General features: G+C 73.3%; 48 protein-coding genes and 1 tRNA gene (1 of these 49 running past the window's edge). 36 read left to right on the forward strand and 13 right to left on the reverse strand.

The window, feature by feature from the left end:
• Nucleotides 1-517 (forward strand): VOC family protein (locus AC559T_RS20185; RefSeq protein WP_498869730.1); only part of this gene is annotated, 517 nt, incomplete at its 5' end.
• A 258-nt stretch (nucleotides 518-775) separates the two neighbouring features.
• Nucleotides 776-1,738, forward strand: a complete 963-nt coding sequence (locus tag AC559T_RS20190; protein ID WP_498869731.1) for a PucR family transcriptional regulator — start codon at nucleotides 776-778, stop codon at nucleotides 1,736-1,738.
• Here the strand turns inward: AC559T_RS20190 and pgm are convergent.
• Nucleotides 1,675-3,327: a phosphoglucomutase (alpha-D-glucose-1,6-bisphosphate-dependent) gene (pgm, locus tag AC559T_RS20195; RefSeq protein ID WP_498869732.1), complete on the reverse strand. Its 1,653-nt coding sequence runs from the start codon at nucleotides 3,325-3,327 to the stop codon at nucleotides 1,675-1,677. The genes AC559T_RS20190 and pgm overlap by 64 nt on opposite strands.
• Before the next feature lie 207 nt (nucleotides 3,328-3,534).
• Here pgm and AC559T_RS20200 point away from each other — a divergent pair, with 207 nt between their 5' ends.
• Nucleotides 3,535-4,119, forward strand: coding sequence for a winged helix-turn-helix transcriptional regulator (locus AC559T_RS20200; protein ID WP_498869733.1), 585 nt, complete (start codon nucleotides 3,535-3,537; stop codon nucleotides 4,117-4,119).
• Here AC559T_RS20200 and AC559T_RS20205 read toward each other — a convergent pair.
• Nucleotides 4,080-4,916: an SDR family oxidoreductase gene (locus AC559T_RS20205; RefSeq protein WP_112106414.1), complete on the reverse strand. Its 837-nt coding sequence runs from the start codon at nucleotides 4,914-4,916 to the stop codon at nucleotides 4,080-4,082. The two genes, AC559T_RS20200 and AC559T_RS20205, sit on opposite strands and share 40 nt — an antisense overlap.
• Before the next feature lie 209 nt (nucleotides 4,917-5,125).
• Between AC559T_RS20205 and nadD the strand changes: the two genes are divergently transcribed.
• From nadD to AC559T_RS20225, 4 genes are all read left to right on the forward strand, one after another.
• Complete coding sequence (gene nadD / locus AC559T_RS20210; protein ID WP_020462717.1) at nucleotides 5,126-5,743, forward strand: nicotinate-nucleotide adenylyltransferase; 618 nt, start codon at nucleotides 5,126-5,128, stop codon at nucleotides 5,741-5,743.
• Nucleotides 5,744-5,953: 210 nt separating this feature from the next.
• Complete coding sequence (gene rsfS, locus AC559T_RS20215; protein WP_071061538.1) at nucleotides 5,954-6,388, forward strand: ribosome silencing factor; 435 nt, start codon at nucleotides 5,954-5,956, stop codon at nucleotides 6,386-6,388.
• A complete protein-coding gene (locus AC559T_RS20220; protein ID WP_112106413.1) occupies nucleotides 6,385-7,134 on the forward strand; it encodes a histidine phosphatase family protein in 750 nt (249 codons plus the stop codon). Before rsfS ends, AC559T_RS20220 begins: the two co-directional genes overlap by 4 nt.
• Nucleotides 7,135-7,187: 53 nt before the next feature.
• A tRNA-Ala gene (locus AC559T_RS20225) sits at nucleotides 7,188-7,261 on the forward strand.
• Nucleotides 7,262-7,404: 143 nt separating this feature from the next.
• Here the strand turns inward: AC559T_RS20225 and AC559T_RS20230 are convergent.
• The 3 genes from AC559T_RS20230 to AC559T_RS20240 form a co-directional block, all read right to left on the reverse strand.
• Nucleotides 7,405-7,815, reverse strand: coding sequence for a hypothetical protein (locus AC559T_RS20230; protein ID WP_071061544.1), 411 nt, complete (start codon nucleotides 7,813-7,815; stop codon nucleotides 7,405-7,407).
• Nucleotides 7,816-7,844: 29 nt separating this feature from the next.
• Nucleotides 7,845-8,105 (reverse strand): hypothetical protein, encoded by a 261-nt coding sequence (locus AC559T_RS20235; protein WP_498869734.1) that lies wholly within the window; start codon nucleotides 8,103-8,105, stop codon nucleotides 7,845-7,847.
• Nucleotides 8,106-8,397: 292 nt separating this feature from the next.
• Nucleotides 8,398-8,652 (reverse strand): ATP-binding cassette domain-containing protein, encoded by a 255-nt coding sequence (locus AC559T_RS20240; protein ID WP_498869735.1) that lies wholly within the window; start codon nucleotides 8,650-8,652, stop codon nucleotides 8,398-8,400.
• 61 nt (nucleotides 8,653-8,713) lie between these two features.
• Between AC559T_RS20240 and AC559T_RS20245 the strand changes: the two genes are divergently transcribed.
• The 13 genes from AC559T_RS20245 to AC559T_RS20305 all read left to right on the forward strand — a co-directional run bounded on the left by AC559T_RS20245 (nucleotide 8,714) and on the right by AC559T_RS20305 (nucleotide 28,333).
• Nucleotides 8,714-9,046 (forward strand): hypothetical protein, encoded by a 333-nt coding sequence (locus AC559T_RS20245; protein ID WP_498869736.1) that lies wholly within the window; start codon nucleotides 8,714-8,716, stop codon nucleotides 9,044-9,046.
• Nucleotides 9,046-9,309: a hypothetical protein gene (locus AC559T_RS20250; RefSeq protein WP_498869737.1), complete on the forward strand. Its 264-nt coding sequence runs from the start codon at nucleotides 9,046-9,048 to the stop codon at nucleotides 9,307-9,309. The genes AC559T_RS20245 and AC559T_RS20250 overlap by 1 nt, the downstream gene beginning before the upstream one ends.
• Before the next feature lie 285 nt (nucleotides 9,310-9,594).
• A complete protein-coding gene (locus AC559T_RS20255; protein WP_498869738.1) occupies nucleotides 9,595-9,948 on the forward strand; it encodes a hypothetical protein in 354 nt (117 codons plus the stop codon).
• An 18-nt stretch (nucleotides 9,949-9,966) separates the two neighbouring features.
• Nucleotides 9,967-10,848 carry a vanadium-dependent haloperoxidase gene (locus AC559T_RS20260; protein WP_498869739.1) on the forward strand — a complete coding sequence of 294 codons (882 nt, stop codon included), beginning with the start codon at nucleotides 9,967-9,969 and terminating at the stop codon, nucleotides 10,846-10,848.
• 1,045 nt (nucleotides 10,849-11,893) lie between these two features.
• Nucleotides 11,894-14,215 carry a vWA domain-containing protein gene (locus AC559T_RS20265; protein ID WP_498869740.1) on the forward strand — a complete coding sequence of 774 codons (2,322 nt, stop codon included), beginning with the start codon at nucleotides 11,894-11,896 and terminating at the stop codon, nucleotides 14,213-14,215.
• Between the two features lie 15 nt (nucleotides 14,216-14,230).
• Nucleotides 14,231-17,395 (forward strand): tubulin-like doman-containing protein, encoded by a 3,165-nt coding sequence (locus AC559T_RS20270; RefSeq protein ID WP_498869741.1) that lies wholly within the window; start codon nucleotides 14,231-14,233, stop codon nucleotides 17,393-17,395.
• Nucleotides 17,392-20,061 (forward strand): hypothetical protein, encoded by a 2,670-nt coding sequence (locus AC559T_RS20275; RefSeq protein WP_498869742.1) that lies wholly within the window; start codon nucleotides 17,392-17,394, stop codon nucleotides 20,059-20,061. The genes AC559T_RS20270 and AC559T_RS20275 overlap by 4 nt, the downstream gene beginning before the upstream one ends.
• A complete protein-coding gene (locus AC559T_RS20280) occupies nucleotides 20,058-21,152 on the forward strand; it encodes a protein kinase domain-containing protein (RefSeq protein ID WP_498869743.1) in 1,095 nt (364 codons plus the stop codon). Before AC559T_RS20275 ends, AC559T_RS20280 begins: the two co-directional genes overlap by 4 nt.
• Complete coding sequence (locus AC559T_RS20285; protein ID WP_071061562.1) at nucleotides 21,149-22,255, forward strand: TRAFAC clade GTPase domain-containing protein; 1,107 nt, start codon at nucleotides 21,149-21,151, stop codon at nucleotides 22,253-22,255. The genes AC559T_RS20280 and AC559T_RS20285 overlap by 4 nt, the downstream gene beginning before the upstream one ends.
• Nucleotides 22,255-24,999 carry a hypothetical protein gene (locus AC559T_RS20290; protein WP_498869744.1) on the forward strand — a complete coding sequence of 915 codons (2,745 nt, stop codon included), beginning with the start codon at nucleotides 22,255-22,257 and terminating at the stop codon, nucleotides 24,997-24,999. The genes AC559T_RS20285 and AC559T_RS20290 overlap by 1 nt, the downstream gene beginning before the upstream one ends.
• Nucleotides 24,996-26,273, forward strand: a complete 1,278-nt coding sequence (locus AC559T_RS20295; RefSeq protein ID WP_368952660.1) for a hypothetical protein — start codon at nucleotides 24,996-24,998, stop codon at nucleotides 26,271-26,273. The genes AC559T_RS20290 and AC559T_RS20295 overlap by 4 nt, the downstream gene beginning before the upstream one ends.
• Nucleotides 26,274-26,499: 226 nt before the next feature.
• Entirely contained in the window at nucleotides 26,500-27,636 is a 1,137-nt protein-coding gene (locus AC559T_RS20300; RefSeq protein WP_498869745.1) for a hypothetical protein, read from the forward strand.
• A gap of 31 nt (nucleotides 27,637-27,667) precedes the next feature.
• Nucleotides 27,668-28,333, forward strand: coding sequence for a LytR C-terminal domain-containing protein (locus AC559T_RS20305; protein ID WP_498869746.1), 666 nt, complete (start codon nucleotides 27,668-27,670; stop codon nucleotides 28,331-28,333).
• 94 nt (nucleotides 28,334-28,427) lie between these two features.
• On the opposite strand, the gene AC559T_RS20310 is transcribed toward AC559T_RS20305, so the two are convergent.
• The 3 genes from AC559T_RS20310 to AC559T_RS20320 all read right to left on the reverse strand — a co-directional run bounded on the left by AC559T_RS20310 (nucleotide 28,428) and on the right by AC559T_RS20320 (nucleotide 31,848).
• Nucleotides 28,428-30,674 (reverse strand): MMPL family transporter, encoded by a 2,247-nt coding sequence (locus AC559T_RS20310; protein ID WP_498869747.1) that lies wholly within the window; start codon nucleotides 30,672-30,674, stop codon nucleotides 28,428-28,430.
• Nucleotides 30,675-30,898: 224 nt separating this feature from the next.
• Nucleotides 30,899-31,531, reverse strand: a complete 633-nt coding sequence (locus AC559T_RS20315) for a class I SAM-dependent methyltransferase (RefSeq protein ID WP_498869748.1) — start codon at nucleotides 31,529-31,531, stop codon at nucleotides 30,899-30,901.
• The gene (locus tag AC559T_RS20320) at nucleotides 31,528-31,848 is read right to left on the reverse strand and encodes a hypothetical protein (RefSeq protein WP_498869749.1); all 321 of its coding nucleotides are present in this window, start codon (nucleotides 31,846-31,848) and stop codon (nucleotides 31,528-31,530) included. Before AC559T_RS20320 ends, AC559T_RS20315 begins: the two co-directional genes overlap by 4 nt.
• A gap of 220 nt (nucleotides 31,849-32,068) precedes the next feature.
• Between AC559T_RS20320 and AC559T_RS20325 the strand changes: the two genes are divergently transcribed.
• The 4 genes from AC559T_RS20325 to AC559T_RS20340 all read left to right on the forward strand — a co-directional run bounded on the left by AC559T_RS20325 (nucleotide 32,069) and on the right by AC559T_RS20340 (nucleotide 35,473).
• Complete coding sequence (locus AC559T_RS20325; protein WP_020462702.1) at nucleotides 32,069-32,470, forward strand: cupin domain-containing protein; 402 nt, start codon at nucleotides 32,069-32,071, stop codon at nucleotides 32,468-32,470.
• Between the two features lie 111 nt (nucleotides 32,471-32,581).
• A complete protein-coding gene (locus tag AC559T_RS20330) occupies nucleotides 32,582-33,388 on the forward strand; it encodes a TetR/AcrR family transcriptional regulator (RefSeq protein WP_306769266.1) in 807 nt (268 codons plus the stop codon).
• A gap of 45 nt (nucleotides 33,389-33,433) precedes the next feature.
• Nucleotides 33,434-34,540, forward strand: coding sequence for an NAD-dependent epimerase/dehydratase family protein (locus AC559T_RS20335; protein ID WP_112106405.1), 1,107 nt, complete (start codon nucleotides 33,434-33,436; stop codon nucleotides 34,538-34,540).
• Between the two features lie 60 nt (nucleotides 34,541-34,600).
• Nucleotides 34,601-35,473, forward strand: a complete 873-nt coding sequence (locus AC559T_RS20340; protein WP_112106404.1) for an SDR family NAD(P)-dependent oxidoreductase — start codon at nucleotides 34,601-34,603, stop codon at nucleotides 35,471-35,473.
• 160 nt (nucleotides 35,474-35,633) lie between these two features.
• On the opposite strand, the gene AC559T_RS20345 is transcribed toward AC559T_RS20340, so the two are convergent.
• Nucleotides 35,634-36,209: a cadmium resistance transporter gene (locus tag AC559T_RS20345; protein ID WP_498869750.1), complete on the reverse strand. Its 576-nt coding sequence runs from the start codon at nucleotides 36,207-36,209 to the stop codon at nucleotides 35,634-35,636.
• A gap of 397 nt (nucleotides 36,210-36,606) precedes the next feature.
• Here AC559T_RS20345 and AC559T_RS20350 point away from each other — a divergent pair, with 397 nt between their 5' ends.
• The 5 genes from AC559T_RS20350 to tyrS all read left to right on the forward strand — a co-directional run bounded on the left by AC559T_RS20350 (nucleotide 36,607) and on the right by tyrS (nucleotide 43,728).
• Complete coding sequence (locus AC559T_RS20350; protein ID WP_131625918.1) at nucleotides 36,607-39,210, forward strand: SulP family inorganic anion transporter; 2,604 nt, start codon at nucleotides 36,607-36,609, stop codon at nucleotides 39,208-39,210.
• Between the two features lie 206 nt (nucleotides 39,211-39,416).
• Nucleotides 39,417-40,013: a DinB family protein gene (locus AC559T_RS20355; RefSeq protein WP_112108805.1), complete on the forward strand. Its 597-nt coding sequence runs from the start codon at nucleotides 39,417-39,419 to the stop codon at nucleotides 40,011-40,013.
• 268 nt (nucleotides 40,014-40,281) lie between these two features.
• On the forward strand, nucleotides 40,282-40,905 hold the full coding sequence (locus AC559T_RS20360) for a helix-turn-helix domain-containing protein (RefSeq protein ID WP_071061587.1): 624 nt from the start codon (nucleotides 40,282-40,284) through the stop codon (nucleotides 40,903-40,905).
• A 170-nt stretch (nucleotides 40,906-41,075) separates the two neighbouring features.
• Nucleotides 41,076-42,191, forward strand: coding sequence for a nucleotide disphospho-sugar-binding domain-containing protein (locus tag AC559T_RS20365; protein ID WP_498869751.1), 1,116 nt, complete (start codon nucleotides 41,076-41,078; stop codon nucleotides 42,189-42,191).
• 139 nt (nucleotides 42,192-42,330) lie between these two features.
• Complete coding sequence (tyrS, locus tag AC559T_RS20370; protein ID WP_498869752.1) at nucleotides 42,331-43,728, forward strand: tyrosine--tRNA ligase; 1,398 nt, start codon at nucleotides 42,331-42,333, stop codon at nucleotides 43,726-43,728.
• 42 nt (nucleotides 43,729-43,770) lie between these two features.
• Here the strand turns inward: tyrS and AC559T_RS20375 are convergent, their stop codons facing one another.
• Complete coding sequence (locus AC559T_RS20375; protein ID WP_498869753.1) at nucleotides 43,771-45,921, reverse strand: serine/threonine-protein kinase; 2,151 nt, start codon at nucleotides 45,919-45,921, stop codon at nucleotides 43,771-43,773.
• A 267-nt stretch (nucleotides 45,922-46,188) separates the two neighbouring features.
• On the opposite strand from AC559T_RS20375, the gene AC559T_RS20380 reads away from it, so the two are divergent.
• Nucleotides 46,189-47,787, forward strand: coding sequence for an MFS transporter (locus tag AC559T_RS20380; RefSeq protein WP_498869754.1), 1,599 nt, complete (start codon nucleotides 46,189-46,191; stop codon nucleotides 47,785-47,787).
• A 73-nt stretch (nucleotides 47,788-47,860) separates the two neighbouring features.
• On the opposite strand, the gene AC559T_RS20385 is transcribed toward AC559T_RS20380, so the two are convergent.
• Entirely contained in the window at nucleotides 47,861-48,628 is a 768-nt protein-coding gene (locus AC559T_RS20385) for a hypothetical protein (RefSeq protein ID WP_498869755.1), read from the reverse strand.
• Nucleotides 48,629-49,486: 858 nt separating this feature from the next.
• Here AC559T_RS20385 and mbhE point away from each other — a divergent pair.
• The 6 genes from mbhE to mnhG are packed head-to-tail and all read left to right on the forward strand — an operon-like array spanning nucleotide 49,487 to nucleotide 55,844.
• A complete protein-coding gene (mbhE, locus tag AC559T_RS20390; RefSeq protein ID WP_498869756.1) occupies nucleotides 49,487-52,477 on the forward strand; it encodes a hydrogen gas-evolving membrane-bound hydrogenase subunit E in 2,991 nt (996 codons plus the stop codon).
• Entirely contained in the window at nucleotides 52,474-53,040 is a 567-nt protein-coding gene (locus tag AC559T_RS20395; RefSeq protein ID WP_498869757.1) for a Na(+)/H(+) antiporter subunit C, read from the forward strand. Before mbhE ends, AC559T_RS20395 begins: the two co-directional genes overlap by 4 nt.
• Nucleotides 53,037-54,608: a Na+/H+ antiporter subunit D gene (locus tag AC559T_RS20400; RefSeq protein ID WP_112106607.1), complete on the forward strand. Its 1,572-nt coding sequence runs from the start codon at nucleotides 53,037-53,039 to the stop codon at nucleotides 54,606-54,608. The genes AC559T_RS20395 and AC559T_RS20400 overlap by 4 nt, the downstream gene beginning before the upstream one ends.
• Nucleotides 54,605-55,216, forward strand: a complete 612-nt coding sequence (locus AC559T_RS20405) for a Na+/H+ antiporter subunit E (protein ID WP_112106606.1) — start codon at nucleotides 54,605-54,607, stop codon at nucleotides 55,214-55,216. Before AC559T_RS20400 ends, AC559T_RS20405 begins: the two co-directional genes overlap by 4 nt.
• Nucleotides 55,216-55,482, forward strand: coding sequence for an MrpF/PhaF family protein (locus AC559T_RS20410; RefSeq protein WP_020462681.1), 267 nt, complete (start codon nucleotides 55,216-55,218; stop codon nucleotides 55,480-55,482). Before AC559T_RS20405 ends, AC559T_RS20410 begins: the two co-directional genes overlap by 1 nt.
• Nucleotides 55,482-55,844, forward strand: coding sequence for a monovalent cation/H(+) antiporter subunit G (gene mnhG / locus AC559T_RS20415; RefSeq protein ID WP_018500178.1), 363 nt, complete (start codon nucleotides 55,482-55,484; stop codon nucleotides 55,842-55,844). Before AC559T_RS20410 ends, mnhG begins: the two co-directional genes overlap by 1 nt.
• A gap of 51 nt (nucleotides 55,845-55,895) precedes the next feature.
• Here mnhG and AC559T_RS20420 read toward each other — a convergent pair whose 3' ends face one another.
• Nucleotides 55,896-56,819 carry a proteasome assembly chaperone family protein gene (locus AC559T_RS20420; protein WP_020462680.1) on the reverse strand — a complete coding sequence of 308 codons (924 nt, stop codon included), beginning with the start codon at nucleotides 56,817-56,819 and terminating at the stop codon, nucleotides 55,896-55,898.
• Between the two features lie 225 nt (nucleotides 56,820-57,044).
• Nucleotides 57,045-57,671 carry the 3' portion of a DUF1707 SHOCT-like domain-containing protein gene (locus AC559T_RS20425; RefSeq protein ID WP_498869758.1) on the reverse strand. It continues 126 nt past the right edge of the window, so the window shows 627 of its 753 coding nt (coding positions 127-753); its start codon lies beyond the right edge, outside the window; it ends in the stop codon at nucleotides 57,045-57,047.

Below are 57,671 nucleotides of genomic sequence, written 5' to 3' on the forward strand. Positions count from 1 at the left end.
GGGCGGCCGCCCCCCCCCGGCCGCGGACGGGAGCGCCGGGATGCCCGAGGCAGGTGAGGAATCCGGATCGGGGCTGACCAGCGCCCGCTGGACGCACGTCGCCCTGCCCTCCAGCGACCTCGACGCCTCGATCGCCTTCTACACGTCGATGACCCCGCTGGTCGTCGTGGCGGTCCGCGAGGACGCCGCCGGCCGTAGCGCCTGGCTCTCCAACGAGGGCCAGTGGCGGACGCCGTTCGTCCTGGTGCTGGTGGACTTCGTCCGGGAGCGCGGCGCCCGGCATCCGATCATGACGCCGTTCGCGCACCTCGGGATCGAGGTCCCGCGCCGGGCCGACGTGGACGACGCGGCGGCGCGGGCCCGGGCCGCCGGCTGCCTGCACTGGGAGCCGCAGGACCTGCCGGACCCGGTCGGCTACGTGTGCGCGCTGACGGACCCCGACGGCAACGTGATCGAGATCAGCCACGGCCAGCGGGTCTTCTCGACGGTGCGTGACCTGTGGGGGCCGCGCGGCTGACCGTCCGGCGCCGCGCCTTGACGTGGCCTCGTCCGGTGATCGCGGTGCGTGACGGGGAGCGGGGCCGGTCCGGTGGGGTGGGGGAGCGGAATCATCCGGGCTGCCCGCTCGATAACCTGCATATGAGACCCATAAGGGTCTATTCGGGGCGCTCGACGCGGGCAGCCGGTGATCGCCTGGTTGTGGGGGATTCGTCACCGCGCGTCGAGAGCCGCCATCGCGGGGATCCTGCGGACCCCCGAAAGGACGTGACGCCAGGTGACACCTCCGAGTCCGGCCGTTCACGACGTGCCGGCGATCGGTGGCCTCGGGATGACCGACGTCGCCCGGCAGACCGTCGCTCGGCAGACCGTCGCTCGGCAGGCCGGTGCCGGCGGGGCCCAGCCGGCCGCTGAGCCGCCCTGGCCGGCGTGCTCCGGTGTGGATCTCACCCGTCCCCATGCCGCCGTGGTGCTGCACTACGACGGCGCCCGCCGCGACGCGTGGGGCGCCGCCCTGGCCGCGCTCGACGTCCCGGTGCGCCGGGACGGGGCGTTCGGCGAGCTCGGGTGGGCGGTCCTGGCAGGTGACGCCGCCGACGTCGGCCGGGAGCTGGCCGCGGTGCGATCCCGCCTGGCCGCTGCCGTCGGATCGGACCGGCCGGTGCTCGCCGCCGCCGGGCGGGTGGTCGTCGGCGACGGCCGGGACACCTCCGAGACGGCATCGTCGCTCGCCGAGGCACGGGCCGTGCTCGCGCTGCTGCGCCATCGCGGCGACGGCGTGCAGCTCCTGCACTCGGACACCGGGCTGGCCGGGCTGCTGCTGGCCGTCCCGCGGGCGCGGCTGGAGTCGTTCGCCCGGGCCGAGCTCGGGCCGCTGCTGGACCGGCCCGAGCTGCTGGCCACGCTCGCCGCCTGGCTGGAGACGAACGGCAGCCGGGCCGCGGTCGCCGCGCGCATCCACATGCACCGCAACTCGGTCGGCTACCGGATGGACCGGGTCCGCGAGCTCCTGGGCCTGCACGGGGATCCGCCGGAGCGGATGTGGCGGTTGCACGCCGCCGTCGTCGCCCGCGAGCTGGTGGCGGCGCTTCCGGCCGGTGACGCCTTCCCGACCGGGGACCTTCCCGACGGCCGGGCTGGCCTGGCCGGGGCGGTCGGGGTGGTCGGGGTGGCCGGCTACCCGCGGGCCAGCGCGGCGTCCACGAGGACCTGCGCCTCGGCGAGCACCGAGGCCAGGTGATCCGGGCCGGCGAAGCTCTCGGCGTAGATCTTGTAGACGTCCTCGGTGCCGGACGGGCGCGCGGCGAACCACGCGTCGGCCGTCGCCACCTTCACACCGCCGATCGGGGCGCCGTTGCCCGGCGCGGCCGACAGGGCCGCGGTGACCGCGCCCCCGGCGAGCGTCGTCGCGCCCAGGGCCTCGGGCGTCAGCGCGGAGAGGATCTTCTTCTGCGCCGGGGTGGCGGGGGCGTCCACGCGCCGGTAGGCGGGGGAGCCGAACCGCCCGGTCAGCTCGGTGTAGAGAACACCGGGGTCACGGCCGGTCGTCGCGGTCATCTCGGCGGCCAGCAGGCAGGCGATGATGCCGTCCTTGTCCGTCGTCCACACCCGGCCGTCGCGGCGCAGGAACGACGCGCCGGCGCTCTCCTCGCCGCCGAAACCGAGCGAGCCGTCGAGCAGGCCGTCGACGAACCACTTGAAGCCGACCGGCACCTCGACCAGCCCGCGTCCGAGATCGGCGGCGACTCGGTCGATCATGCCGGAGCTGACCAGCGTCTTGCCGACCGCGGCGCCCGCCGGCCAGCCCGGCCGGTGCGCGAACAGGTAGGAGATCGCCGTCGAGAGGTAGTGGTTCGGGTTGAGCAGGCCGGCGCCGGGGGTGACGATCCCGTGCCGGTCGGCGTCCGCGTCGTTCGCCAGCGCGACGTCGAACGACCCGGCCAGCCGCAGCAGCGACGCCATCGCGAACGGTGACGACGGGTCCATCCGGATTCGGCCGTCCCAGTCCAGCGTCATGAAGCCGAACGTCGGGTCGACCGCGGTGTTCACCACCTCGATGTCGAGCTTGTGCCGCTCGGCGATCTCCTGCCAGTACAGGACGCTCGCTCCGCCGAGCGGATCGACGCCGATGCGGACCCCGGCCGAGCGGATGGCGTCGAGGTCGACGACGTTCGGCAGGTCCGCCACGTAGGCGCTGACGAAGTCGTGCACGGTCGCCGCCGCCAGCGCCTGGGTGTGCGGGACCCGGGCGACCCCGGTGAGACCCGCCTCGAGCAGCGCGTTCGCCCGGTTCTGGATCGCGCTCGTGGCCGCGGTGTCGGCGGGACCGCCGTGCGACGGGTTGTACTTGAAGCCGCCGTCGGCCGGCGGGTTGTGCGACGGCGTCACGACGATGCCGTCGGCGAGCCCCCCGGGCCCGCCGGCGCCCCCGTGCCCGCTGTGGGCGAGGATCGCGTGCGAGATCACCGGTGTCGGGGTGGCCTCACCGGCCGGCGCGACGCGGACGTCCACCCCGTTCGCGACCAGGACCTCGAGGGCGCTCGCCAGCGCCGGCGCGGACAGCGCGTGCGTGTCGACGCCGATGAACAGCGGACCGCTGACCCCGGCGGCCGCCCGGTGCTCGCAGATCGCCTGTGCGGTGGCCAGGATGTGGTCTTCGTTGAACGACGCCCGCAGTGCGCTGCCGCGGTGGCCGGACGTCCCGAACGCCACCCGCTGGGCCGGGTCGGCGGGGTCGGGACGCACGTCGTGGTAGGCGGCGAGCAGCGCCCGCGGGTCGATGAGCTCGTCGGGAGCGGCGGGCTGACCCGCGCGCGGGCTGTTCGGCATGGGCGGGCTCCATATGGGCGGGCTCGATCGGATCGTTCGGCATCGGATCGTTCGGCTCCCCGGCCAGCCTAGTGCCGCGCGCCGCGACGTTCGCCCCGTCGCCCCTGTCACTCGTTGTGGCTCTGGCCGTCGGCCCCAGGCGGGGAGGGGGAGGGGGAAGGGCCGTGGCCTGGCCAGCGGGCGGGATGGCGACGTATCGTGATCGGCGTGCCAAGGTCGGCGGCCCCGCCGGACGGGGCGAGATGCTCCATCGCCCGCAGCCTCGAGGTGCTGGGTGAGCGGTGGACTCTGCTGGTCGTCCGCGAGGCGTTCCGCGGGCGCACCCGCTTCGCCGAGTTCCGCGACGCGCTGGGCATAGCGACGGACGTCCTGACCGTCCGCCTGCGCACGCTGGTCGAGGCCGGGGTGCTCGAACGCCAGGCCTACCGCGAGCCCGGGTCACGCGAGCGGTACAGCTACCACCTCACCCCGGCCGGCCACGACCTGCGCCTCGTGCTCGGGTCGCTGCAGCAGTGGGGCGACGCGCACCGGCCCTCCGGCCACGGTCCGGCCACGGTGTACCGCTCCGCGGTGGGCGGCGAGCCGGTGCGGGTGGCCTTCGTCGACGGCGCCGGGGCGGAGATCGACGTCCGCGACGTCGTCTCCACCCCCGGGCCGGGCTGGCCCCGCATCGAGGCCGGCCCGGAGGCGGCCCAGCCGGCCGTGAGTGTGCCGGAGGGCCGTCCGCCGGTGGACGCGGTGGGCGGGGCTGGTCAGCCCGTCAGCGTGGCCACGGGCTCGCGCGAGGAGTAGAGCTCGGCGAGCGCCGGATAGAGGTCGGTGAGCCCACCCGACAGCGCCGCCCGGATGTGAATGCTCGTGTCGTCCGCGAGGACCTCGGCGGCTCCGGCCTCGACGCCGTCCAGCGCGAGCGCCGCGATGGTGGCCGGGTCCGACTTCGGCGCCTGGACGGCGCGGGTCATGTCGGTGTCCATGTAGCCGACGTGCAGCGCCGTCACGGCGACGCCCTGGTCGGCCAGCTCCAGCCGCTGGGAGTTCGTCAGCGACCAGGCGGCGCTCTTCGCCGCGCAGTAGCCCCCGCTCGTCGGCGCCGCCAACCACGACAGGGCCGACAGGACGTTGAGCACCGCCCCACCGGACGCGCCCGCGTGCCCCGTGGCTCCCGCACCGCCGGCGCCGGCCCCGTTCCCGTTCGCGTTGCCGTCACCCGCCGCGCCGGCGCCGGTGCGGTGCCGCGCGAGCTGCGGGGCGAAGGCGCGGACCGTGCGCAGCGGCCCGAAGAAGTGGGTCTCCAGCTCCAGGCGGATGTCGTCGACGTCCCCGGTGAGCACCGACGCGCCGGTCGAGCTGCCGGCGTTGTTGATCAGGATGTCGACGTCGCCGGTCGCCTCGGCCGCCGCGGCCACCTGGGCCGGGTCGTTGACATCCAGCCGGATCGGTACGGCGCCCGGGGTCTGGACCGACTGTGGGTCGCGCGCGGCCGCGTAGACCTTCGCGGCACCCCGGGCCAGCAGCTCCTCGACAAACGCCCGCCCCAGTCCCCGGTTCGCCCCGGTCACCAGGACGACTGATCCCTTGATCCTCGCCATCGCCCGCGCTCCGTCCCTCGTCGCCCGCCATGCCCCGGCCGGGCCATGCCCCGCCTGTGCCGGGACGTCGCCGATGTCCGGCCGTCCCTGCGGATCACCGTAGGGTTCTGAGTTGGAAACTGCAACTCAGCTGGGGAGTGACGCAGGACATCCCGCCGTGAGCGCTCTGGACGAGGCGCCACGACTTTGCGCGGAGTTAGTGTCCCCACGTGCGACTGGGCGTGATGGGCGGGACGTTCGATCCCGTCCACAACGGGCACCTGGTCGCGGCCAGCGAGGTCGCGGCGCTCTTCGACCTGGACGAGGTCGTCTTCGTGCCGAGCGGGCGGCCGTGGCAGAAGGTCGACCGCGAGGTCTCCGCCGCCGAGGACCGCTACCTGATGACCTTCCTGGCGACGGCCGAGAACCCGCGGTTCACCGTCAGCCGCATCGACATCGAGCGCAGCGGCCCGACGTACACCATCGACACGCTGCGGCACCTGCGCGGGCAGCGGCCGGGTGACGAGCTGTTCTTCATCACCGGCGCCGACGCCCTCGCCCAGATCTTCACCTGGCGGGACCACACCGAGCTCTTCGGGCTGGCGCACTTCATCGGAGTGACCCGGCCGGGCTACCACCTGCGTCGCCACGCCAGCCTGCCCGACGAGTCGGTCAGCCTCCTCGAGGTGCCGGCGCTCGCGATCTCCTCCTCGGACATCCGCCAGCGGGTCGCCCGGGCCGCCCCCATCTGGTACCTGACCCCGGACGGCGTCGTCCGCTACATCGCCAAACGCGGGCTGTACGACCCGCGGTCGGCCGTCGGCCCGCCCCCCGTCGACCCCGGGTGACCCGAGCCCGGGGACCCGGCGCCGGGGAACATTCGACCCGATCGCGGGACGGATGTTCGCCGGCACTCCCGTGGGTGTGTCACGCTTGATACGGCCGTCCGACAGCGGGCGGCCGGCGCTCCCGCCGGGGTGCTCCGATCGGGCGGTGTCAACGCCCGGCCGAGTGCCCCGCCAGGGCGCGCACCTAACCCGCTTTGGAGACCGACCAGCGTGACCGCTTCACCGCGAGCCACCGAGCTCGCCCTCGCCGCCGCCCAGGCCGCCGCCGACAAGATCGCCCAGGACATTCTGATCCTCGACGTGAGCGAGCGGCTGACGATCACCGACTGCTTCGTCATCGCGTCGGCCGAGAACGAGCGGCAGGTCAAGGCCGCCGTCGACGAGATCGAGGAGAAGCTGCGGGCGCTGGGGGCGAAGCCGTTGCGCCGCGAGGGCGAGCGCGAGGGCCGGTGGGTCCTGCTCGACTTCGCCGACATCGTCGTGCACGTGCTGCGCGCCGAGGAACGGGTCTACTACAGCCTCGAACGGCTGTGGAAGGACTGCCCGGTCATCCCGTTCGTGGACGCCACCGTCGGCGCCGGGGTGGCCACCGCGGCCACGGGTGGCGTGGCGGGCGCGGGCGGCGGTACGGCAGAGCCGCGGTGAGGCTGCTGCTCTGGAGGCACGGGCGGACGTCCTGGAACGACGCGGGGCGGTTCCAGGGCCACGCTGATCCGTCCCTGGACTCGACCGGCCAGCGGCAGGCCGAGCTGGTGGGCCCGTTCATCAGGGCTCTCAACCCTGAGCTCGTGGTCTCCTCGGACCTGCGCCGCTGCCGGGAGACCGCGGCGCGGATCGGCCTGCCCGTCCGCGCCGACGCGCGGCTGCGCGAGATCGACCTGGGGGCGTGGTCCGGGCTCACCGGCGCCGAGGCCGCCGCCCGCTTCCCCGCGGAGGACGCCGCCTGGCGCCGCGGCGAGGACGTCCGCCGCGGCGGCGGCGAGACGTACGAGGAGGTCGGCGCACGGGCCGGCGCCGTCTTCGACGACATCGTCGCCGAGGGTCTGCCGGTCACCGCCGGCGGCCTCGTCGTCTTCGTGTTGCACGGGGGGACGGCCCGGTCGCTCCTCGGGCGTGTCCTCGGCGTGCCCGTCCAGAACTGGTGGGTGTTCGGCCCGCTGGGCAACTGCCGCTGGTCGATGCTGCGGCGCGAGCCGGGCGGATTTCGGCTGGTGGAGCACAACACCGGACCCCTCGCCACAGTCGCCGCGGCGCCTGATAAGGTCGTCAGCGTCGGACCGGGGAGCACAGCTTCCCACCCACCAGCCGAGGCGATCCTGCCGACGCAGGAGGCCCCGACGGCAAGCGACACGGAACCTGTACACTCGCAGACGCAACCAGCAAGCGGTTGAGACAGCAAGTACCGGTTGCGGTCGAGTAAGATATAAATAGTACGTCGTAATATGGGGCTGTGGCGCAGTCTGGTAGCGCATCACACTGGCAGTGTGAGGGTCAGGGGTTCGAATCCCCTCAGCTCCACAATAGTAGGTATGTTCGAACCCCTGTCGGAAGTCTGACGGGGGTTCGCTTCTTTTTCGGGCAGTCTGCCGTAGCGGGTCGCTGACAGCGTCGAGGACGCGAACCATCGCCGCCAGCGCTGACCCGTGCGTCAGACAGGCGAGTCAGTCGCAGAGCCGCTTCCATGTGGTGGCGCCGGGCCGCAGTGCGAAGGCCACGCGATGCCCGGCGTCGTCCGTGAAGACGACTTCTGTATCGCTGGCCGGTGTCAGCGTTCCCGGCTGGACCGGGTTGCCCCAACCGGCCGGCGGGTTGCCGTTACCGTCGTGTAGCGGCGGGACGAGTTCGTAGTAGCGGTCCTGGTAACGCGCCTCCGTGATACCGCAGTGCGTGGAGAGTTTGTAAGCGACCGCAGGCCCCGGCCGCTCGTTGCTGACCAGACCCTCGCCGCGGCGCGGTTCGCCTCCGGCGGCGGGCTCCGAGGATGAGGACCCGCAGCCGCCGAGTAGTGCGGTCAGGCAGGCAAAGGCGACCGCGCTGGCCGCGCGCGTCCGTGTCGGGACGAGGGCATACATCGTTCTCCGTCGGCGTCGAAAGTAGAGTGTCAGCAGGTCGAGATGCCGTCCCTGCCCGCCGTCACGTCCAATCTGAAGTGACGGATCCCTGGTCCTGGTGGGTCGTTCCCATCCTCACCGGAGTCGTCCGGAAACCATATGGTCAGAAAAACGGTGCTGCCTTCGGTGGACTTGGAGTAGCATCGGCTTGATCCAATGTGCATAGTTTCGCCGGGATCGACCGGGCGATTGTCGACGTGCTCCAGCTTCCAGCCGGCCGCGGGCACGGTGCGATGGTAGAACTCCATCACTCCATCGGTCGTACCCGCCGGCCGGTATGTGCGCCCCGCATATGTTGCGCCGGAGCTTTCGCTGCAGCCAAATCCCTGTTCTTGGACCGTTGCGCCAGCAGGATGCAGGTCGAGTACGGCGAGGTTGTTCAACCTTGCGGCAAGTTCGTTGTCCCGGTCCGTGCATCCCGCCTCCGGCCATGAGACGGGCAACGCTGAGCAGCCAGCAGTTGAGAGGGCTCCCATCAGCATCCAAAAAATGATCTTGTTTGGCGCGTTCGAAGGGACTCCTCGTGTCACCACGAACATAATCTTAGTTTTCTGCCGGGTCGAGCGTGGCCGTCGCCTCGTCGAGCAGGACGATCAGGGCCCGCTTGAGCGGCGCCCGGGTGATCGACACCCGCTGGTGCTCGCCACCGGACAGGCGTGCACCCGCCTCCCCGACACGGGTGCAGGCCAGCGGCCCGGGCGCGGACGTCGCGTGGCCCGGGTGTGTCGCCCAGCGGCGGGCTCGGGCCGGTGCCGGGGCGGCCTTCCCGGAAGAATGCAACCCGCGAATGGTGGACACCTTACGGACACCTGCTCAATGGTGGGGCGGGTGAAGGTCGGTGCCATATAGTGACCACAGGATGAACAGCTATTCTGTCAACACCGTTTCGGCCCGCGGCAGCAGGAGTTCTGGTTGCCGGGCAGCCCTGGACGAGGCACACGGCGTTCTCGGCTTCGACTCGCCGAAATGCGCCTGTGTCGAAGAGTCGGAGCATTCGGCGCGCGTGGCGCTTGCCATACGCGACCTCGATGGCCAGGGCGTCCTGCGGCTCGCGCTGCGTGCCATTGCCGATCGGGTCACCCCAGAAGGGCAACCCGTGCCTGAGACGTCGTCTATCACCGCCCTTTCCGGTGCCGTGGGTGCCGGTATCGGCGGCATTACCCCCGGAATCCCCGGAACGGGGCCGGCCTGATGCCCGAGCACACCCTTTCGGTCACCCTCACCGCCCCCACGAGCGACAGTCTCGACGCGCTTGTCACCGCGGTCGACGTCGCGCTGATCGCCGCGGGCTGGGCCGTCGGGGGGAGCGCCGTGAAGGTCGCGTGCGAGTGCACCTGGCCCCGTGACAACAACCTGGCCGAGCCCGGCCGCCTGGGCCTGTTCGGCACCGTGGTCTACGTCGTCGCGGCCCTCATCGTGGCCCTGGGCATCCTGCGCGGGTCCGGGGTTTTGTGAGGGCCGGCCGCGCCCGCCCGCCGGCCACCGGGCGGGCGCGGCCGGCGACCAGGCAGAACATCGTTTTGTGCGGCAATTCCGGACGCACCTGACGGTGCGGTGCCATGATGACCCGAATAGCTGCCGGACCACCGTCGACTTCCTCGTCGTTCGGTCGGTGCGGGGCACGCGCGCGACGAGGCGTGTCTCATCACGGCGGACTCGCGCCAATGCGGCAGTCGGTTTGGTTGACTGCCAGCAAGGGGGTCAGTCATGGCACGTTGGGTGCGCGCCCGCCGTGGAGTCGTGTGTACGGCCGTTGTCGGTGTCCTCGCCGCGGCGTTACCGGTCGCGGCCGGGCTCCCGGCCGCGCGGGCGGCCGGTGAGAACACATCCACCAATGCCGTCATCATCTGGGACCGTAATGCGCAGACCGCGATCTGGGACGTCGCCGGCCAGCAGCCGCAGGTCCAGGCACGCAGCTTCGCGATGGTGCACGGAGCCGTTTATGACGCGGTGAACGCCATCGCCGGGCGGCCTTACCAGCCCTATCTCCTCGCCCCGCGGGCCAGCGGGCGCGAGTCGACGGACGCCGCCGTCGCGACCGCCGCCTTCCAGGTACTCAGCTCCCTGTTCCCGGCCCAGCGGCCGCGGCTGTAGACGCAGTACGACGAGTGGATGGCGAACCTTCCCGATGACGCGGCGAAGCGGAGCGGGACCGCCGTGGGTGGCCAGACCGCCGCAGCGATGATCAGTGCTCGGCAGAACGACGGGGCCTTCGGTAATCCGACCTGGCCGGTGGGCACCCAGCCCGGCCAGTGGCGGCCGACCCCGCCGACCTTCGCCTCCGACACGGCCTGGGTGGCGAACCTCAGGCCGTTCCTGATCCCGAGCGCGTCGATGTTCCGTTCGGCCGGGCCGCCGGCGCTGACCTCCGAGCGCTACGCCCGGGACCTGAACGAGGTCAAAACGATCGGCGCCGTCAACAGTACGACCAGGACGCTCGACCAGACCCAGGCGGCGATCTGGTGGCACGACCGACACCTGGGTGAATGGGAGATCAAGCGCCAGCTCGCCACGGGCCGCCGTCTGAGCACCCTGCAGACGGCCCGCATGTTCGCGATGGTCGACCTCACCGAGGCCGACGCGACGATCGCCTGCTTCAACGAGAAGGCGGCCTGGACGTCCTGGCGGCCGGTCACCGCGATCCAGCTGGCCGACACCGACGGCAACCCGGCAACCACCGCCGACCCGACCTGGGCACCGTTGCTCGTCACCCCGCCACACCCCGACTTCACGTCCGGGCACACCTGCTTCACGACGGCGAGCATGTCGACGCTGGCGTTCTTCTTCGGCCGGGACGACATCCCGTTCAGTGCGTACAGTGCTGATTCGGGTACCACACGCTACTTCCGTGGTTTCTCCCATGCCATCGCCGAGGTGATCGAGGCTCGCGTCTGGGGTGGCATCCACACTCGGTCGGCCGACACCGAGGGCGCGAAGATCGGCGCCAAGGTGACTGCCTACGCGACCAGGAACTATTTCCGCCCGCGGCGTTGACCGGCCCGCACGGCGCGGCAAGCGGTACCCGGCGCCGGGTTACCCGGTGGTTGCGGCGGTGCCCTTTGCGGCCCCTGAGCAGGCAATATGTGGTCGCGGTCGCAACCTGAACCCGATCGGCCGGACCGCTTTGCCGTCGCATGCCGATCCGGAAATACGCGGGGGGGGGGGGTGCCATGGCGCCCCCCCGCTCCTGAACACCGCCATTTCTCGGCATTCCTCAACGCGGCCACATTGGTGGCCGCGTGGTGGCGACACAGGGCGGAGGAGTCGCGCGGGCCGGCCCCCTGGTGACGCTCCGGTCACATTGCGATGGCCGCGACAAGAGTGGGCGCCGCCCGGTGTACCGTCGATGCTCCGTGGAGTTTCTTGTTCCTGTGGAGTTGTCGGTGTTGGATGGTGAGGTATTGACTGGTGATAACTTCGCGGTCCGGTTCCACGGACATGTTCCGCTCAACTGGAGACCTGCTCGTGTGGTGGCCCGTTACGCTGCTCCGCGACAGCTTCGGCCTACTCCGCCGGCAGGTGGGGGGTGGTCGGGTGGCGGTGTCGGTCGGGGGCTCCGCGGCGGCCCGTCCCGCTGGCAGCAAGTGGACATCGTGACGACGGGCGGCCATCGGCCGCGGGTCGTGGCTGCCGCGCGGTGGGCGCGGCCGTCGTGACGGATGGCGCCGGGTGGCGTTTCACACCGCACGCACCAGCGGCTTCCCGCGTCTCGAAAACAACGGTCAGCATGGGTATTGTGCCGCGAAAGGCGTGCGGTCCGCGGTGGCCTGAGGTGTTGCTGCCGTCGCCGGCCGGATAGTCAGTCTGAACGTGGCTTGGGGGGAGTCGTGTCAGCATGGGTTCGGGATCGTTCGGGGGCCGTCCACGGCCACGTTCTGCCTTGTCCCGCCGGTCGCGCGTAGCGGCGGTATTCGCCGGTCTCCTGGTGGTGGCCGGCCTACTGGCGACCGGTATCGCAGGTCCCGCGGCCGCCGCGGCGGGGCGGCCGCCGGCCGGCGCCGGTTCGGCCGCGTCCGTCGGTCCGGCTGCCATGCGTGCCGTGATCCTCGTAGACGAGTCCGGCAGCCTGGACGACGACGCGGTGCGGCGTGAGAAAGAAGCCGCCCAGCTGCTCGCGTTCAGTTCGCTGACCCCCGATTCGGAAATTGCGGTGGTGGGTTTCGGCAGCTCGAACGGCGAAGCCGGGCAGCATGCGGTCGAGGTTTACTGCCCGCTGACGAAGGCGGAGCCTGCGAAACAGCAGTTCTTCGTCGACTGCATCGACCGCCTGCACCGCCGTGAGCCGTCCGAGGGCGCCGACACCGACCACGCCGCGGCCATGACCCAGGCGCTGAGCATCCTCGGGCGGGCGCAGGAGGGCCGGCCCTCCTTCATCTTCCTGCTCACCGACGGCCGGCTCGACGTGGCGAACAGCCCGCAGTACGGCCAGCCGGGGGCACGCAACACCGAGGCGCAGCGCCGGGTCGACAGCCAGGTCGCGGCCGCCCGGAGCAACGGCGTCCAGATCTGGCCACTCGGCTTCGGTGACGCCGACCAGGCCGCGCTTGACCGGTTCGCCGCCGGCGGTGCCCAGCAGACCTGCAACAACCTGCCAGACAACCAGCCGAAGGCGCGGGTGGTGACCTCGCCGGACGTCGTGGCGCGCTCGCTGTTCGAGGCGATCGGCAGCGCCAGCTGCGCCCAGACCACCGAGTTCGACACCGGCAAGCTCTCGCCCGGGTCGCCGGTCGAGCTGACCGTCTCCATTCCGGAGATCAGCACCGACGGGGTCATCGCCGTCATCAAGGGCGACTCGCGGGTGGAGGTCAGCTACGTCGACCCCAACGGGAAGGAGGTCGGCGACACCAGGGAGTTCGACGGCTCGATCTTCACCCGGAGCACCGCCAACGGCACGGTCGAGTCGCTGCGGGTGCAGAACCCCAGGCCGGGCACCTGGAAGATCCGGCTCACGGCCCCGGCCGACGTGCCGCCCGGCCAGATCGTCGGCGCCGCCGCGATGTGGCAGGGCGTGCTCCAGGCAGTGGTCGGTCTCAACCCGCCCGTGCCGCAGCCCGGGCAGCAGGCCGTCGTCAGCGTCCAGTTGCAGACCCGCGACGGCGCGATCGACGACCCCGACACCCTGGACGGCATCCAGTTCGGCGTGCGGATGTCCGGCGACAGCATCGAACAGCAGACCGTGCGGCTGACCAACGACGGCCGCGAGGGCGACGCCGTGGCCGGCGACGCCGAGTACAGCGGGCACATCACCGTCCCGCCGGACGCCAAGGGCGCGCTGACCTTCGTCGGCACGATCGACGGGCCGGGTGTCGTCGGCGCGTCCACCGTCTACACGACGGTGGTGGCGGCCCAGGCCAGCCCGATCACCGCGTCGCTGCAGCTCGGCCGCGGCCACGTGGCGCCCGGCGGCAGCCTGACCGGCTCGGTCGTGGTGGACAACACCGACGGGCAGGCCCGCACCCTCTCGCTCCAGCTGCGCAATCTCAGCAACGGGGCGCGCGCGACGATCGACCCGGCGACGATCGCCAGCCAGCAGCGCGGCCGCGGCGAGCACCGGCTCACCGTCACCTTCGGCGAGGACACCGCGCTGGGCGCCACCAGCGGGACGGTGATCCTGGTCGACGCCGCCAACCCGTCCACCGTGCTCGCGTGGTCCCGCCTCAACGCGGACGTCGGCCGTCCCGCGTCGTTGCTGGAGCGGTTCTGGTGGCTGTGGGTGCTGGCCCTGGCGGTGGTGCTCGCGCTGCTGCTGCTCGCCGCCTGGCTGCGCCAGACCGACCGCAGGGTTCGCGACGTCAGTGACGTCACCGTGTACCTGAGCCGCGGCGGTCAGCCGATGGGGCACCTGCAGGCCCGGTCGGACACCGGTAGCCGATTCCCGTTCGTGGTGCTCGACGCGACCGGCGTCGCCCCGCATCTCGACCATTCGTACGGAGGCGGCGGTGGGTACGCGGTGACCCGCAACCGGCACCGGGTCCTGCAGCTGAGGACCGCGGACGGGACGACGCGCGACATCTCGGCGGGGATGCCGGTGGAGATCGAGGCCGGCCTCGCGCTGACCGTGACCGCCGCCGTGCGGGACGACCAGCCCTTCTCGACCGTCCCGGGCAGCGACGACCTGTACGAGCGGGCCGGTGATCACCGCGGGAGCGCTGACTCGTGGGCCGGCCACGGCGCGGGCCGCGCCTCCGCGCCCGCCGGCTCGTATGACCCGGTGTCGGGGGCCGACCAGTCCGAGGTGACGACCTGGATCCCCGGCGGCCCGTCGCAGCGCCCCGCACCGAGCGGCTTCAACCCACCCGCGAGCCCGGAGCCGCCGCCCGGCGGTGGCCGCTCGCCCCGTAACGACGACCTGTTCGACTGATCCGGATAGCGAGCCATGAACATTTACCAGCCCATGCTGTTCGTCGGACTGGGCGGAACAGGCTGCCTGGTCGGCGCCGAGCTCGAGCGCCGGCTGCGACACGAGCTGTGCGGCCCGGACGGCCGGGCGCTGAACCTGCGGGTGCCCGGCAAGAACTACCTGCCCTACCAGCTGCCGTCCTGCGTGCAGTTCGTCTACGCCGACCTCAACGAGTCCGAGCTCACCAGGCTGCGCACCCGGGTCGTCCCCTCGGAGGAGCACGCGAACGCGGCGGCGCCCACCCAGCACGTCACGCACGGCCTCATCCCGACCGTCGACACCTACCCGGACGTCGCCCGCAGCCTGCGGGTGAACGCGCGGGAGCTGGTCCGGGGCTGGCTGCCGCCGGCCGAGGGCGAGCCCCGGGTGGCGCCGCTGATGCGGGGGGCGGGCCAGCTGCCCACCGTCGGGCGGGCGGCGCTGTTCGAGACGTTCCGGTCCGGGGTGGCGCCGGCCCGCCGTCCGCTGTCCGACGCAGTCGGCAAGATCGCGACCTCCGGCCAGGAGCTGGCGGCGCTCGGCGGCCGGCTCGGGCAGACCTGTGACGTCTTCGTCGCCTTCTCCGTCGCCGGCGGCACCGGCGCCGGCATCTTCTACGACTACCTGCACCTGATCGGCGACGCGTTGCAGCGCTCGAAGGTCCGGGCGCAGATCTACCCGCTGGTGCTGATGCCCTCGGCGTTCGACGAGGGGGTCGGCGGCGGCCGGCGGGCCCGGCTGAACGCCGGCCGCGCGCTGCTCGACCTGTTCCGCCTCATCGACGACCAGAACGGCCACGACGCGGGGACGGAGCTGACCGCGCGCGGCACCTCCGGCACGCTCGGCGTCCAGTATCCGGACGGCGAGGGCCAGATCAACCTGCTGCCCTCGACCATCCAGACCGGATTCCTGTTCAACCGGGCCGACGGCGTGGAACGCGACGACCTGCACCGCTCGGTCGTGTCGCTGATCCTCTCCCTGGTCGGCACCGGGCAGGAACACGACGACGGCGACGCCATCGCCGACCGGCTCTACCAGTCGTTCGCCGACGACTTCATCAACCGCGGCGTCGAGCGGGAGGTGCCGGCGTCCTCCGGCATCGGCCGGCGGGGCGTGTCGACGAGCCTGGTCGCGTCCATGACGATCCCGGTCGAGGAGCTGGCCGACCTGGTCGCCTCCCGGCTGCTGGCCCGCGGGGCGTACGACCTCGCCGCGCCCGCCCCGGGCACGGCCGCCGACGACGACGCCGGCATGATCAGGCGGTTCGCCTCCGCCGCGAACATCGGCCCGATGGTCACCCGGCAGCCCTTCCAGTTCACCGAGCCGGCACCGGCCCGCGGCGCGGCGGAGATCCTCTCCGCGCTGCGGGCCCGGCTGCAGGCCATGGAGGGCAACCTGGCGGGCCTGGGCACGATGGTCCGCCAGCAGGTGCCGGCGATCGCCGGCGCCTTCGACCCGGCGGCCGGCCTCGACGACCTGCTCGGCGAGGTCGACCTGCTGCACGCCCGCCGGATCGTCGAGGGCCGCGCGGGGGAGAGCGACCCGGTGAGCCGGGGCGGGGTGGTCGGCTTCCTGGCCAACCGCCGCACCGAGCCGCCCGCGCCCGCCGGGATCTCGGTGAACCCGCCGGCGCCGCTGGCGATCCGCGACCGGCGCCTCGGCGCCAAGGTGCGCTGGGGTGACCGGGAGGTGGTGGAGACCATCCACCGCCAGGACACCTGGTACAGCTGGCGTACCCGGTGCGTCTGGAACGCCGCCTGGGACGAGCAGCAGGTGCGCTGGGAGAAGGCCCTGCGGCGGTTCCGCGCGCAGCTGAGGCTCGCCGCCGAGGCCTTCGACGAACACAGCCGCTCCGAGCCCGGCGAGTTCGCCCGGCGCACGGCGGACCTGTTCCGGCCGCGGGTCGGGGTGACCTACCTGCTGCCCCCGCACGGCGACATGGACGACTTCTACCAGAGGGCCCTGCAACGGCTCACGTCCGCGCTGGGCCTGCGGGGAGCCGCCTCCGAGGGTGACGTGATGCACCGCCTGCTCGGCCCGGACGGCTGGCGCCGGGTGTGGGAGGCGACCGTCACCAGGGGCGGGGAGGCCGCCGTCGCCGTCGCCCGGGAGCGGCTGCAGGAGGCGGTGAAGCGGCTGTTCCAGGAGTCCGACGGGCTCGACGGCGAGCCGCTGCTGCCGACGATGGCGAGCCTGCTCGCCGCGACGGTGCGCCGGGACGGCCCGGCCGCGGTCGGGGAGGACGACATCCGCCAGTTCCAGACGAAGATCCACGGTCTGGTGCCGGCCAGCTTCTCGCCCCAGGGCTCCGGCAATCTGAAGATCCTCGTCTCCTACCCGGCCGGGGCCCGGGACACCCAGATCGAGGGCTACCTCGCCCGCGCGATCCGGCTGCCGAACGAGAGCGGCATCTCGATGGAGTTCCGCCCGATCAACGCGGACTCGGTCGCGGTCGTCCTGCTGCGCACCTCGATGAGCATCACCGAGGTGCCCGAGCTGCGGGAGATCCTGCACCACTGGGCCGACGCGCTGCGCAACGAGCAGTCGCAGGACTTCCTCAGGTGGCGCCAGCGGCTCGGCTTCGACTACGGCTGGCTGGCCACCACCGAGGAGGACCGGGTCCGCATCCTGCACCGGCTGCTCTGCGCGATGTGGAACGGGCAGGTCCAGGCGCTGGCCGGCGGGACGGAGTCCCCGTACTCGATCCGGGTCTCGCTCGGTGACCCCGACACCGACACCGACAGCGACGGCGTGAGCATGACCCTGGCGCTCTCCCCGTTCGAGCCGGCCTCGTCATGGGGCAGCATGCTCCGCGCCTACGAGGACTGGTCGCTCGCGGACGACGAGCGGGTGCGCCGGGACTTCTCCGAACAGCTGATGCGGGTGGTGCCGATCGGGGTGACCGGCCGGGCCGCCAACCCGCACCCGGTGTTCCGGGCGTTCGTCGACAACGCGGACAAGCAGGCCGACCTGCTCGCCGAGATGCTCATGAAGCTGCCGCCGGGCAGCCGGGGCTGGGCCGAGCAGCAACACGCCTTCTGGGCGTACACCGTGCCGGCCGCGCTGGACATGGGGTTCTCCAACGTCTCCACCCCGGTGCGGGCGAACCTGCGCCAGCTCTACGAGATGGTCGGCACCCGCGGGAAGGACCTCGGCAGGTGAGCACGGACACCACCGGCCGGACCTCCGCCACCGCCACCGCCGAGGCGAAGGTCATCGACATCGACCTCCGGGAGCGGTACGAGGACCTGCTCTCCTTCGGGTCCTTCACCGAGGTGCAGCGGGCGTTCGCCACCTCGCTCGGCTTCATGGAGAGCGACCTGACCCGGGTCCTGGTCATCGACGACACCCGCGACCTGGAGGCGCACGCGGACGCGCTCGGCCTGATCGTCAAGGCACCCGGGGTGCAGCAGGTGATCTGCCTCGCCGTCGGGCCGCCGCTGGACGACGTGGGCCGCGGGCTGGGCCGCCTGGTGGCCGACAGCGCCGTCGACCCGAACCGGGTCGCCCTGCACAAGCCGTTCGAGCTGGCGTCGCACGTGATGCTCTGGGTCGGCGACGCGCGCGGCATCGGTTGGGGTATGGGCCAGCACCGGGCCCAGGCGATCGCCACGGGTAGCTCCCCGGCCCAGGGGCCGGTGCTGGCCGCGCTGTTCGACGCGCTGCTCACGCCGAAGGTCTTCGACCGGGTCTACGAGGTCGTCCGGTCGATGCCGGAGGGGGTGGCCTCGCCGGGCCTGAGGGCGATGATCGGGCAGGTCGACGACGACGTGCTCGCCGACGCCCGGGTCCGCGCGATCGACCGGATCCTCGCCCCGCGCCGGCACGGCGACGAGGAGCAGCCCGACGGCGGCCTGGTCACCGACCCGTTCCGGCTGCTGCTGCGCTACCCGCGGGCCAAGGAGGCGGGCAACCCGATCCTGGCCCGCGACGGCGGGATGGACCACGTCGCGTGGGGCTTCCGGGGCCAGCTCAAGGAGGCCGTGAACGCGCATGCCGTCATCACCGGCCCCGGGCCGGTGCTGCAGAACCTGCGGGCGGGCGGCAAGGCCGCCCGCAGCCCCGCAGGGCTGCTGACGGCCCGTGTCATGCAGGTGGGCCACGACCTCGGCAGGCTGCGCGACGATCTGTCGCGGATGTTCACCGAGTACGACAGCGTTCATCCGCTGGGCACGACCGACCTGCTCGAGCTGGGCCGGCGGGGCTTCGCCCTCGCCCCGCCCGAGGGCACCCAGCGGGTGGACCTGCTCGCCTCGCTGCGCCACCTCGTCACGGGCGCGCTCGACAGCCGCCGTCCGGTCACCGAGATCATCGGCTGGCTGAGCTGGATGCACGGGATGCTCGTCCCGGTCGGCAGCGCCGCCCGCCTGGACGACCTGGACCGGGCGTGCGACACCGATCGGCTCCAGTACCTGCGGGACATGCCGCGCAGGCTGGACGTCAACCTGCTGTCGGCACTGGCCATCCTGCCGGTGCTGGTCTGCGGGCTGCTCGCCGCCGCCGCGCCCGACTCGGCCCGCTCCAGTGCCCTCGCCGGGGCCGGCGCGGCCCTGCTCGTCGCCGTGCGCGGCTGGCCGCTCGTGGTGGCCCGCCGGATGACACCGCTGTCCAACCACAGGATGTCCGACTGGATCTTCCTGGCGGTGCTCGCGCTGTTCATCGGATCCGGGGCGACCGCCCTGCTGGCCGTGGGCGCGCAGGAGCCGGCCACCCTGGCGCAGGCCGCCGCCGCCCTGGGCCTGCTGGCCGTCGTCGGCCTGGTGGGCTGGTGGTTCCTGCTCGGTAAGGAGGCCACCCAGAGCGACCGGAGCCCGGTCGACCTGGCCGCTCTGGTCATCATCGCCCTCGGTGCCGGCTGTGTCGGGCAGGTGCTGGGCACCGCCGACAGCCTCGACCCGGTACTGAGCCTGCCGGTGCGGATCGTGGCCGGCGCGCTGGCGTTTGTGGGCCTGATGTGGTGGCCGTACCTGGTGTGGTCGCGGGCCGTGCGCCGGTGGCATCCCGGCGAGTACGTCACCCTCGCGCGGGCGATGTCCGAGGGGACCATCGCGCTCATGGAGGACGTCGCCCGGTACGACTGGTCGCTGACCGGCCCCCGGCGGGCCGGCGCCGACCTGGTCCGGGCGATGTCGCTGGCCTTCGAGGACGTCACCTCGGCGCTGACCGGCTACTCGGACCGGTTGCGCGGCTTCCCGGCGCGCCCGCCCCGCAGCCGCGAGGCCGGGGTCGACACCGACGTCTCGCTGCGCCTGCGCTCCATGGGCGCCGCGATCAGCGACGTGGTCGAGGCCGACGTCGTCGACCTGATCGCGAGCGTGATCGACCGGTGCTGGCCCGACATCGAGCGGGAGGCGCTCGACGCGCTGGGCGAGCGGGTCGTCTCCGAGACCCGGCACGGCCTCGACCGCTACAACCGGCACCTCGAACGGATGGGCGTCCACGCGACCCCGCCGTTCCGCGCGGACGACACGGACCGGCGCGAGCTCGTCGACGCCGCCTGGCAGCAGTCGGACCGGCTCGGCGTGCTGCTGCGCGCCGACGTCGCCGACAGCGGGCTGATGCAGCTGTGCGCGCCCGAGCACCTGCAGCTGCTCGACGTCGACGCCCGCTCGGCAGCCGTCGTGCGGTTCGCGCCGCGGGCCGCGCAGCCCTCGCTGGTGGCGCGCGGGCCCGGTACCGGCGCCGGCGGCGGGTGGGGGTTCGACCCGTTGCCCTCAGCGGTGCTCGGCGAGCTGGAATGGCCGGAGTGGGGCCAGGTCGCCGGAGTGCTGCGGCTGGTGCGGATGCGCCCCGGCACGGTGGAGACCGTGCTCAAGGGGGGGCGATGAGCCCGCCGAGCGGATCAGGACTCGGCGGCGACTGGTGGGATGCCAGCCCCCGCCCCGGCCGCGGCGACACCGACCTGCACCGGACCAGCCGCGGCGAGCCGATCGACACCTTGCGCGAGGAGACCATCGCGTATCGTGACGTCTATGGACGCCGCCGGACGATGCGGGCCCGGGTCACCGAGGACGACCCGGCGGCCGACCCGTTCTACCGGACCAGGCTGGTCGTCGATGCCGACCGGCTGGTCGAGTACGTCCAGAAGCGGGTTCACGCCGCCGGGCGGCGTGCACCCGCCAACTCCGCCGCGACCTCGCGGGCGCCGGACGGGATCGACGCCGTCGACAACGAGATCCAGATGGGCCTGCACCTCGTCGACGCGTTCGGCGAGGAGAACTACCCGCGGGAGCTGTCCCACCTGGTCGGCTACTACCCCGACGACGCCGACCGCGAGCCGTTCGTGCTGCTGGCCGAGCGCGGCCGGCCGGTCGAGCGGTTCGCCGGCCGGCTGCTGCTCGACCAGGTCGAGCAGTTCCCGACCAGCCTGCTGCGCGCGCTGGACCTGCTGGAGTCCGCCGGCGTCGTGCACCGCTGGCTGACCACCCGGACGGTCCAGTTCGACGACCGGCACGTCCAGATCACCGACTTCCGGCACGCGGTGCTCGTCGGTGAGCGCTGCGGCCCGGCGCCCGACCCGCGGTGGGCGGCGCCCGAGGCGGTGTACGGCGACGGGCCGGCCACGACGAAGGAGGACGTCTACAGCGTCGGCCGCGTCCTCAACGAGGTGATCGCCGACCGGTCCGGCCGGGCCTCGACGCGCCGCGGTGGGGCCGAGCGGCTGCTGGGATCGGACGGCCCGCTCGGCCGGATGGTCGACCACGATCCGGACCTGCGCCCACCGGCCGCCGAGGTGCTGGCCGCCCTCGGCCGGGACGTCGACCGGGCGGCCGGCACCCGGCGCGCCAGGTCGGGCGGCGACGCCCGGTTCGTCGAGGGACTGCGCAGCTTCGACGCGATCGTGCGGCGGCGGGGGGCCGGCGACGACGAGCCGACGCCGCGTCCTACGACCGGCGGCGCGGACCGCGGAAGGCGATGAGCACGGTGACCATCCCACTGGGACCGACCGAGGTGCGCTGCCCGATCTGCCTGGACGTCTTCGACTGGGACGAGACGGACCTGTTCACCTTCCGGGACGGCGCCTACGTCCCGCTGGACCTCTCCGGCGTGGGCGACCCGGTCAAGCGGAACGACGAGATGATCGGCGCCTACCGGCGCTGCCCGAACCCGTCCGCGGACATGGCCGAGCGGCACTACCTGCCGATCTCCTACGCCAGCTACGGGCCGCCGCTGGTGATCGGTTTCATCGGGCGCACGGAGTCGGGCAAGTCGCACCTGCTGGCCGCGATCGTCAGCGAGATCGAGCGGGGCGGCCTCGGTCCTCTGGGCTTCACCGCGGTGCCCGTCGACGAGGAGGCGCACCGGGCGTACTGGCGGCAGTACGTCGCGTCCCTGGTCGACGAGGGGCGGGCGATCGAGCACACCGCCAGGGTGCAGTCGGACGCCATGGTCACCTTCACCGACGCGCTCGTGGTGAGCGACGGCCGCCGGCAGCGCGCGGTGGCGTTCTTCGACGTCGCCGGCGACGACCTGGTGGCGCGGACCCGGTCGATGCGGTTCGTCCTCGCGCTCGACGCGCTGATCTTCGTGGTCGACCCGGAGTACGCGCTGCGCCAGAACGCCCCGTCCGACGGTGACGCCACGTTCGAGACGGTGATGGCCCGGCTGCGGGCCCAGCCCGGCCTGACCGACCGGCTGCCGGTGGCGCTGGCCGTCAGCAAGTCCGACCTCTACCGCTTCGAGCAGCCGGCGGCCCGCTGGTACCGCCGGCCCAGTCTGTCGGCCTACCTCGACGGTCGGGCCGAACCCACCGAGATCCGGGACGAAAGCCGCGACGCGTACGCGTTCCTGTACGCCCGGGGAGCCCGAGCCTGGCTGCGCCCGTTCGAGACGTTCCGCCGGGCCACGCTGCACTTCGTGTCCGCGACCGGCTCGAAGGCGGTCACGGACGACCGCGGCGACACGTTCGACAAGGTCTTCCCGCGCGGTGTCCGGCCCAGGCGGGTACTCGACCCGCTCGCGGCCATCTTCGCGATGTCCGGCCTGCTCGGGGAGGACGCCGCCAAGGAGGTCGGGACCTGATGGGCCGCATCGACCAGAACGAGTACGCGTTCGCGAACGAGCGCGACGGTTTCGTCCTCGTCGCCAGCTCGATCGAGAACCCGCCGGATCGCGGCTGGTGGTCGCAGTGGCTGGGCGGCTGGCAGAACATCAACCGCGCCAACCACGTCCGGCAGCCGTCCACCTCACGGGTCTACCTGCGCGACGACCAGCAGGGCGCCGTGGTCCTGCGCCAGCAGACCGGCTCGGACTCCCGGCGGGACATGCGGGTGAGCGTTCTGGTCGGCTCCGCCGAGGACCTCACCGGATGGGGGGCGGCGCGGCTGGCGCACTGGCCCGCCGGCCGGCAGCTGACCGACCCTGACCAGAGCGGGGTGGCGTTGATCGCGCGGCCGGACCTCACGGCCTACACCGGTGCGAACGTCGTCCGGCTGCAGGAGGCGGTCCTGGCGGACGCCCTGGAGCTGACCTCACCGGTGTCCGGGCGCGGGAACATCGTCCTGGTGAACCCGCTGGCGGCCCTGCTCGCGGCGGTACTGAAGCTGCGAGCCGAGTCTGTGGGCGGCGCACCCGTCTTCGGCGGGCGACGGCAGCTCGTGCCGGTCGGCGCGGACGAGCCCGTGGCGGCGGCGCTCGTCCTGGTCCTCACGGAGCTGCTGCGGCACATCGGCGACGGTCGCGACCGGCTGACGTACTCGACGTTCGAGGCCACCTACCCGCGCGTCGGTGCCCATCAGCGCGATCCACAGGTTCTGTTCATGCCGGACTTCGTGCAGCCGGAGCGTGGCCTCACCCGGCCGGTCGCGTATGTCTTCCTTGCTCCCGGACTGCGTGAGGACCATCAGCCGTACGTGCACGACGGTGCCGCCGGGGACGGTCCGTTCGAGTACATCGCCAGAACTGTGGTCTGGGCATACCTGCAGCGCGAGCTGGCGCATTTTCCTCGGCTGAACGACAGCCTGCTGCGGCAGCCGGAGAACTGGGCCGGGGCGGTGGAGGACTGGGCGATCCGGAAGGGCGGCCCGCCGCGGAGCCAGCCGGTCATCCTGCCGACCGAGCCGACGATCCCGGCTGGTTCCCGTCAGGTCGCGCCCCTCGGAGAGCCACCCGGGCAGCGATGGAGGCACGCGGAGGCCCAGGCTGGCGACGGGCGTCCGGAGGACGCATGGGGCCAGCCCCGACCGGGCGACGGGCCACGGGTACCTGAGGCCTTCTCCGCGTCGGCGGCCGCGCCGACAGCCGTGCCGGTGGCCGGGCCCACCGCCGCCGAGCAGACGCGGCACGCCGAGGACACGCTGCGCCGGGCGATCGCCAACCTGCACAACGGCCTGGTCGGGGAGACGACGCACACGGTCGACGCGTTCGTCCGGGCGTTGCGCAGCCGCCAGTGGCTGACGCCGGTGGAGCGCAACCATGTTCGGAAGTTCCTGATGTGGGTGATGCCCGGGCTGGCTCCACGTGCCGCCAGGGAACCCTACGAGGAGATGACGGACCCCGGCCTGCGACGCATTCGACCGTCGGCCGTCGACGCGCTGGCCCGCCTGGCCAGCCCGGACGCCACCACGATCCCCGCCTCCGTGGACGTCGTCGACTGCCTGGCCGGGGTGCTGGAACTCGAATCGGGGAACGCCCTGCTGCTCGCGGAGACACGCGACGCGCTTCTTCTGCTGGTACATGTCCCGACGGCGCCCGAGCATGCCGGCGAGGACAGGCGACCGAAAGAGCCCTCGTCCGAGCTGGCACCTCGCCACGCCGACCGCGCGCGTCCGTGGCGGCCGGACCTGGCGGTTGCCCGAGCGCTGACGGAGCAGGCTGAGGACACCCCCATCAGCCACGCCGACCCCGGCCCGCCTGCCGTCAGCGAACAGGAGCGCGTTCACCAGGCATTTGTCGACCATCTCCTCGGACTTGTGCGGTGGGCCACCGCGGTCGTCCCCGGGCTTTCCATGCGTGACGGCCTGCTGACGACCGCGAGCCTGCCGGCGACCGCGGCCTGGCTGCCCGCGGAGAACGCTCTCCCGCTTCGGCGGGTCGTCCGGCGGTTGGCCGGCTCCGAGAACGACGGGTTGCCCCTGGAGAGTCCCCGGGTCGACGCGCTCGCGCAGGCGCCGGACCAGACGGCGGCGGTGCGCCTGCTGCAGGACAGGATCGGGACGGATCTCGTCAGCCGCACGGACCACCTCCTCGACCGGGAATCGTGGCTGTCGGCAGACCAGCTCGTGCATGAGCTGACGGCCGCGCTGACCGAGGCGCCGGGCGCCCAGAACGTGCTGAGCGACGAGTTCGTCGGGGCTGTTGAGACGCTCCTGGCCCGGCTGCTTCACGTGGTGGAGCGGGCCGCCCAGACCGAGCCGCGTGAGCCGGCCGTCCAGCCGGACCCACGGGACGCGGACGAACCGGCCGCGGCCAGCGTGTCGGCGTCCGAGGCCTCGGTCGGCTCGCCGTACGAGGTCTTCGCGGGTCTCATAAACGAGCTGGCGAACGCGAAGATCGGAGACGAGCTGTCGCCGGTGTCCGCCTGGTTCGCCGAGACGCTGCCAAAGGCCTGGCCCGACGCCGCCGGGCACTCCCTGAAGGTCGCGGGCCTGCTGGACCAGCGGATCGAGCTCACCTCCGGCGACGAAGCCGAATCCACCGGTTCCGACGAGGCTGACCCCTCCGTCGGCGGTAGGTACGGCCTGCTCGGTGGCTGGCGCGAATACAGGTACGCCCTCGCCCTTCTGGCGGCTTGCCTGATCACCGGCCTGGCGGCGCTGTGGCCGTGACTGCGACCAAGCCCGCCCTCGACACCCGGTCCCGGGACGCCGGGAAACCGGCCCCCGACACGGAGCCCGAATCCGCCCGGTCCCCCCTGCCGTGGGTCGTGGCCGGAGCGGCCGTGCCGATGCTGCTCACCCTGTGGGACGTCCAGGCGCAGCACCACGACTTCGACGCCGGCTTCGGGCGCGGGCTCGCGGCGGTCGCCTTCGCCGGGCTGCTCGGCGCGCTGCTGGTGCTGACCGTGCACGAACTCAACCCCGACGAGCGGGCACTGGCCACCGGGGTGGCGCTGGCCGCCGTCCTGACCGTGAGCTTCCTGAACCAGTCCCGGTTCCTGCGGGAGTCCCCGTCCCTGCTGTTCGGCGGGCTCGCCGCGGCGGCGATGGCGGTGGCCGGCCGCTGGGCCCGGCTGCACGGTGACGACCCCCGTGCGCTGGTCCCGCCGCCGAGGACGGCGCCTGTCCTGGCTACCGCGGTCGCCCTGCTGGCAGGTCTCATCGCCGGGTTCGGGCCCGTCGATGAGACGCTCGGTGCCCAACTGGCCGAGCTCCTGCGCTACCTCCTGCTCGGGCTGGGAGCCGTGGTGCTGCTGGCCGGTGATCCGGCCGGGAACGACGGCGAGGTCACGTTGGACGAGCAGTTCCGGCGGTCGGTCCTGGCCGCGACCACCCCGATCGGCCTGCTGTTCGTGACCTGGGAGCCGGGCTCGGCCGCGATCCTGGCCGCCGGAGTCGTGGCGATGCTGGCGGCCCGGCGCTTCTGGTTCTCGGCGGGGCTCACCGCGGTGGTGGCCGTGGCCGTGGGAACGGTGTGGTGCTGGCTTGCCGCCGGGAAGGCGGACAAGGCGTGGCGTGACAGCCACCTGGAGAAGCGGGCGGAACCCGTCTGGGACAGCAGGATCTGGGACAGCGCGTCACTCGGCAAGCACCGGAGCTGGGTCGACCAGGAGCTCCCGGTCGCGACGCTCGTTGGCCAGTACGGGCACTTCTTCGCCGTCCTGGGCTACCTCCTCGTCGCCGCCTTCGGCTGGCTGCTGGTGCGGCTGATGCTGGCGGCCCGCCCCTCCTCGGTCCAGGTGCTGGCGGCCGGACTGGTGGCCATGCTCGTCGCCGGGCTGGCCCTGCCCCTCGTGGCGCTGCTGACCAACCATCGGTTCGGCCTCACCGTGCCGTTGCTGTCGAGCGGCGTGACCTCGTTGATCCTCGCCCTCGCCTCGGTCGGCGTCGCGCTCGGCGCGGCAGCGGGCCCGCGGGTGAGCGGCGTCGGCGGGCGGAGGTAGTCCGCTGTCCAGCTCACCTGTCGATTCCGCGGGCTCCGCCGGCTTCGGTGCCGACAGAGCGTTCGACGGCGCCGCTTTCGAGGCCACCGGCTCCGACGACCCCGGCGCGCCCGACGACCTCGGCCGGGACGACGATCTGGGTGGGGACGACACCGGAGGCGCCCCGGGCCCCGGCCCCCGCGGGCCCGGTCCGGCCGGTGCGGACCCGTGGTCGGCGGCCGAGACGGTGTTCCGGCTCGCGGTCTGCGCCTTCGACGACCGGCCCGACCTGCCGGCCGAGACCCACACGCTGGACGCGCTGGTCTCGGCGATGAAGCGCCGCCAGTGGCTGTCCGTCGAGGAGAGCCTCGCGCTGCACGCCGTCCTGGTCGCGATCTTCCCGAACCTGGCCGGCCGGGCGGTCTTCCAGCGCGGTGTCGCCGCGACGGTGGACCGGCCGGTGCGCAAGCGGCCGCTGTGCGTGCCCGCGCTGCTCGAATGCCTGCCCACCGCCCGGACCAGGCCCGACCCGATCCTGGACGAGCTGACCGAGGCGCTCACCACCCCGGCCGGGGTGGCCACCGACCGGGCCGAGCTCCGCCGCGCGCTCGACAGCCTGGTCAGCCGAGCCTCCCGGCCGACGATGGACCTCCCGGCAAGCCTCCAGCAGTACGAGATCCATCTGATCAACTCGGTCTACGCCGCCCAGGGCCGGATCGCGGAGCTGGCCGAGACGGCGGCCGACCCGCCCGCCGGGGTGCTGTGGGCGCTGCTGGACGCCGTCCGCGACGGAGCCTGGCGCGACGAATCCAGCCTGGCGAGCCTGCGCGGTTCGCTGTTCTCCCAGCTGAGGATGCCGATCCCGGGGTTCGCCGTCGGCCCGCCGATCGTCGCCCCGGATGTCGACCCGACAGTCCTGGAACGGATCGCCGTGGCGGCCGGCGAGGTTCTGGCGCGGCTGCGCGCGGAGCTCGCGGACGTCTGGGACGGCGACCGGGCGCGGGCGGCCGATCTCGTCGTCGACGCACTGTCCGCGCTGTCGACGGGTGTGCTCGGCGGCGGGCCGGGCGACATACGGGTGCAGTCCGCGGTCACCAGGCTGCGCACGCTGGTCACCCGCGCGATGGCGGCCGCCGGCCCGGTCGGCGGCGGGGCCTCGGCTGGCGGGGAAATGGACGGCGGGGGAGCGGAATCCCGGGCGGACCGGTCGGCCGCCGCCCAGGAAACCATTGACGGGCTGGCCTGGCGAGTTCGGACCCAGGTGGGCACGGCCGGGCTCACCGACCTGGTGGCGGAGGCCTTCGCCGAAATCCTCGAACGGCTCGACACCTCGGTCGACATCGACAATCTCAGCGCCGCGCTGCAGCTGCGCTGGGCCCAGTAGCCGGCACCGCCACCTGCAAAGGCAGGCAACCATGCGGAAATTCCCCTTCGGACGGCGCAACGGCCGTGGATTCGGCCTCGACAGCCACGATGTCGCGGTGTCGTCGGCGATCGTCGCCGTCACCCTGATCGCCGCGATTCTCATCGTCGCACTGGTGGACCACCAGGACCCCGGCGGCGGACCAGCCGGCGGCGGCCCGGTCGCCGTTCCCAGCGCGACGGACATCCCGACGCCCCCCCGAACCTCCGCACCTTCCACTCGGACGGCGACCACCACGCCCTCCGCCTCGGCGAGCCCCACCTCGACCGATCCCGCCTCGCAGCCCCCCGCTGAGCCCGCGCGGACGGAGTCCGCCTCGCCAACCTCGTCGCCCAGCACTCCTCCGAACCTACCGCTCCGCCCCGAGGTGACAATTCTAAACAATTCCAGAGTAAAACTGCTGGCAGAAAAATCCGCGCCCGTGGTCGTCCGGGAAGGATTCCTTGTTCGCGAAACAGGAAACTATCTCGGCGAAATAACATTTGCACATTCGGTTATTTTCTACCAGGAAGGGCAGGATGCTGCGGCGGAAATTCTCGCCGCAGCCCTTAGGAAGTATGAAAAAGAAATCGAACTGAGACTAAATAAAGGTGAGCCTCGGTCGCCGAACGGAACGCTGATTCTCGTGGTAACGAAACACTTCAAAATCGACGGTTGACTCACGTGCGATCGGCGGTTCTGGATGTCGATCTGAGCGCCGCCGGAACCGTTCGGCGGGCTCGGCGGCACTCAGGTCAGATGTCCGTGCAGGGTCAGCTGACGACGGCTGGCTGGTCGGAATCCAGCGCCGCGTCGGACGAGTGCGTTGGCGTGCTGGTCACGTGAGCTGAGCCGGTGTCGTCCGCCGGCTTCGCGGCGCTGACCGCGGCGGTGGCCGGCTCGGCGCCGTGGACGTCCACGTGGGGCATGATGCGGTCGAGCCAGCCGGGGAGCCACCAGTTCGCGCGGCCGAGCAGGCCCATGGTGGCGGGCACCAGGATCATGCGGATGATGGTCGCGTCGACCAGCACGGCGACGGCCATCCCGACGCCGACCATCTTCACCGTGACGTCCGGGTCGAGGGCGAAGCCGGCGAAGACCGCGATCATGATCAGGGCGGCGGAGCTGATGACCCGGCCGGTGGCGGCGAGGCCGCGCACGACGCTGCCGTGCGGGTCGCCGGTGGCCAGGTAGTCCTCCCGGATGCGGGAGAGCAGGAAGACCTCGTAGTCCATGCTCAGCCCGAACAGCACGGTGAACATCAGCACGGGCAGCCAGCTCGACATCGGCACGCTGTGCGGCAGGCCGAGCAGCTCGGCGCCCCAGCCCCACTGGAACACGGCGGTCACCACGCCGTAGGCGGCGGCGATCGAGAGCATGTTCATGACCGCGGCCTTCAGTGCGACCACCGGTGAGCGGAACACGACCGTCAGTAGCAGCAGGGACACGCCGACGACGAAGCCGACCACCCACCACAGCCGGTCGGACAGCAGACCGGACAGGTCGGTGAAGACCGCGGTCATACCGGTGATCTCGATGCCCGGGGGCAGGACGTCGGCGCGCAGGTGGCGGACCAGGTCGGCGGCACGCTTGTCGCTCGGTGCGACGGCGGGCGTCACGAAGACCACCGCGGCGTTCCCGCTCGGTGAGGTCACCGGCGGGGCGACGGCCGCGACGTCGGGCGTCGCCCTGATACGGGTCACGAGCGCGGGGAGATCGGCGGCGGGGACTCTGCGCAGGTCCACCGCGAGCATCAGCGGGCCGTTCGCGCCGGGGCCGTACTCGGCGGCGACCAGATCGTAGGCGCGCCGCTGGTAGGTGGACTCCGGCTGACTGCCGGCGTCCTGCGGCCAGGTGCGCATCCCGAGGACGGGTGCCGCGAGCAGCAGCAGGAGCAGGAGGGCACCCAGCGCCCACGGGAGGGGCCGGCGTCCGATCCGGCCGGCCCAGGCTGCGGTGAGCGTCTGCCGGGCCGGGGAGCCGGCCGCCGCGACGCTGGCCTTCCCGACGCCGGCCGTGAGCGCGGCGCGGCCCCGGCGGCCCAGCAGTCGCGTCCCGGCCAGCCCGCACAGAGCGGGGACGAGGGTGAGCGCGGTGACGACCACGGTGACGACCACGGCCGCGGTGGTGAAGCCGGTGGTCACATAGGTGTTCAGCCCGACCAGCCGCAGCCCCATCAGGGAGAGCACGACGGTCACCCCGGCGAACAGCACCGACACCCCGGCGGTGCCGTTGGCGCGGGCGGCGGCCTCCCGGACGGTCAGGCCGGCCCGCAGGCCCTCGACGTGCCGGGTGATCAGCAGGAGGGCGTAGTCGATGCCGACCCCGATGCCGATCATCGAGGCGAGCGTCGGCGCGATGGTGCTGACGTTGGTGCCGGCCGCGATGAGGGTGATGCCGGCGCTGCCGATGCCCAGGCCGATGAGCGCCACCGCCAGCGGCACCCCGGCCGCGACGATCGAACCGAAGGCGACCAGCAGGATGACCAGGGCGAAGCCGACACCGACCGCCTCGGCCCGGCCGTTGACCTCCTGGATGTTCTCGGCGACCTGACCGCCGAACTCGGCGGTGACGCCCGCGTCCGCGGCCGGCCTGGTCGCCTCGACGAGGTCGTCGACCGCGTCGGTGCCGCCCAGGTCGGTGACCGGCCGGTCGTACTGCACGTTGATGAGCGCCGTGTCGCCGTCCGCGGAGGGCCGCGGCGGGCTGACGAGGATGACGTCCGGCACCTCTGCGAGCCGGGCGGAGACGGCTGTGATGACCTCCGGGGCGAGCCGGCTGCCGTCGGCGGTGTGCAGCACGACCCGTGCCTGGGCCTCGGCGAGCACCGGGAACTCGGCGCGGAGCAGGTCGGTGCCCCGCTGCGACGCGGTGCCCGGGGCGTCGTAGTCGTCGTGGGGCTCGCCGCCCCAGGCCATGGCGAGCGCGGTCGCCACCACGAGCGCGGCGACCCACGCGCCGATCACCCGCCAGGGCCGGCCGGCGGCCAGCCATCCCACCCGGTACAGGAACCCGGACATCTCTCCTCCTTGGTGCGTGGCCGGTGCGGCCGGCTGGCGGGCGCCACGGTGCGCCGCGCGCTTTCACGTCTGCGACGACAGCGGGCTGGCCGACTGTGACATCCCCATGTGGCTGGGTGTGTCGTATCCGCGACGCACGCGTCGCTACGTCACGAAGCCGACGCCCGCGCGCGCCCGTGACACCTGCCTGCGCCGCCGGTGTCAGCGCCGGTGCGTGGCTGGTGTCAGCGGCGGGAGGCCAGTGCGAGGAAGCGGTGCGGCGGGTCGTCGTAGCCGTCGAGCCGCCAGCCGGAGCCGGCGAGCAGGGGGCCGAGCCGGTCCGCCGCCAGCGGCTCGTCGGGGCGCAGCACGCGCCCGTGCCGGGCGGCGAGCGCCGCCCGGCCAGACGGATGGAAGATCGCCAGTCGGCCGCCGGGGCGGCTGACCCGGGCCAGCTCGGCAAGCCCGGCCGGCAGGTCGGGGAGGTGGGTGACCAGCCCGGCGGCGAACACCGCGTCAACCGCGCCGGTCCGCACGGGCAGGCGGCGGGCGTCGCCGAGGAGGAGATCGGCATGCCCCGCCCGGCCGTGTTCCCGGGCCACGGCGAGCATCTCGGGGGTGACATCCAGCCCGAGCACCGTGCCGGCCGGGCCGACGGCCGCGCGCAGCACGGGCAGCGCCCGGCCGGTGCCGCAGCCGACGTCGAGGACGGTCGCCCCCGTCGGCAGGCCCAGCTCGGCCACCGCCGCGGTGTAGGCGGGAGTGTCGTCGCCGAAGCGGGTGTCCCAGGTGGCGGCGCGTACGGCGAAGAACGCCCGGCTCTCGGTGACGTGCCAGCCGTCGTCGGCCGCGAGCCGCTCCGCGACCCGGCGGATCACCGGCCACGCCGGATCGTGCAGGTCGACGACGACGTCCGCGGGCCGATCGGGATCGTCGTCGCGGCCAGTGCGGGTGCGCAGCTCGACGACCAGGTCCCAGGCTGTCGACGTGCGGTCGGCCGGCCGGCCCCGCGCACCGCCGCGGCCAGCCGGTCGGCGACCGCGGCGACCCTCCGGCCGTCGGCACCCTCGACCAGCACGCGTGCCGCGCCGGCCGGCAGCAGTACACGGATCCGGTCGAGGACCTCGTCCCAGCGGCGGACCTGTTCGGCGGTCATCGCCTCCGGCAGCGGTGGCGCGGAACTGTCGTCGGGCATCCACACATCATGGGCGAGCCGGCAGGCACGGCGGTGGCTGCCGGCGGCCGAAGGCCATGACCACACAGGGGTCGTGAGCCCGCAGGATGCGTCGGTGGGTGTTGGGATTCTGCTGATCAGTGCACGATCCTGTTCCCAAGAGCGAGAGTGGGGTTCTACAGTTGGCGGGTGCCACGGCTGCGGTGACGGGGCTGTGTGGCGACAGGGCTGAGGAGGAAGCATGCCGGTGAGCAAGCCGAGTGAATTACCCGTGGGTGGCGGCGGACGCTGGCCCCTGACGGGGTTCCGCTCCGCCCAGTGGGGGGACATGGAAGTCGGGTACACGGCCACCGGGCCGCTCGACTGCACCAAGGGCTACATCGGTCTGCCCGGCGGTGTCTGTCAGTGCCCCCACTACGGTTACATGTTCAGCGGCAGGCTTCGCTGCGTGTACCCGGGTACCGACTGGCCGGACGAGGTCGCGGTGGCCGGCGAGGCGTATTTCTTCCCAGCCGGTCATGTCCTCATCTATGAGGAGCCGAGCGAGGTGCTCGAGCTCAATCCCGCCGCCGCGCTCCAGCAGCTGATCGACCATTTCGAGGCCATGGCGGCCAGCGGTGGGTTCACCAAGGACGACGGCTGATCCAGCCGACTCCGAGGGCGCCCGGACGCCCGCGTACCAGGACGTCCGGGCACGCCGCCGGCCTGACCCCGGTGGTCGGAACGAGACACGAGAGAACGAGAAGCCGTTTCTGTGAAAGACGACGAGTCGGGTGCCGCCGAGCTGCGGAACGTAGCCGCCGCGGCCAGGTCGGTGTCGGCCGGCGCGGGAGCTGAACAAGCCGTCGAGGTGAACCCGGGTAACGTTTCGGTCGTGTCCTGGGCTGAGCGTGCCGCCGACCGGTCGCCGTCCGTGCAGCGGTCGAGATCGCGCAGCATGCGCCAGATGAAGGTCATCGTCGCCGCGGCCAAGCGGCTGATCGCGCAGAAGGGCACATCCTTCACGACGCAGGAGCTCGTGAAGGAGGCCGGTGTCGCGATGCAGACCTTCTACCGCCACTTCGAGGGCAAGGACCAGCTCCTCATGGCGGTCATCGAGGAGATGGTGACCGATCAGGCCGTGCGCTACGAGCAGGACGCCCGCGACCTGCCGGACCCGGTCGCCCGCCTGCGCCGCCACATCCTCTCGGTGCTCGGCTCGCTCGACGCCAGCGGGGACGAGAGCACCGGGCCCCGTTTCATCACCGCGGAGCACTGGCGCCTGCACCAGCTCTACCCGGAGGAGATGGCGCAGGCCACGCAGCCCTTCGCCGACCTCGTGGCACGAGAGATCCGTGCGGCGCGCGACGCCGGCCTGCTGGCCCCGCAGGACGTCGAGCGCGACGCGGCACTGGTCGCCCGGCTCGTCATGTCCGTCTACCATCACTACGCCTTCGCGGCTGCTCCCGAGCCCGCAGAGGTGATCGCCGATCATCTCTGGGCGTTCTGCCTGGCGGGGCTCGGCGGCGACCTGGGCGGCGGGCGCCCGGCACGGCCGGTCAGACGTCCGCCTTCTTCGTGAACCCGGCCAGCGGGAGCGCCCCGGCCGGGTGGGAGGGGCGTAGCCATGAAGGTGCTGGTAGTCGGCGGAACCGGGCCGACCGGGCCGCACATCGTGCGAGGCCTGCTCGGTAGGGGGCACGACGTCACGATCTTCCACCGGGGAGCCCACGAGCCGCCGGAGCTCGCCGACGTCGAGCACATCCACGGCGATCCGCATTTCCGGGAGTCGATCGACGAGGCGCTCGGCTTACGGGAGTTCGACGTCGTCCTGGCCATGTACGGGCGGATGCGGCACCTGTCGCCGGCGCTCGCCGGGCGGTGCGGCCAGTTCGTCGGCATCGGCGGCGTGCCGATCTACCAGGGGTTCTTCCCGGGTGACGGGAGGCACCGGCTGCCGATCCCGGTGACCGAGGAGCACCCTGTCGTCCAGGAGCGGTCCGACGACCCGGCCGTCCGGTTCTCCCGGCGGCTCGTCGACGCGGAGGAGGCGGCGTTCGCGCACCACCCGGGCGCCACGCTCTTCCGTTTCCCGATGCTCTACGGGCCGAACAACGCCCGGCCGGCCGAGTGGTCGATCGTGCGGCGCGTGCGCGACGGGCGTCCGTACATCATCCTTCCGGACGGCGGATCCCAGATCCACACCCGCTGCGCGGCGCGCAACGCGGCGGCGTTCGTGCTCGCCGCGGTCGACCGCCCGCAGGCCGCCGCCGGTCAGATCTACAACGCCGGTGATCCCACCGACTGGTCGCTGCGGCAGTGGGTCGAGCTGATCGTCCGCCTGATGGGCGCGGATCTCGAGGTGGTGGCGCTGCCGAGGGAGATCGCCGTCGAGGCCACGACGACGCTGCTGCCGCTGGCGGGCACGACGACGGAGCACTGCGTCCTGAGCACCGAGAAGGCGCGCCGCGAGCTCGGCTGCGAGGCGGTGATCGACACGGTCCAGGCGGTCGAGGAGCTCCTGGCGTGGTACGCCGAGCGACCCGGCTTCGACGTCAGCACCAGCCCGTCGTTCACCGACCGGTTCGACTACGCGACCGAGGACGCCCTGGTCGCCGAGTACCGGTCCGCCCTCGACCGGGTGCGCTCGGCCGTCGACCAGCACGCCGCGCCGCCGGTGCACAGCATGCCGCACCCGACCGAGCCCGGGAAGGTGGATCATCGTGGCCGCTGACCTGCCCGAAGTCTTCCGGGACGGGGACCGGCGGTGTGATCCGGCGGTACGTTACCGGTCATGCCCGACTTGTTGGAGGACCGCGTCGTCGTGGTCACCGGCGGCGCCAGCGGGATCGGCCGCGCGAGTGTCCTGCGCTTCCTCGCCGCCGGCGCGCGTGTGGTCTTCGGCGATGTGAACGACGCGACCGCCCAGCGGCTGCTCGACGAGGTCGCCGACCCCGCCCGGCTCCATTTCGAGCGGGCGGACGTGGCCGACGAGGCGGAGGTCGCCGCGCTCGTCGCCGCGGCCGTCGAGCGGTTCGGGCGCCTCGACGTCATGTTCAACAACGCCGGGGTCGGCGGGGCGTTCGGCCCGCTCACCGACATCGACGTCGCCGACTGGGACCGCACCTTCGGCGTGATCAGCCGTGGGATGTTCCTCGGGACGAAGCACGCCGCCCGGGCGATGATCGCCCAGGGTGGCGGCGGGTCGATCATCAACAACTCCTCGGTCGCCGGAGTCGGCGGCGGCGGCGGCCCGACCGCGTACTCCGCGGCGAAGGCCGCGGTCATCAACTTCACCTGCAACGCGGCCGTGGAACTGGCGGCCCACCGCATCCGGGTCAACGCGATCTGCCCCGGCCTCGTCGACACGCCGCTGGTGATGGGACGTGACGAGGCGGCGATCCGGGCCCGGATGGCGACCTTCCAGCCCTGGCCCGACCTGGGCCGGCCCGAGGACATCGCCGGCATCGTGCTCTTCCTCGCCGGTCCGGACAGCGTCTTCCTGACCGGGGAGGCGATCCGGGTCGACGGCGGGATGGTCGCCTGGGGCCCGCGGATGACCGACACGTCCGACCCCCGGGGCGTGACCCGCCGGTTCACGGGCTTCACCGAGGGCTCGACCGGCCGTCCACTGACCAAGCGCCCCCTGGACGGCGCCGGCACCTGAGGCCGGGCGGCGTGCTCCCGCCCGGGGGTGCGCTCCTGCCGCAGCGCGGGCTTCCGCCGCGGGGTGGGCTTCGGTCAGAGACCGAAGGCCCCGCCCTCGACGAGGATCGTCAGGCCGATGGCAACCAGGGCCAGCGGCAGCAGCACGTGCCCCCAGCGGCTCAGCGCGCGGGCGACCGGCGGCCTCGTGGCAAGGAACCAGCCGGCCGCGCACCGACGGCCACCAGCACGAGGAAGACCACCGCGTGGACGGCCGTCCCGCCCGCGCCGACCGCGGTGAAGACCGGGACGTACACGCCGAGGTTGTCGCCGCCGTTCGCGAAGGTGACCGCGGCGACCTCGAGCGCGGCCGGTCCCCTGCGCGAAGCGTCCCTGTCCTGCTCCTCACTCCCGGCTTCGTCGTCGGGGTCGGGGCCGGGCCCGGCGGGATCTCCGGTAGTCGCGGCCGCGCGGTCGCCGCGTTCCGCCAGGGACCGCCGGGCCGCGCGTAGGCCCAGGGCGAGCGGGAGCAGGCCGAGGTAGGCGATCGCGGACTCGGGCAGGAGCGCCGCTCCGGACGCGGCGGCGACGGCGACGGCGACGATTCCGACGAACCCGACGTACTGGCCGGCGACGATCCGCGGCACGGCGCGCCGGTCACCGGCGCCGCGGGCGAAGAACAGCGCCAGCACCAGGACGTCGTCGATGTTGGTGACGGCGAACAGGCCGATCGCCTGCCCGACGGCGCCCGGGTTCACACGGTCGCGACGGGCGCGGCAAACGGCACCGGCCGACCGTACCGGGCGTGTTCCCGGCCGCTGACCGGCGGTTCGCCACGGCTGTGACGCGGTTCGCGACGGCCGCGAGAAGCGAGTGGTCCGACCGGGTGGGCCGCAGGTCGCGGGCGGCTCGGGGCCTTTACACCCCGATCGGCCGGGATGGCTACTCTACGATGCGGTTGTGACGCGCCGCGCGTCCAAAGTCGCGGCTCCATCCTGGGACTATTGCTCAGTGACTACTGTGCGCCCACCACGGAGTAGCGGAGCGGGGTGGGGGTTCCGGGTTCTGGTCACGTAACGTGTTCGAACCTGTACCACTCAACATCGAGAATAGATGGCCTGACGCTGACGTTGCGCCCTCGCCGAGGAGACGATCGTGCACGCCGAGCACCACGAGCCAAGAAAACAGCCGTCGTCGGTGACGCCTGCCCCGACCGCGCTGCCTTACCCGTCCGAGCCCGACACGGACCGCGCGAAGATCCCAGACCACGCGGACAGTCCGGGCCACGCCGAGAACCCGGACCACCCGGAGAAGCCGGACCGCCTTCCGGGCCGCCGCCCGTGGCGCCGCGCCCGGCGCGCGCCAGCCAGCCCCGCCGCCGACCGCCCCGCCGCTGACAGCTCCGACGACCCCGCCTCCGACGACCCCGCCCGGCACGACCCCGACGGCACCGGCCGTCCCGGGTCCGGCGGCTCGGCCGGCCGCACCCTCCGGGGAGCCTGGCGCCACGACCTGGAGGCGTCCGTCGTCGTCTTCCTGGTGGCGCTTCCGCTCTCGCTGGGCATCGCGGTCGCCTCGGGCGCCCCGGTGGTCGCCGGCATCATCGCGGCGGTCGTCGGTGGAGTCGTCGCCGGCGCCGTCGGCGGAGTCCCGCTGCAGGTCTCCGGTCCCGCGGCCGGCCTCACCGCGGTGGTGGCCGAGATCGTCGCCACGCACGGCTGGCGGACCGCCTGTTTCGTCACCGCCGCCGCGGGCGTGGTGCAGATCCTTTTCGGCCTGAGCCGGGTCGCCCGCGCGGCCCTGGCCATCTCACCCGCGGTGGTGCACGGCATGCTCGCCGGCATCGGCCTGACCATCGTCATCGGGCAGATCCACGTCGTGCTCGGCGGTACCGCCGGCTCGGCCGCCTGGGACAACCTGATCGTCCTGCCCGGCGAGATCGTGTCGCCGGCCGTCCCGGCGGCAGCGCTGCTCGGCATCGCGACCATCGCGCTGACCGTGGTGTGGACGCGGCTGCCCCGGCCGTTGTCGTCCATACCGGCACCGCTGGCCGCGGTGTCGATGGTGACCGCGGCGTCGCTCCCGTTCGACGTCCCGCGGGTCGCCCTGCCCGACGACCTGCTGGGCGCGATCGCCCTGCCCGAGCTGCCCGCCGGCGGTGACTGGGGCGCGATCACGCTGGCCGTGCTGACAGTCGCCCTGGTCGCGAGCATCGAGTCGCTGCTGTCGGCGGTCGCCGTCGAGGCGATGCACTCCGGCCCGCGTGGCGACCTCGACCGCGAGCTGCTCGGCCAGGGTGCCGCGAACACGGTCTCCGGCCTGCTCGGCGGGCTGCCGGTCACCGGCGTCATCGTCCGCAGCTCGACGAACGTCCGCGCCGGTGCCCGCACCCGCGCCTCGGCGATCCTGCACGGCCTGTGGATGGCCGGCTTCGCGCTGCTGCTGGCGCCGCTGGTCGGGCGCATCCCGCTCGCCGTGCTCGCCGGCCTGCTGGTCGTGATCGGTATCCGCCTCGTCGACCTCGCGCACATCCGCGCGATCGCCCGCCACGGCGAGCTCGCGATCTACCTGACGACGGTCGTCGGCGTGGTGCTGTTCAACCTGCTTGAGGGCGTCCTGATCGGGATCGCCACCGCACTGCTGCTCGCCCTGCGCCGGACGCTGGTGGCGCCGGTCCACGTGCACCCGCCCACCGGCCCCGGCTCGCCGTGGCGGGTCGTCGTCGAGGGCGCGCTGACCTTCCTCTCCCTGCCCAGGCTGTCCCGCCGGCTCGCCGAGGTGCCCGCCGGGGCGTCCGTCCGGCTCGACCTGGCGGTCGACTACCTCGACCACGGCGCGCACAAGATGCTGGACGACTGGATCGCCGAGCGGCATCGCGCCGGTGCCACGGTGACCGTCGACGAGGTGGGGGCCGCACCGCTGGCCATCCCCACCGTCGCGGCCCGGCCCCGCGAGGGACGACTCTCCAAGAGCCTCTTCGGGGGGCGTTCCACCGGCCGGCACGCCCGGTCGGCGCGGCCGCCGCGCTGGCTCGCCCCCTGGTCGGACTGGCAGCACGGCCAGCTCCACGACCGCCAGCACCTGCTCAACGGCGTGGACGAGTTCCACCGCCGGACGGCCCCGATGATCGAGCCGTTCCTCACCGAGCTGACCGCGGGGCAGCGGCCGTCGACCCTGTTCATCACCTGCAGCGACTCGCGGCTCGTGCCGAACGTGATCACGAGCAGCGGCCCGGGGGACCTGTTCACCGTGCGCACGCCGGGCGCGTTCGTCCCCGGTCCGCAGGCGGTCGGTGACTCGACCCTGGCCGCGATCGAGTACGCCGTCGAGGTGCTCCGCGTCCGGACCATCGCCGTCTGCGGACATTCCGGATGCGGTGCGGTCGCCGCCCTGCTCGACCGGGGCACACCCGGCCACAGCGGCTCCAGTGTGGGCCCGCTGCGCAACCTGGAGGCCTGGCTGCGCCACGGCGAACCGGCCCTGGCCCGCGCGGCCCGCGACGCCGGTGGCCTTCCACCGGAGCCCGACGAGTTGAGCCGGGTCAGCGTCGCGCAGCAGCTCGTCGCGTTGCGCGGGCTGTCCGTGGTGCGCCGCGCCGAGGCCGAAGGCCGGCTGCAGCTGGTCGGCATGTGGTTCGACATCGCCACGGCGCGCGCGATCGTCCTGAACGAGTCGACCGACCGGTTCGAGATCCCGACCGTCAGCGTCGTCCCAGTGTTGGAGAGCGGACAGCGCCTGGCCGACGCCACCCGGGGCTGACCCGTCGGTCGGCCCCACCCCGAGTACGGCGCAGGTGGCGGCGGGCGGCACCCGACCCGCCGCCACCCCGCCTGCCGTCTCGCCCAGCTCCGGCCTCGACTTGCCGGGTCGGGTTCCCGCCAAGGACAGAAGCTGTCCGCGAGGGTTCCTACCGTCGGCTCCACAGTCATCCGGCGAGCAGTCACCGGCGAGCAGAGGTGGGAACCATGAACAGCACCGTGGACGTCGAGAGCGGCCCCGAGGCCGGCACCGTCACCGAGGCCGGCACCGTCACCGACCCGAACACAGTCAGCGAGGCGGACAGCGCCGTCGAGGGCGGGACCGTCAGCGAGAAGGAGGACCTGCTCGCGACGCTGGCGAAGCACCGGCACTTCCTGCGCTACACCGTCCGTGACCTGACCGACGAACAGGCTGCCCGGCGCACCACCGTCAGCGCGCTGTGCCTCGGCGGGCTGATCAAGCATGTCACCGCGACCGAGCGGTCCTGGGTCGACTTCATTCTCGGCGGAGACCAGCAGGCGGACGCCGAGAGCTGGATGAAGCAGCACCAGATGCTGATGGGCGACACCCTGACCGGCCTGCTCGCCGACTACGAGGCCACGGCCGAGCGGACCACGGAGGTTGTCGGGTCGCTGCCCGATCTCGGTGTGACCCGGCCGCTGCCCGAGGCCCCGTGGTTCGAGCCCGGGGCGCGCTGGTCGATGCGGCGCGTCCTGCTCCACATCATCGCCGAGACGTCGCAGCACGCCGGCCACGCGGACATCATCCGCGAGAGCCTCGACGGCAGCCGCACCATGGGCTGAGCGGAGCCGAGCGGGCCGCCGCCCCCGGGCGGCGCCCGGTCACTCGGCGAGTTCCGGTAAGGGTGCCGACGCCGAGCGTCCCGGCGCCGGGGTTCGTTTCGGGAGTCGTCACGGTCGCACTGGAGTACTTCCATCTGACGTTGACGTCAGATATGTGGGGCCTCGCGACGGCCGGGTGGCGGGTGGCGAGGCGTCGCGCGGGCGACACGGGTGGAGGTCCCGTCGTCCTCAATTTGGCGGTAACGTCACTACCGTGAAAACGGGGTCAGTGACGCGCACCTACCAGCAGCGACGGCGGGCCGAGTCGGCGGACGCGAACACCGAGCGCATCCTCGCCGCGGGCGCCGAGCTGTTCGGGGAGCGGCCGTTCGACCAGATCACCCTCGCCGCGGTCGCCGAGCGGGCCGAGGTCGGCGTCCAGACCGTCATCCGGCGGGTCGGTACGAAGGACGGGCTCGTCCGCGCCGTCAACGCCTGGCTGGTCCCGCAGATCGAGGGGGCCCGGGGCGAGCCGGACGTCTCCGACCCGGCGGTGGTCGCCGAGCGCCTGGCCCGCCAGTACGAGCGGTGGGGGCAGGTGACCGACCGCGCCATCCGCCAGCAGGACGTCTCCCCGGCACTGGCGGAGGCCGCGGCCGCCGGCCGGCAGGCCCACCGGGCCTGGACGGCCGCCGCGTTCGCTGCCGAGCTCGACCGCCGCCCCCCGGCCGCCCGGCACGACCTGCTCGGCCGGCTCACGGCCGTGTGCGGCGTCGAGCTCTGGCTCGTGCTCCGCAACGACGAGGGGCTCTCCGTCGAGGCCACCCGCGCGGCGGTCGCCGACCTCATCGCGGCCTGCCTGGGCGGCCCGGGCTCCAGCCTGGCCGGTCCGGACTCGTCCACCACTCCCTAGCCCGCCGGTCCCCAGCTCGCCCCGGCCTCTCGCCGCCGCGATCCGCATCCACCCCATCCCCCCGCGTCGTCTCCCGAGATGCCACGTCCCGCGCGAGATCCCACGTCCCGCGTTCTCCGCCGGTGGCTCCAGCTCCAGGCGGCGGTCCGCCCTGCCCAAGGAGTGCCCACATGGCCCGCTACCTCGTCTACTGCACGACTGCTCCCGGTCACCTGTTTCCGCTGGTCCCAGGCCTGCGCGCCCTGCGCGACCGGGGGCACGAGATCCACCTGCGCATCGGCGCGCGGCTGGTGGACGGCCCGTGGGCCGACGGCCTGAACGTCGCGCCGACCGACCCGCGCATCGACGAGATCGAGGTGAAGGCGGACGCGAGCGGCACCGGCCCGGCCCAGCTCCGACGGGCGCTGGCCGGGCTGATGTCACGCGGCCCCCTGGAGCGGGCCGACCTCGAACGGGCCGTCGCCCAGGTGGACCCGGACGTGATCCTCGTCGACACCAACGCCTACGGCGCCGCGATCGCCGCGCGGGCGTCCGGGCGGCCGTGGGGGATCGTGCTGCCGTCCCTTGTCGCCCTGCCGGGCAAGGGAATCCCCCCGTACGGCCTGGGCCTCGTGCCGGGACGGGGGCCGCTCGGCCGGCTGCGCGACCGGGTGGTGTGGCCGCTGGTCATCCGCCAGTTCGGCGCGGCGATGCTGCCCCCGCTCAACGCCATGCGGGCGGACGCCGCTCTGCCGCCGCCGACCAGCCCGATCGACTACTTCCTGGAGGCCGACCGGCTTCTGGTGCTGACCGGCGACCCGCTGGAGTACCCGCGCTCGGACGCGCCGGAGCATGTCCGCTTCGTCGGCGCCCAGATCTACGACCCGCCCGGCGAGGCACCGGCCTGGCTCGCCGAGGACGGCGACCCCTGGGTGCTCGTCACCACCTCGACCGACTACCAGGGCGACGAACGCCTCGCCGTGGCCGCCGTCATCTGCCACAGCGGGATGGGCATCGTGCACAAGGCCATCGCCGCCGGTGTGCCCGTCGTCGCCGTGCCGTTCGGGCGGGATCAGCCCGAGGTCGCGCGCCGGGTCGTGGAGGCCGGCGCAGGCGTCATGCTGCCGGCCAGGCGGCTGACCGCGCAGCGGCTGCGGGACGCGCTGCGCACCGCGATGAGCAGGCGCGCCGGGGCGCTGAACGCCGCACGCCGGATCAGGGCGAGCGGCGGCGGCGAGAGTTTCGCCACCGAGGCCGAGGGCCTCGCGGCCGCGCCGCGGCCCGCCGCCGCACGGCCCGCCGCCTGACGGGGAGGGTGGTCCGCGCCGAGACCGTCCGGCCTGGCCGCGGACCCGCCGGGCGCTGCCGGGCCATCGAGTCGGACGGAGAGTCGGGCGGAGAGTCGGGCGGAGATCAGGGCGCTCGGCGCTGACTACCATTGTCGCCATGACCCGACTCGGAGCCTCCGTCGACCATGTCACCGCGCTGCTCGGCGGGGCCGACCTGGCGTCCGACGCCTCCGTGCGTGAGCTGCTGGAGCAGACCACCGAACGCCGCGGCCTCGACCTCTCCGACCTCGCCCCCGCCGAGCAGGCGGCCCTGATCGCCGAGCGCTCGCAGGACCTGCAGCCCTCACCGGAGGCGCTGGCGGCCCGCATCGGCGACGCGGCGGCCCGGTCACGTCCCTTCGTGGCGAAGTTCGGCATCGACCCGACCGGCGCCGAGGTCCACCTCGGCCACGCGGTGCCGATGCTGCTCCTGAGCCGGTTCGCGCGGATGGGGCACCGCGTCGTGTTCATCGTCGGTGACATCACCGCCAAGATCGGCGACCCGTCCGGCCGGTCGGACGAGCGCCCGGCGCTCACCGACGAGGACATCGCCCGCAACCTGACCACCTACCGGGCCCAGGTCACCCCGTTCTTCGACTTCGAACGGGCCGAGTTCCGCCGCAACGGCGACTGGCTGCGCGAGGTGAGGCTGCCGCGGCTGCTGGAGATCGTCTCGCGCATCCCGGTGTCGATGTCGCTGCAGCGGGAGGACTTCCGGCGTCGCCTCGACGCCGGCCACGGGCTCTCCCTGGCCGAGCTGCTGTACTCGGTGGTGATGGCGCTGGACTCGGTCGAGGTCGACAGCGACCTGGAGATCGGTGGCATCGACCAGTTCCTGAACATGCAGATGTGCCGCAAGGTCATGGAGATCTGCGGCCAGACCCCGGAGATCGTCGTGGCCACCTCGCTGATCGAGGGGACCGACGGCACCGGCGCCAAGATGAGCAAGAGCCGCGGCAACTACGTCCCGCTGACGGCCGCGCCCGGTGAGATCTTCGGGAAGATCATGTCCGTGCCGGACCGGCTCGTCGAGCCGTACTTCCGCGCGCTCAGCGAGTGGCGCGACTCCGAGCTCGCCGTCCTGGCCGCCCGGCGCGAGGCCGGCACGGCGCACCCGATGGACCTCAAGAAGATCCTCGCCGGCGAGGTGACGGCGGCGATCCACGGGGTGGACGCCGCGATGACGGCCCGGGTCGAGTTCGTCGCGCGGTTCTCCCGCCGCACCTTCGCCGAGGTCGAAGACCTGCCGGTGCTCTCCGATCTCGGCGCGACCGTCGCCGACGCGGTGCGGGGGCTCGGGTTCGCGAAGAGCAACGGCGACGTCCGCCGGGTCGCGGAGCAGAACGGGCTGCGGCTGGTGGTCGAGTCCGAGGAGGGCCAGACCCAGGTGCCGCTCAGGCCGGACGACGTCCGGGAGCCGCTGTCCGCCGTCCTCAAGGACAGGCTCGACGGCCGGTCCGGTGCCGTGTATCTCAAGGTCGGCCGCAAGCTGGCGCGGATCGAGCCTGCCGGCTGACGGCAGCCGCGCCGCGCGGGCACCGGTCGCACGGCGTCGGTGTCAGAGGTCCTGAGCCTCCGTGCGGGCGGTCTCCGCCGGCGGTGAGCCGGGGTGCGTCGCCGGGGTCTCGGGCGGTGCCGGTTCCGGTGGCGGAGTGGTCCGCGGGGGCGTCTCCGGCGGGGGTGCGGTGGTCCTGGGCAGGTCCTCCGGCGTCGCTGGTGGGGGCGGGTCGGTGGCCATGGGTGATTCCGGCGTCGGGTGCGGCTGCGCTGGTGGGGGGTTCGTCGCGCCCGAGCCCTGCGACGGGAACGGCCAGGACGGACCCGGACCCGGACCCGGCGCCTGCGGCACGGCCGGTGGGCGCTGTGTCCCGGGTGTGGCCGGTTGGCCGCCGCTCCCGCCGGACCGCGGGGCGGCCGGCGCCTGAACCGGGCCGCCGGCCGGTCCCCGGCCCGTTCCCGGATCCTGGCCCGTGCCCGGCAGGCCCTGCTCCAGGCCGCCCGCGGCGTCGCCGACGGTGCCTCCGGTCGCTTCGCCGGGCGTCCCCGCGGACGTGCCGCCCGCCGCGCCGTCCGCCAGGCCGTCCGACGTGCCACTCGGCGTGCCGGCGGATGTCCCGGCGCCGCGGCCGTCGGTGGTGCGCCGGCTGCCCGCCGACTGCCGCTCGGCCGACCGCCGTTCCGCCACGCTCCCGGCGGTCGGCGTGGGCGGCGGGCTCGACGGCGCCCGCGGGGCCTGCGCGCCGTCGCCCCAGCTCGGGAGCAGCTCCCACGGAGTGAGGACGCTGCGCGCCGGCGTCATCGCGACGACCGTGGCGGTGGTCAGCACGGACGCCGCGACCACCAGCCCCCGCACCGGGCGGCGGGCCGGCTCCGTGGGACGGTCCACCACGGCCGGATGCCGCAGCCGCTGGCTGATCTCGGCGATCACCGGCACGGGCAGCCAGCCGGGCGGGCGGGGGCTGGCCCCGAGCTGGGCGTGGCAGCGGCCCAGGATCTCGGCCGGCGTCGGCCGCCGCCGCGGCGCCTTGGCCAGGCACGACTCGATCAGCGCGCGCAGGTCGCCGTCCACGCCGGTCAGCTCCGGCTCCCCCCGGACCACGCGGTAGATCACATCGGCGGTGTTGCCCTCGCCGAAGGCGTTGCGCCCGGTCGCGGCGAAGGCGAGCACCGACCCGAGGGCGAACACGTCGGAGGCCGCGTCCACCCGTTCGCCGCGGGCCTGCTCGGGCGACATGTACGGCGGCGATCCGATGACCTTCCCGGTGGTGGTGCTGCCCGCGTGGTCGGCTGCCCGCGCGATCCCGAAGTCGATCACGCGGGGCCCGTCGATCGCCAGCAGCACGTTCGCCGGCTTCAGGTCACGGTGCACGACCCCCGCGCCGTGGATGGCGACGAGCGCCTCCGTCACCCCGGCGGCCAGCCGGAGCAGGCTGGACGGCGGCAGCGGGCCGTTGCGCAGCACGCTGTCGCGCAGCGTCGGGCCGTGGATGTAGGCGGTGGCGAGCCACGGGCGGTCCGCGGCGACGTCCGCGGCGATCAGCGGCGCGGTGAACAGGCTGTTCACCCGGCCCATCGCGGCGACCTCCCGCTCGAAACGACGCCGGAACTCGCTGTCGGACGCCATGTCGGCGCGGATGACCTTCACCGCGACCGGCCGCTGCCCCGGGGAGTGGCCCAGATACACCGCGCCCATGCCGCCGGAGCCCAGCCGGCCGCGCAGCCGGAACGGCCCGATCTCCCGAGGGTCGTCGGCGCTGAGCGGGGCGAGGAAGTCGTCGGCCGGCCCGCCGCTGGAACGCTGGGAGGGGATCCTGCCGGGGGACGCGTGGGGTGGGCGTGATCCGGGCGGCGCGCCGCTGGTGCGCGGCGGCCACGGCCCGACCGGCGGCGGCTGCGACGGGACGTCCGCCCCGGGCGGGGCTATCCGGGTCTCGCGCTCCGCCTCCAGGATCGCCGTGAGCTCGTGCCACCGCGCCACCCAGGAGCCGACGTCCCCACCGCAGGCGGACACGAAGGCACACAGGACGTCCAGCGCCGGCAGCGACCCGCCGCTGGCGGCGCCGGCCAGGATCTCCGCCGGCATTCCGCTGCGTCGCGCCAGGGTCCGGTACGAGGGATTTCCCGCCCCGCGCCGCACCGCGCGAAGATCGCGCCCGAACGCGCCGACCGGGCCGGTTGACGGGGTCGTCGTACTCTTCCGTGCTCGCACAGTGCGTCGGTCCTCCTCCGGGGCGCGGGCGCGGGTGACCGGACGGCCGGTGGCGCTGGCGGGATCCTGCCAGTGTGCATACTCCACGTCGCCAACTGGACACGTAGCGAAGCTGGCGAGTTTCCGACAGGGGTGCGGCGCGCATCACGACCCGCTCGGCGCGCGCGGACCCGCTCGGCGCGGGGCGGATCCGCCCGGCGGGACGCGCGGACACGCACGGCGGGATCGAGGTGAGCGCGAGGCCCGTGCCCGGGGAGGATGACCGGCGTGCCCGCTGACCCCGACGCCCACGCCCACGCGGTGCCGGCGGGACGGGCCGGCCGGCGGGAGTGGACCGGGCTGGCCGTCCTCGCGCTGCCCACGCTGCTGCTGTCGCTGGACCTGAGCGTTCTCTACCTCGCGCTGCCCGGCCTCACCGAGGACCTGCGGCCCAGCGCCACGCAGCTGCTGTGGATCACCGACAGCTACGGCTTCCTGATCGCCGGCTTCCTGGTGACCATGGGAACCCTCGGCGACCGCGTGGGCCGGCGCCGCCTCCTGCTCGCCGGCGCGGTCGCGTTCGCGCTGACGTCCGTGCTGGCGGCCTGGGCGACGAGCCCGACGATGCTGATCGCCGCGCGGGCCCTGCTCGGGATCGCCGGTGCCACGCTCATGCCGTCCACCCTCGCGCTGATCAGCAACATGTTCACCGACGAACGGCAGCGGTCCACCGCGGTCGCCGTCTGGATGAGCTGCTTCCTCGCCGGGATGGCGGCCGGCCCGGTGCTCGGCGGCCTGCTGCTGGAGTACTTCTGGTGGGGTTCGGTGTTCCTGCTCGGCGTACCGGTCATGGCGCTGCTGGTCGTGACGGCGCCCGTGCTGCTGCCCGAGTACCGGCACCCGGGGGAGGGCCGCCTCGACCTGGTCAGCGCGACGATGTCGCTGCTCGCCGTCCTCGCGGTCGTCAACGGGCTCAAGGAGACGGCGGCGGGCGGTCCGGGCCCGGGTGCCGGCGGGTCGGTCGCGGTCGGGCTGCTGGTCGGCTGGCTGTTCATCCGCCGCCAGCGCGGCCGGGCCGACCCGTTCGTGGACGTCGGCCTGTTCGCGAACCGGTCGTTCACGGCCGCGCTCGGGCTCATCCTGTTCGGCGCGTTCGTCATGGGCGGGATCAACCTGTTCGTGACGCAGTACCTGCAGCTGGTCGCGGGACTCACCCCGCTGCGGGCCGGCCTGTGGCTGGCGCCGGCGACGCTGGCCGTCATCGGCACGAGCCTGGCCGCCCCGGTGGCGGCGCGGTGGATCGGCGCGGGGCGGGTGGTCGCCGCCGGGCTGGGGGTGAGCGCCGTCGGCCTCGCGATCCTCACCCGGGCCGGCGATGGCGGGCTGATCCTGCTGGGGTTCGGGTTCGTCCTGGTCTTCCTGGGTGTCGGACCGCTGGGCGTGCTCGGCACCGATCTGGTGGTCGGATCAGCGCCGCCCGCGCGGGCCGGGTCGGCGGCATCGCTGTCGGAGACGGGCAGCGAGCTGGGCGTGGCCCTCGGGGTGGCGCTGCTCGGCAGCCTGGGCACGGCAGTTTATCGGCACCGCCTCACCGCGGCGATCGACGTCGGGAGCCCGGCCGGGGGCGCGGGCCAGCCGGCGCCGGCTGGCCAGACTGGTCCGTCGGCCGTGGTGGCCGATGCCGCCCGTGACGGCCTCGCCGGCGCAGCGCGGGTGGCGGGCTCACTCCCGGATGGCGGGACCGCCGTGCTGGAACCGGCCCGCGACGCGTTCACCGCCGGCCTGCACGCCGTCGCCGCGGCGGGATGCGCGCTCGCGGTCCTGTTCGCGGTGCTTTCGGTCGTGCTGTTCCGAGACGGCGCCGGTGGCGGTGGCGGTGCCCGGTAGCGGTGCCCGGTAGCGGTGCCGATCGTGCCTTTTCCGGGCCGTCGGAGAAGCTGAACCCTTTTTGCGCCGTAACCTAATCGGAGGCCGGCCCCGGGCGGTTTCCGGTGACAACGCCGCCGCCGCGGTCGGCATGGTCGTGCGCGGCCGCCGTGACCGGATCGGCATTTCCCGGCGGCGCTGCGGAAACCGTGGAGGGTTCTGTTCCCGTCACCGCCGCACCGGCCATGGCAGGAGAGATGAATGACCTGGTGGTGGGCGGTGTGGGTGTCCCGTTCGCGACGCTCGCCGGGGTGCGCGCGGCCGGGTGCCGGCTGGCCCGCACGCCCCGACGCGTGCGCCCCCAGGGCTTGAGCGTCGAAAGGAACGTGGCGGTGATGAACATCGCGTTCATCAGGCAGGCACCCGTGATGATCGCGGCCGTGGGCGCGGTGTAGTCGACGTTTCCGTCCGCTGTGGCATGGCCCGCGCGCACGATCATGGTGCGCATGAAGGCGGCCGCGAAGAGGACGGCGACCACCGTGATCGCCAGTTTGGTCACGACCCACCAGTGGTGCAGCAGACCCCAGCGGGTGCGCAGCGAGATCGCGATCCCCGTCGCGAGGGTCAGCAGCGCCAGCGGAATGTTGAGAGCCCGGTCGAACACGTGCATGAGCTCATAGGCCGGATGCCGGATGTCGCTGTCGAGGGACGCGGTGATGGCGAGCGCGAGCTGGCCCAGTGCGACGCCGTTCCACCCGACGCTCACCAGGACGTGCGCGGTTAACAGAATCTGACGGGCGACCCGCCGCTGCCTGCGGGGTCTCGCCGGGGGCCTGGCGGTTGCGATCGCGGTGGCAGTCATGCCGGCGACTCCGGATGTCGGATGGATCAAGCCAGAAAGTGCTATCGCGGAGCGGTGGCGCCGTCGTATGTCACCCGGCTACCCCGAACGAACGGAAATCACAATACATGGCACGAGAGGGCTAGATACCAACCTTTCGAGGTCAGGTCCGGATCGTGCCAGCGGGGCCGGCATTCCGAATTGGGAATGGCTCGCGGAGACGAATCCGCTGGTCGGAGGCTCGGCAGCGGTTCGGGGCGGCCGTCGGCGCGTGGCGGGCCGCCTCGGATGTCCCGGCCGGCGGCCCCAGCTTCGCTACGCACTGTCACTTGGGGCTTGGGTGCGTTGAACCATGTACGGTCTGACAGAGTGGGTGAATGCGGTCGGGGTGCTTTCGGTACACCAGCCTGGGCCCGCCATTCGTGACGCTGCGTGAGAATTGTGGCGCGGCTCTCCCGTTCGCGCCGGCCGCCTGGTGGCCAGAGCACGGTCGCCGCGGCGGGGCACCGGCGGTGGGAGCGGCGGTCGCGCAGAGACCGCTGTGATCGTCCCTGGAGCCGCCGTCGGCCTGCCCATCCGGCGGGTGCGGCCGCCCCCGCGGCGGCCCGGGACGGCCGTCGGCGCGCGGCGCGCCCACCGGCGCGGGACCCGTGCTCAGGCACACGCCCGGCTCGTGCGGTGCCGCCGGCTCGTGCCGTGTTGCCGGGCGGCGCGAGGCGACAGTCGGGCGGGCGGTCGCGGTCGCGGTCGGGTGGCGAGCGACACGCGGCAGGGCAGCAGGCAGCAGGCGCGACGTGACAACTCGACACGAGCAGGGGGTGCGGACCGGATGGCCAGACCGACGGGACTCTCAGGGAGCGGGCGCGAGCGGAGTGCCGCGTGTTCGCCGCCGTAGTCGCCCACCTTGTTCTCGCCGCGGCCCTGCCCGCGCTGACCGGCCGGCTGGGCCGCACGGCCTTCCTGCTCGCGGCCGCCGCGCCGGCAGCCACGTTCGGCTGGCTGGTGGTCCGGATACCGGCCGTACTCGACGCGGCCACGGCCGCGCCGTCCGCGCTGGCCACACCAGCCGCGGCTGGTGTGGCTGCCGCGACGGCCACGACGGCCGCCGTCGGAGGGCACGGCGCCCCCGCCGGTGACCTGCTGGTCGAGACCCTCACCTGGGCGCCGACCGTCGAGCTGGAGATCGTGTTCCGGCTCGCCCCGCTGGCACTGCTGATGGCGCTGCTCGTCACCGGCGTCGGCGCGGCGGTGCTGGTCTACTCGTTCGCCTACCGCGCGCCGCACGCGGCCGACGGCGGCGTGCCCGTGCCGGGCTCGGCCGGGCCGGGCCGGGCGAGCGCCGCGCTGCTCGCGTTCGCGGGCGCGATGCTGGGGCTGGTCCTGGCCGACGACCTGTTCACGCTCTACCTCTTCTGGGAGCTCACCACCGTCTTCTCCTTCCTGCTGATCGGGCAGGACGGCGTGAGCGCCCCCGGCCGGCGGTCCGCCGTCCAGGCATTGCTGATCACCAGCGTCGGGGGCCTGGCGATGCTGTTCGGCTTCGTCCTGTTGGGGCAGGCGGCGGGCACCTACCGGATCTCGCGGATCGTGGCGGCGCCGCCGTCCGGCGCGGTGGTCACCGCGGCGCTGGTGCTCGTCCTGCTGGGCGCGCTGACAAAGTCGGCCCAGATCCCGTTCCACTCCTGGCTGCCGGCCGCGATGGTCGCGCCCACCCCGGTCAGCGCGTACCTGCACGCCGCGGCGATGGTGAAGGCCGGGGTGTTCCTCGTGGCGACGCTGACCCCGGCCTTCGCCGGCGTGGTGGGCTGGCAGGTACCGGCGGTGGCCCTCGGCGCGGCGACGATGCTGCTCGGCGGCCTGCGCGCGCTGGTGCAGACCGACCTCAAACGGCTGCTCGCCTTCGGTACCGTCAGCCAGCTCGGGTTCCTCACCGCGCTGGTCGGGTTCGGGTCGCGCACCGCGGCGCTGGCCGGTGCCACGCTGATCCTCGCGCACGGGCTGTTCAAGGCCGCGCTGTTCATGGTCGTCGGCATCGTCGACCACCAGGCCGGGACCCGTGACCTGCGGGACCTGTCCGGCCTGTGGCGGAGCGTCCCGGTGGTGTGCGGGGGAGCCGTCCTCGCCGCCGCCTCGATGGTCGGGCTGCCGCCCTTCCTGGGCTACCTCGGCAAGGAGGCCGCCTTCGAGGCGCTCGTCCACGGCGGGGCCGGCGAGCTGGCGCTGCTCGCCGTGTTCGTGGCGGGCTCCTGCCTGACCACCGGGTACGCGCTGCGCTTCCTGTGGGGTGCGTTCGGCGCGCGGCCGGGCGCGCCGCCGAGCGCGGTCGCCCGTCCGGCGGCGGTGTTCGTGGCGCCGGTGGTGGTGCTGGCGCTCGCCGGGCTCGGCCTGGGGATCGCGCACCGGGGCGTCGACCGCCTCGTCGCCGCCTACGCCGACGCCTTCCCCGCCGGGGCCGCCCGCTACCACCTCGCGCTCTGGCACGGGCCGGGCTGGCCGATCGCGCTGTCCGCCGTCGCGGTCGCCGGGGGCGTACTGGTCTTCGCCGTGGCGGCGCGGGCGACAGCGCCGATGACACCGGCGACGGCGATGCCAGGGCGGCCGCGGTGGCTGCCGCCGCCCCTGCCGGATCTCCTGGACGCGCAGCGCGGCTACGAGCGCGCCGTGCGGGCGCTGGACTGGTCGGCGGTCGCGGTCACCGGCCGGCTGCAGACCGGCTCGCTGCCGGTGTACCTCGGCGTCATCCTGCTCACGGTGCTCGCGGTGCCGGGCACCGCGCTGGTCACCGGGGCCTCCTGGCCCGACGACCTGCCCTGGTGGGACTACCGCATCCAGCTCCCGCTCGCGGTGGGCATCCTGCTCGCCTCGCTGGCGGTCGTCCGCGCCCGCAGCAGGCTCACCGCGACGCTGCTGCTCGGCGCGGTCGGATACGGGATCGGCGCGCTGTTCGTCGTCGACGGCGCGCCCGACCTCGCGCTGGCCCAGTTCCTCGTCGAGACCCTGTCGCTGATCGTTTTCGTCTTCGTGCTGCGGCGGATGCCGGTCCGGTTCTCGACGGCCGACCGTTCGTCGCCGCTGCGGTTGCCGCGGATCGCCGTCGCCGTCGCCGTCGGGGTTTTCGTGGCCGGGTTCGCGATCGTGACCAGCGGCTCGCGCGCCGGGATGGCGCAGCCGAGCCGGGAGTTCATCGCACGCTCGCCCGGCGAGACCGGGGCGACGAACGTGGTGAACGCCATCCTGGTCGACTTCCGGGCGTTCGACACCCTCGGCGAGATCGCGGTGCTCGCGGTGGCCGCGCTCGGTGTGGCCTCGCTGCTGCTGCTCGTCCGCACCCCGCAGGGGCGCACGATCGACCAGCTGCTCGGCCCGGCGGACCGACGGGCCGAGGAGCCGGTGCGGGCACGGTCGGTCCTGCTGGAGGTCACGACCCGGGCGGTGTTCCCGGTGGTGCTCGTGTTCTCGCTGTACCTGCTCTTCGCCGGCCACACCAGGACGGGGGGCGGCTTCTCCGGCGGGCTCGTCGCCGGCCTGGCGTTCGTCCTGCGTTATGTGGCGGGACGGCGCCGCCGGGTGGGCGCGGCCGTCCCGGTGGTGCCGACCGCGGTGATCGGCACCGGGCTGGTGACCGCGGCGGCCGCGGGGCTCGCGCCCGCGCTGCTCGGCGATCCCGTCCTGGAGAGCTATGTGTTCAAGGGTGATCTGCCGGTCCTGGGTCACGTCGAGCTGGTGACGAGCCTGTTCTTCGACGTCGGGGTCTACCTGCTGATCATCGGCGTGGTGCTCGAGCTGCTGCGCACGCTCGGCACCGCCGTCGACAAGGAGGCCGACGCCGAGATCGAGGCGGGCCGCGAGCGCGTGGACGAGATCGCATGAGCCCGGTGAACCTGACCTCGGCCCTGGTGGTCGGCGGCCTCTACACGGCCGGGACCTACCTCCTCCTGCAACGCTCGCTCATGCGCGTGCTCATCGGGCTCGTCCTGCTCGGGCACGGCACGAACCTGCTCCTGCTGCTCGTCGGCGGGGAGAGCGGCCAGCCGCCCATGGTCGGCTCGGCCCGGCCCGAGGACATGTCGGACCCGCTCCCGCAGGGCATGGCGCTGACCTCGATCGTCATCACCTTCGCGCTGACGACCTTCCTGCTCGCGCTCGCGTACCGGGCGTGGACCCTGCTCGGGGACGACGAGGTGCGCGACGACATCGAGGACGCCCGCATCAGCCGCCTGGAGTCCGGCGGATCAGCACGTCCCGGGCAGGCGGGACCGCCCGGGACAGCGGGACAGCCCGACGGGGACGACGGAGCGGGACAACTCGGCGGGGGACCGGCCGACGGGGCCGAACAGTCCGACCGGGAGGACCGGGAGCCGCCGCGCGAACCGGGTGAGCTCGCCGTGCCCGGCCTGCTCGAGCGGTGCGACGCCTACGGACGGCGCCCGTGAGCGTCCTGGCGGTTCTCCCGGTCGTGGTGCCCCTGCTCGCCGCCGGCGCCGTGCTCGTCCTGCGCGGCCGGGTGCGGGCGCAGCGGATCCTCGCGCTCCTGGTGGTCGCGGGCGTCGTCGCCGACGCGGTGGCGATCGTCGTGATCGCCGACACCGACGGTCCGCTGGTCGCGAACCTGGGCGGATGGCCGGCGCCGATCGGCATCACGCTGGTCGCGGACCGGCTCTCCGGCCTGCTGCTGCTCACCTCGGCCGTCGTCACCTTCGCGGTGCTCGCCTACGCGATCGGCCAGGGCGTCACGGAGGACACCCGGCGCGGCAACAGCTCGATCTTCCAGTCGGTGTACCTGGTCCTGGTCGCCGGTGTGGCGCTCGCGTACCTCACCGGCGACCTGTTCAACCTGTTCGTCGCGTTCGAGGTCATGCTGGTCTCGTCCTACGTGCTGATCACGCTCGACACCACCCCGGGGCGCATCCGTGCCGGCATGACCTACGTGATCGTCAGCATGACGTCGTCCCTGCTGTTCCTCACGATGCTGGCGCTGGTCTACGCGGCGACCGGGACGATGAACCTCGCCGACCTGTCGGGGCGGGTCGGCGAGCTGCCGGAGGGCCTGGCCGGGGCGCTCGGCCTGCTGGCCCTGGTCGTCTTCGGTATCAAGGCGGCGGCCGTCCCGCTGCACTTCTGGCTGCCGGACAGCTACCCGACGGCACCGGCGCCGGTCACGGCCGTCCTCGCCGCCCTGCTGACCAAGGTCGGCGTGTACGCGCTGCTGCGGACGCACACCCTGGTGTTCGCGCACGACGGGGTGTGGGTGCTGCTGCTGGTCGCCGCGGTGGTCACGCTGCTCGTCGGCGCCCTCGGCGCGCTCGCCCAGGACAACCTGAACCGGATGCTGTCGTACCTGCTGGTGAGCCACATCGGCTACATGCTGTTCGGCCTGTCGCTGTTCACCGTGATCGGCCTCACCGGTGTGATCATCTATATGGTGCACCACATCGTGGCGCAGGCCGCGCTGTTCCTGGCCAGCGGACTGATCACCCGGTACGCCGGGACGTCGGTGCCGCGGCGCATGGGCGGGCTGGCGGCCGCCGTGCCGGCGACGGCGGTGCTCTTCGCGCTGCCGGGGCTCAGCCTCGCGGGCATCCCCCCGTTCTCCGGCTTCGTCGCGAAGCTGACCCTGCTCGAGGCCGGGTCCGGGGTCGGCACCTGGCCGGTTTACGCCGCGGTCGCCGCCGGCCTGGTCACCAGCCTGCTGACGCTCTACGCGATGGCCCGGGTGTGGACGCTGGCCTTCTGGGGATCGCGCCGGGCGAGCGTGCCCGACCCGGAGCCCGCGGACGACCTGGTGGTCGGGACGGAGCGGGTGAACCGCCCGATGATCCTGGCGACCGGTGGGATCGTCGCCGTCGGGCTGGCCGCCGCGGTGTTCGCCGGCCCGCTGGCCGCGCTGAGCCAGCGGGCCGCGGACGATCTGCTTGAGCCGTCGGGCTACGTGGAGTCCGTGCTTCCGGGCGCCGTCCCGGTGGGGCTCCCGCGGGCCGTTCCGGCAGGGGCCGGCCGATGAGCCGCCGGAGCGCCGGGCCCGAGCCGGCCGCCCGCGTGTTCCGTCGGCCCGGCCGGTTGCTGTGGCTGTGGGCGGTGTGGATGCTGCTGTGGGGCAGGCCCACCCCGCTGGCCGCGCTCAGCGGGCTGCTCGTGGCGGCCGTGGTGCTCGCCGCCTTCCCGCTCCGCCCGGTCGCCCCGGGGGCACGGTTCCGGCCGCTGCCGGCGCTCGCCCTGCTCGGCCACCTCGTCGCCGACCTCGTCCCGTCCGCGGTGGCGGTGGCCTGGCAGATGGTCCGGTACGGCCCGCGGACGCGCTCGGCGATCGTCGCCGTGCCCCTGGGCGCGACGTCGGAGGTGGTGTCGACGCTGACCGCGAACGCCGTCTCGCTCGCGCCCGGCGCGTTCGTGCTGGAGATCGACCACGAGGCCGGTGAGCTGTACGTCTACGCGCTCGCCGCCGGCGACGAGCAGGCGGCCGACCGTACCCGCGCGACCGTGCTCGGCCTGCAGCGCCGGGTGCTGGCCGCCTTCGGCGCCGCAGCGGACGTCCCCGCGCCCGGCCGTCGCCGTCGCGGCGCGCGCGCCGGCACAGATGACGCCGAGGTACCCGACCGGGAGGCACGGTGATGACCACCGTCTACACGATCACGTTCGTCCTGCTCGCCGTGGCCGGGCTGCTCACCCTGGCCAGGGCGCTGGCCGGGCCCACCAACCTGGACCGCATCGTCGCCCTCGACGTTCTGGTGATCCTCATCGTCGCGGGTGTCACGGTCGAGATCGGGATGCGCAACGAGGGCTGGAACATCGCGCTCGTCGCGGTCGTCGCGCTGCTCGGCTTCCTCGGGTCGCTGACCGCGGCCCGACTGGTCGAGCGGCGTGGGACAACCCGCTGATGGCCCGCCAGGTGATCTCCGCGGTGCTGCTGCTGACCGGCGCGCTGTTCTGCCTGCTCGGCGCCTGGGGCCTGCTGCGGTTCCCGGACGTCCCCTCCCGGCTGCAGGCGGCCACCAAGCCCCAGACGGTCGGCCTGGTGTCGATCCTGCTGGGCAGCGCCGTCCAGCTCGCGCCCCGCCACGCCGCCGGGCTGCTGCTCGTCGCGCTGCTGCAGCTCGTCACGGCGCCCGTGATCGCCCAGCGGGTCGGCCGGGCGGCCTACCGCACCGGCCGGTTCCGCCACGACCTGCTGGTCGTGGACGAGCTGGCCCGGCGCCGGGGCGGAGTCGCCAGCCCGGGCCAGGCCGCCGAACACCGGTGACACCCGCCAAGCCCGCCCGGGCCGGGCGGCCCGGCCCCGCCAGCCGGCGGCTCAGGTCGGCTGCGGCCCGCCCGGTTCGCTCTGTTCGGCGAGGAAGCGCTCCAGCGCCGCGCCGAGCTCCTCGCCGGTCGGCAGCGGTTCGGAGTCGTCGACCACCGGCAGGTGCTCGCCCTCGCGGCCGCGGTGGAACGCGTCGTACTGCTCCTCGATCGCTTTGACCACGTCGGCGGCCTCGCCGCCGCGCGCGATCTGGCTGTCGACCTCGCCCCGCACCTCCAACGCGGCGGAACGCAGCCCGTCCAGCGGCAGGAGCAGCCCCGTGGACTTCGAGACGGAGCTGAGCAGCGCCTCGGTCGCGGCCGGATAGGTGGCCTGCGCGAGGTAGTGCGGGACGTGCGCGGCGAAGCCCATCGCATCCGCCCCGGACCGGCCGATCTCGTACTCGAGCAGGTGCCCGGCGCTGCCGGGTACCGACAGCCGCCGGACCCACGGCTCGTACCCGACGAGCAGTTCCTTGCGTGTCGCGTGCGCGGTGACCCCGCACGGACGGGTGTGCGGCACGGCCATGGGGATCGCGTTCAGCCCGACCGACATGCGGACGCCCAGCTCCGCCATGACCGCCTGGACGGCCTTGGTGAAGCGCTTCCAGTGCAGGTCCGGCTCGGGGCCGCAGAGCAGCAGGAAGGGCGTGCCGGCCTCGTCGTGGAGCAGCTCGATGGCCAGGACGGGATCGTCGTAGCTTTCCCAGTGGTCCTCGTAGAAGACCATGGGCGGGCGCCGGGAGCGGTAGTCCATGAGCTGGTCGACGTCGAAGGTGACGATCCGCTCGTGCTGCAGCGCCGTCGTCAGGTGCTCGCTGGCGAGCCCGACAGCGCCACCCGCGTCGACGACCCCGGTCATCGCCTCGATCAGTACCGGGCGGCCGAGGTCGTCCAGGTCGCTCCTGATCTCGTAGAGCTCTCTGGGGTCAAGCATCGGTCGTGCCCTCCCTCACCGATCTGGTCCGCGGCGGTCCGCGGTGACACCCTGGCACTAGGAAGTCGCCGTGGCGGTCCCGCATTCCGACTCCGCCGGGGCAGCTCCGATGCGCATGATCGAGAATACCAACGCCCACCCTCGCCCCGGCGGAAATAGTGCCGTACGAGCGGCGTGGCGCCATCGTGCCTGCTATGTCGTGATCGCGTCTCTCGGGATCGCGGGTCACCGCCCGGTCAGCGACCCGCTGCTCACCCGGACGTCGCCGATCAGGCCGGCCAGCCGCAACCGCAGCCGGGGGGTTCCCGGGCGTTCCGAGACCATGGCCAGCTCCAGGTGCCGGTCGCCGAGCACGACCAGACCGCTCATGTCGACCTCCATCCCGTCCGGGACGCTGATGGTGAGATCGCCGATCAGCGAGATATAGAGAATGTCGAGCACGCCGTCGGTCACGGCATCCTCGTCCATCAGCGCACCGCGCAGATCCAGCGTCCAGTCGCCGAGCAGGTTGACTATCACCGTCCGCCGGGGCATCCGCCAACGGCCGAGCCGCCGTCCGTCGCCGAGAATGTTGACGATCGTCGACGACGAGCGCTGGATGCCGACCCGCGGCGGGACGATGCCGGCCCCGGCCTGCGCCAGCTCCTCCGCGGTCTGGGCGGCCCAGGCGCTCCCGACCCGCTCGCTGAACTCGTCCAGGGTCAGCCGCCCGTCGCCGCAGGCCGCGCGCAGGTGGTCGGCGGTCGCCTGCCGGTCGGCGTCGGTGATCGGCGCGGACGGGCCGTGGCGCGGGCCGGCGCTCTTCGCCTTGCCGACGCCGAAAGCGGGCCCGGAAGCGGGCCCGGAAGCGGG

Source organism: Frankia sp. Hr75.2 (genome assembly GCF_949319125.1).
GTDB classification, from domain to species: domain Bacteria; phylum Actinomycetota; class Actinomycetes; order Frankiales; family Frankiaceae; genus Parafrankia; species Parafrankia soli.

Coding starts and splice junctions, on each gene's coding strand:
- AC559T_RS20395 (WP_498869757.1), top strand. CDS start 52,474: ATGAGCCCGGTGAACCTGACCTCGGCCCTGGTGGTCGGCGGCCTCTAC.
- AC559T_RS20285 (WP_071061562.1), top strand. CDS start 21,149: ATGAGCACGGTGACCATCCCACTGGGACCGACCGAGGTGCGCTGCCCG.
- AC559T_RS20250 (WP_498869737.1), top strand. CDS start 9,046: ATGCCCGAGCACACCCTTTCGGTCACCCTCACCGCCCCCACGAGCGAC.
- AC559T_RS20325 (WP_020462702.1), top strand. CDS start 32,069: ATGCCGGTGAGCAAGCCGAGTGAATTACCCGTGGGTGGCGGCGGACGC.
- AC559T_RS20310 (WP_498869747.1), bottom strand. CDS start 30,674: ATGTCCGGGTTCCTGTACCGGGTGGGATGGCTGGCCGCCGGCCGGCCC.
- AC559T_RS20340 (WP_112106404.1), top strand. CDS start 34,601: ATGCCCGACTTGTTGGAGGACCGCGTCGTCGTGGTCACCGGCGGCGCC.
- AC559T_RS20280 (WP_498869743.1), top strand. CDS start 20,058: ATGAGCCCGCCGAGCGGATCAGGACTCGGCGGCGACTGGTGGGATGCC.
- mnhG (WP_018500178.1), top strand. CDS start 55,482: ATGGCCCGCCAGGTGATCTCCGCGGTGCTGCTGCTGACCGGCGCGCTG.
- AC559T_RS20385 (WP_498869755.1), bottom strand. CDS start 48,628: ATGACTGCCACCGCGATCGCAACCGCCAGGCCCCCGGCGAGACCCCGC.
- AC559T_RS20245 (WP_498869736.1), top strand. CDS start 8,714: ATGAACAGCTATTCTGTCAACACCGTTTCGGCCCGCGGCAGCAGGAGT.
- AC559T_RS20305 (WP_498869746.1), top strand. CDS start 27,668: ATGCGGAAATTCCCCTTCGGACGGCGCAACGGCCGTGGATTCGGCCTC.
- pgm (WP_498869732.1), bottom strand. CDS start 3,327: ATGCCGAACAGCCCGCGCGCGGGTCAGCCCGCCGCTCCCGACGAGCTC.
- AC559T_RS20410 (WP_020462681.1), top strand. CDS start 55,216: ATGACCACCGTCTACACGATCACGTTCGTCCTGCTCGCCGTGGCCGGG.
- tyrS (WP_498869752.1), top strand. CDS start 42,331: ATGACCCGACTCGGAGCCTCCGTCGACCATGTCACCGCGCTGCTCGGC.
- AC559T_RS20290 (WP_498869744.1), top strand. CDS start 22,255: ATGGGCCGCATCGACCAGAACGAGTACGCGTTCGCGAACGAGCGCGAC.
- AC559T_RS20260 (WP_498869739.1), top strand. CDS start 9,967: ATGGCGAACCTTCCCGATGACGCGGCGAAGCGGAGCGGGACCGCCGTG.
- AC559T_RS20320 (WP_498869749.1), bottom strand. CDS start 31,848: ATGCCCGACGACAGTTCCGCGCCACCGCTGCCGGAGGCGATGACCGCC.
- AC559T_RS20405 (WP_112106606.1), top strand. CDS start 54,605: ATGAGCCGCCGGAGCGCCGGGCCCGAGCCGGCCGCCCGCGTGTTCCGT.
- AC559T_RS20420 (WP_020462680.1), bottom strand. CDS start 56,819: ATGCTTGACCCCAGAGAGCTCTACGAGATCAGGAGCGACCTGGACGAC.
- AC559T_RS20365 (WP_498869751.1), top strand. CDS start 41,076: ATGGCCCGCTACCTCGTCTACTGCACGACTGCTCCCGGTCACCTGTTT.
- AC559T_RS20205 (WP_112106414.1), bottom strand. CDS start 4,916: ATGGCGAGGATCAAGGGATCAGTCGTCCTGGTGACCGGGGCGAACCGG.
- AC559T_RS20270 (WP_498869741.1), top strand. CDS start 14,231: ATGAACATTTACCAGCCCATGCTGTTCGTCGGACTGGGCGGAACAGGC.
- AC559T_RS20335 (WP_112106405.1), top strand. CDS start 33,434: ATGAAGGTGCTGGTAGTCGGCGGAACCGGGCCGACCGGGCCGCACATC.
- AC559T_RS20355 (WP_112108805.1), top strand. CDS start 39,417: ATGAACAGCACCGTGGACGTCGAGAGCGGCCCCGAGGCCGGCACCGTC.
- AC559T_RS20230 (WP_071061544.1), bottom strand. CDS start 7,815: ATGTATGCCCTCGTCCCGACACGGACGCGCGCGGCCAGCGCGGTCGCC.